We start from the raw sequence: 57,671 nt of genomic DNA, 5'->3' as shown, positions 1-57,671 counted from the left end.
AAGAGTGAAAATAATGAGCGTGATGTAACCAATATTGGTTATATCACGTTTTTTATTACACGTTATTTAGATGTTTTTTTAGATAAAGATATTTATAAAAACTAATTAAATAGCAGCGTCATACAAATTCTTTTTCATTTTTTTATAAGTTCAATTTTAAACTGACTTAAGGGATATTGATAAAATAATAGGTAAAGCATTCTCTATTTTATCTCTATATTTATTTGTTATTATTTTTATCGCCCATCTTCTATTCTCCCCGTCGCTGATTGCCTTTATATTATAAATAAGAGCTGATTTATCTTTTAACCTTATTATTACTGAGGTTTATAAGTGTGGGCTTTATGAGCTAAAACTGAAAATTATTATTTCCGTTTATATCAACTCTACTTCAATTAATAGAATGAATATCTATAGGTTTATTTCACCTTTATTGGGTTATTAATATGAATTTAAATAAATTATCACTTGGTTTGATTTTGGTTTCTACATCATTACTTGCAGGGTGTGCATCAGAATCTTCACGTTCTTTAGAAGTTGCTAAAGTTGCAACCTATAACACAACTTATACAGGCACTAAGAGCGCTATTTCTATTGGTAAATTTGATAACCGTTCTAGTTATATGAATGGAATATTCTCTGATGGAGTTGATAGATTAGGAAATCAATCCAAAACGATTTTAATGACGCACTTACAGCAAACAGGGCGTTTTAATGTATTAGATAGAGCTAACTTATCTGAATTAAAAGAAGAAGCTGGCATTAAAGGACAAAGCCAACAGTTAAAAGGTGCAACATATGTTATCACAGGCGATGTCACTGAATTTGGCCGTAAAGAAGTTGGTGATCGTCAATTATTCGGTATTTTAGGCCGGGGTAAAACACAAGTTGCTTATGCCAAAGTGAACTTAAACGTTGTGAATGTGAATACCTCAGAAGTGGTGTTCTCATCTCAAGGTGCGGGCGAATACGAGCTTTCTAATCGTGAAATCATTGGGTTTGGTGGAACAGCAAGCTATGACTCAACACTTAACGGTAAAGTGCTTGATTTAGCTATTCGTGAAGCGGTTAATAACTTAGTTGCAGGTATTGAAAGCAATGCTTGGCAGCCTTCAAAATAGTGCACATTTTATAAGGATATAACGATGTCTAAATCATTAATAAGCCTTGTTTTGGGGGCATTATTGCTGACGGGCTGTGCAAGTGGCCCTAAACCACTTTATAACTGGGATAGTTATCAACAAGTGGTGTATCAGTACTATCAACAAAGTGAAAGTGATCCTCAAGCACAAATCGATGCATTAAAGAAAAGCATTGAGCTTTCTCGTGCCAAATCATTAGGTATTCCTCCGGGATTACATGCACATTTAGGTATGTTATACGGTGCAACGGGTGCGTTAGATTTAGCTATGGCTGAATTTAGCGAAGAGAAAGCACTTTACCCAGAATCAGCGGAATTTATGGATCGCCTGATGAAAAATAAAGGAATGCAAAAATGAGTCGCTTATTCACTTTAATTTGTTTGGCTTTTGCTCTGGTATTAACGGGTTGTACCCAGCCTGTTAAAACAGATTACTCCGCATTTAAACAGAGTAAACCAAAAAGCATTTTAGTCTTGGTGCCTCAAAACCATACAACAGAAGTTGGAGCTGGACACAGTTTCTTATCTCAAGTGACATATCCATTGGCGGAAGCAGGATATTACGTGTTCCCTGTTGCTGTTGTTGAAGAGACATTTAAGCAAAATGGCTTATCCATGGCAGGAGATATTCATGCAGTAAGTCCTAATAAATTACGTGAAATCTTTGGTGCTGATGCTGTTTTATACTTAGATATCACAGAATTTGGAACGTCATATCAAATTATTTCTAGTGATACGAGAGTTACTGTTGCTGCTAAGCTTGTTGATCTTCGTAATGGTGGTGTGCTGTGGAGCAGCTCTGCAACGGCATCAAGTACAGAAACAGAAGGCTCATCGGGTAGTTTAGTCGGGATGCTGGTTTCAGCGGTTGTGAATCAAATCGTGAATACAGTATCAGATAAAAGCTATCAAATTGCAGGTATAACCAGTATCCGTTTACTTTCTGCTGGAAATGCGAATGGCATTTTGTATGGCCCTCGTTCTCCTAATTATGGTAAAGAAGCAGAATAAATAAATGCTATAAAATAAGTATAATAAAGAGAAAGGTTCTGCTTATTAACTTTAGAATAAGTAGAGCCTTATTTTATTTATAAGTAATAAATAATAATTATTCTTATTTGATGCTAGGTAATACTACATATATTTATTGTAAGATAAGCGTGAAATAGAAGAGTGAATAAAAGAGATGAATTGTTATTGAAGAGATAAACCATCCTTGGTTGCTAGTCCGTTTCCTTCCGTGGTTAATAATCCATAATTCGGGTATATAAAAGAGACTGATTAAATAAGAGAAACGTCAATTAGAATAAGATAAGGTATGGGGGATGCTATCTTTCCTTGTAATATAGCGACCTTTATTCTTTAAATGAGCCTCAAATTTAAATCAAAACACGACTTAGTTGGATATTAATCAATGTTTGTCTCTAGGATATGTAATATTATAATTTAGGTAAAGATATAATTGTTACTATTATTATAATCATCGAATTAAGAGGGAATAAAAGAATAATAAAACTAATATAACGAGATATTTAATTAATTTAAATCGTATTTTGAGTAATATATCGTTTTAAACTCGGTGTGAAAGTTTTCTTCTGATATTTCACGATGAATTGAAATTACTAACGTATTGAATAAACTTAATTTATTCATGAATATCTTTAATGGATAAGATTATTTTTACATAATGTGATTTACATCACGTCGTATATTTGAGTGTTATCGCCTATCAATAAGAAGAAAGGGATTTATACGATACCCCTTTCGATCATATTCAGTTCCCGATTTATTGGTTACACTATTCTTTCAGATATTCATAATGTCTGTTTGCTGGTATGAAATATCAGCTGTTCACTTTTGGAAGGTAGAGGCATGTCAGAACAAACAATTATTTGGGATCTTGACCTGATCCATAAGTATAACTATTCAGGTCCTCGCTATACATCATACCCAACAGCATTAGAGTTTAATCAGCAATATGGCGATGATGATTTTATCAAAGCGACTCAACGTTATCTTGAGCGCCCTTTATCGCTTTATATTCATATCCCTTTCTGCCATAAGCTGTGTTATTTCTGCGGCTGTAATAAAATTATTACGCGGCATAAACATAAGGCAGATGAATATCTTGATGTTTTAGAAAAAGAAATTATTAACAGGGCTTGTTATTTTAAAGACAGAAAAGTGACTCAGATGCATTGGGGTGGGGGTACACCTACTTTTCTGGATAAGCAGCAAATTAGCCGATTGGTTTCGCTATTACGTCACCATTTTTATTTTGTTGATAATGCAGAACTCTCTATTGAAATCGATCCCCGTGAAATTGAGCTAGATGTTATCGACCATCTGCGTCATGAAGGATTTAATCGCCTAAGTATGGGCGTACAAGATTTCAATAAAGAAGTACAACAAAAAGTCAATCGAGAGCAAGATGAAGCGTTTATTTTTGCATTGGTAGAGCGTGCGCGTGAAGTGGGTTTTCACTCCACCAGCATTGACTTAATTTATGGTTTACCTAAGCAAACCAAAGAGAGTTTTGCCTTTACATTAAAACGCGTTATTGAATTATCACCTGATAGATTGAGTGTTTTCAATTATGCACACTTACCTAATTTATTCGCTGCTCAGCGTAAAATTAAAGATGAAGACCTCCCTTTAGCTGAAGAAAAATTAGAAATATTACAAGAAACAATTTCTACGCTGACAACAAACGGCTATCAGTTTATTGGTATGGATCACTTTGCTAAACCTGATGACGAATTAGCAGTTGCTCAGCGCAAAGGTATTTTACATCGTAATTTCCAAGGCTATACCACTCATGAAGAGTGTGACTTATTAGGTATGGGAGTTTCTGCAATAAGTATGTTAGGCGATAACTATGCGCAAAATGAAAAAGTATTGAAAGAATATTATGCGCGTGTAAATAGTGAAGGGAATGCACTATGGCGTGGTTTATCTCTGACTAATGATGATTGTATTCGTCGAGATGTAATTAAAACCTTAATTTGTAATTTTAGTCTGCGTTTTTCTGATATTGAAAAAATGCACAATATTGTCTTCCATGACTATTTTAAAGAAGATTTAGAATTACTTGTGCCAATGAAGGATGATGGTTTAGTTGAAATAACAGCAGATGGTATTCAAGTTACACCACGAGGACGTTTGCTTATTCGTAATATCTGTATGTGTTTTGATACCTATTTACGAAATCAAATGCGCCAACGTCAATTCTCGCGTGTTATTTAATCGATGAAGGGGATAGAGGATCAATATTCCTCTATCCCTAACTCTTTTAATTTGCGGGTTAATGTATTTCTACCCCAACCTAATAACCTTGCCGCATCTTGTTTATGCCCTTGTGTGTATGCCAAGGCACTAAGTAATAGCGTGCGTTCAAATTGAGGTAGGGCATCTGTTAAGATGTTTTTTTTCCCTTCCCCTAATGCTTCATCTGCCCATAATGAAAGATGTTGTGACCAATGTTGAGAAGAAGCAATTCGACTGATATTTTTAGCTTTCTCATCAGGTTGGCGAATTTCTTGTGGTAAATCTTGAGGCATAATCTCTTGGCTTGCCGTCATTACCGTTAACCAGCGACACACATTCTCTAATTGTCTGACGTTACCTGACCAGTTGTATTCCATCATTATTTGCAAACTTTGCTGATGAAGCGCTTTGGTTTCGACACCTAATTCTTTAGCTGTTTTTTGTAGAAAATAGCGCGCTAGACTGGGAATATCTTCGGTTCTATCGCGTAATGGAGGTAACTGAATGCGTATTACATTGAGTCGATGATAGAGATCTTCACGAAAATCGCCCGCTTGAACTCGTTTTTCTAAATCTTGATGTGTAGCGGCAATAATACGCACATCGACTTTTACAGGAGCATAACCACCGACTCGATAAAATTGCCCTTCAGCAAGGACCCGCAGTAAACGTGTTTGAATATCGAGAGGCATATCGCCAATTTCATCAAGAAACAGAGAGCCACCGTTCGCTTGTTCAAATCGGCCTTGACGTACTTGAGAGGCTCCTGTGAATGCGCCCTTTTCGTGACCAAAAAGCTCTGATTCAATCAAGTCTTTAGGAATGGCTGCCATATTTAAGGCAATAAAAGGAGAGGAAGCTCTTGGACTGTGGCGATGTAATGCATGTGCCACTAATTCTTTCCCTGTCCCTGATTCCCCATTAATCAGCACACTAATTGAAGAGCGAGAGAGCCGACCAATAATACGGTAAACTTCTTGCATTGCAGGTGCTTCGCCAATCATATCTGAAACTGATTGCAATGAAGTATCATTGGTATTTGGTTGTTTTTGCTCTCGATAATGAGTAATGGCCCGATCAATTAATGCTAACGTTTCGTCGATATCGAACGGCTTTGGTAAGTAATCAAATGCCCCTTGTTGATAGGCATTAACAGCAGCATCCAGATCAGAATGTGCCGTCATAATAATCACGGGCAGAGCTGGATATTGTTCTTTAATTATTTTTAGAAGAGATAAACCATCAATATCAGGCATGCGAATGTCTGATAACAATACATCAGGTATTTCTGCATTAAGTGCATTAAGTACATCATTCGCATGTTCAAAGGTTTTACATAACAGACCTTCACGTGAAATAGCGCGTTCAAGTACCCAGCGAATAGAGCTGTCATCATCAACAACCCATACATTTCCTTTTTGCATTGGTTATCTCCTACTTAATTGGTAAATAAATAGAAAATTCAGTATTTCCGGGCCAACTAGTAAATTCAATTTTACCTGCATGCTGATCCACTAAATTGCGTGCAATAGATAATCCCAACCCATTGCCACCTTCTCGACCACTAACCATGGGATAAAAAAGCGTATCTTGCAGATGAGGAGGAATACCATCACCGGTATCAATCACATCAATGCGAGCAACAAGGCGATGGCGTTCGCCATGAAGTGTGACTTGAAAAGCAGTACGGGTACGTAAAATAATCGTCCCTCCTGTTTTTTCAACGGCTTGTAACGCATTGCGTGTAATATTTAGGAGTACTTGTTCTATTTGGTCTGGGTAATGTGATAACTCAGGTAAGCTCGGATCGTAATCTTTTAGCAAGGTGACATTTTCAGGGCATTCGAGTGAAATAAGCTGAGCAACGCGCTCAACAACATGGTGAATGCTCTGATGTGTTTTTGTCCCTGGATGTTGAGGCCCGAGTAATCTGTCCACCAGCACACGTAGGCGATCAGCTTGTTCAATAATGACTTGCGTGTATTCCGTTAAGGCAGGATCAGGTAAGGATTTTGCCAGCAACTGAGCCGCGCCTCGTAATCCTCCTAACGGATTTTTAATTTCATGTGCCAGCCCCCTAACCAATTCCCTAGCAGCCATTTGCTGGGCTTGTTGGATCTGCTCTTGGCTTAACCGGCGTTGACTATCCATAGGCGCCAGTTCCAGCAAAATATGTTGCTCGGAAATAGGTTGGGCACTGAGCGACATTGTGTGTGATTGGTTATTAATAACCAATATCACTTCATTGTCGGTAAAGCTTTGTCCATTCGCTAACGTTTCACGCATTAAATCAGCGTCAAAAGAGTAATAGCTGAAAAGGGCAGTGAAAGGCGTTTCAAATAATTTTCGACGGCTTTGTGCTAAAACCTGTAACGCAGAATGATTTGCGTAGCAAATAATAAACTCTTTATTGATAACCAATACAGAGTGTATTAGTGAGTCTAAAATTAATGTGTTGTCAGGTAAGTCTGCCGTTTCCATATTGAATACCCCATTGCACCATTTTAGTGCATCTTACCTTTATTACATTAATGAACCAATGCGTAAGTGAAAAGACTGACTCCTTAAGTGGGAGAAAAGTGCCCATCCGAAGATGGGCAAAATAGCTTCACGGCAAAAAAAACAGTTTTACATCTTGGCTTAAGTGTTTATTAGTAAAAATAGTCTTAAGCGCTGTAATACATTTCAAATTCAAGAGGATGTGGAGCCATACGTACACGTTGAACATCAGCACGTAATAATTCTAAATAAGCATCAATAGCATCATCAGTAAATACACCACCGCGAGTTAAGAATTCACGATCTGTATTTAATGTATTTAATGCTTCTTCTAATGAACCTGCGACAGTTGGGATCTCTTTCGCTTCTTCTGGTGGTAAGTCATAGAGGTTTTTATCCATAGCATCACCAGGATGAATTTTATTGATAATTCCATCAAGACCCGCCATTAACTGTGCAGCAAACGCAAGGTAAGGGTTTGCTAACGGATCTGGGAAACGCACTTCAATACGGCGAGCTTTCATGCTAGCAACAACTGGAATACGAATTGACGCTGAACGGTTACGTGCAGAGTAAGCTAGCATTACAGGTGCTTCAAAACCCGGAACTAAACGTTTGTAAGAGTTAGTGGTTGGGTTAGTAAATGCATTTAATGCACGAGCATGTTTGATAATACCGCCGATGTAATACAGCGCCATTTCAGATAATCCGCCGTATTTGTCGCCTGCAAACAGGTTTACACCGTTTTTGGACAGTGACATATGGCAGTGCATACCTGAACCATTATCACCAACTAATGGTTTTGGCATAAAGGTTGCTGTTTTACCAAATACGTGAGCGACGTTTTGTACCACGTATTTATAAATTTGGGTTTCATCTGCTTTTTTGGTCATAGTATTAAAGCGAGTAGCCACTTCATTTTGGCCCGCAGTTGCTACTTCATGGTGATGAGCTTCAACAACTAAGCCCATTTCTTCCATGATGTTACACATAGTAGAACGAATATCTTGTGATGAATCGACTGGTGGTAGTGGGAAATAACCCCCTTTAACCATTGGGCGGTGACCTTTGTTGCCGTCTTCATATTTGGTATTTGTATTCCATGCAGCTTCAATATCATTGATAGCGTAAGAAGCGCCTGAAATATCGTTTTTGAAACGAATATCATCAAACAGGAAGAATTCTGGCTCTGGTCCAAACAGCACTGTGTCTGCGATACCACTTGATTTTAAATAGTGTTCAGCGCGTTTTGAGATAGAACGTGGGTCGCGATCGTAACCTTGCATTGTGCCAGGTTCTAAAACGTCACAGCGAATAATCAGAGTTGGATCTTGGAAAAATGGGTCAAGCATTGCGGTTGTTGCATCTGGCATCAGTACCATGTCTGATTCGTTAATGCCTTTCCAGCCACCAATAGAAGAACCATCGAACATTTTTCCTTCTTCAAAGAAATCATCGTTAACCTGATGAGCCGGAATAGTAAGATGTTGTTCTTTACCGCGGGTATCAGTGAAACGTAAGTCAATATATCTAACTTTATGTTCTTCAATCATGGATAACACATGTTCAAGGGACATAGGAACTCTCCTGGCGAATGGTTTTATTGAGTGCAGTGGCCTTACACATTTTTCGGTGAATTTTTTGCTCACCTAAATTCTATTGCGAAAAGCATGCCAACTTATCTAAAAAGGGATATATACTGTATTGATGAAGTTTAGTGTAGAATATCTCCTGTGATTTTTTAATTATTGCACAAAGTTGGTGCAAATTAAGCCTAATTAGTTGCACTATTTTGGTGCAATCGAACGGATGCTACTAAATTCTGAGGCGTGAAAAGGATCACAATTCAATTAATTGCATATTGTTAAGCAATCATTATTGTGATCTTGTTTAGTCTCTCGTCTAAAGCGTGTACAATACTGCGCTTATTTCTACAATGCCTGAGGCAAATTTTGTGATCGAAAACTTGCGTAATATCGCCATCATCGCCCACGTTGACCATGGTAAAACAACTATCGTCGATAAATTACTACAGCAATCTGGTACGTTCGGCGAACGTGAAACCGTTGCTGAGCGCGTGATGGACTCAAATGATCTCGAAAGAGAGCGCGGAATTACTATTCTTGCGAAAAATACAGCGATTAAATGGAATGACTATCGTATCAATATCGTAGATACCCCAGGACACGCCGACTTCGGTGGTGAGGTAGAACGCGTTATGTCTATGGTAGACTGCGTTCTATTGCTGGTTGACGCGATGGATGGCCCAATGCCACAAACTCGTTTTGTGACACAAAAAGCGTTTGCTAACAACTTAAAACCAATTGTTGTTATCAATAAAGTTGACCGCCCTGGTGCGCGTCCAGACTGGGTTGTTGATCAGGTATTTGACCTGTTCGTAAACTTAGGCGCAACTGACGAACAACTTGATTTCCCAATTATCTATGCATCTGCATTAAACGGTATTGCGGGAACAGATTACAATGATATGGCTGAAGATATGACTCCGTTATACGAAGCTATTGTCAAATATGTAGAGCCACCAAAAGTTGATCTGGAAGGTACATTCCAGATGCAAATTTCTCAGTTGGACTACAACAACTACATGGGTGTTATCGGTATCGGTCGTATCAAGCGTGGTAAGGTTAAACCTAACCAGCAAGTTACCATCATCGATAGCGAAGGTAATACTCGTAATGGTAAAGTCGGTAAAGTGTTAGGTCACTTAGGCTTAGAACGTATCGAAGTTGAAGTAGCAGAAGCTGGCGATATCATCGCAATCACAGGCTTAGGCGAACTGAATATTTCTGATACGATCTGCGAAACAGGTGCTGTTGAAGCATTACCTGCATTAGCCGTTGATGAACCAACTGTTAGCATGTATTTCTGTGTTAATACTTCACCTTTCTGTGGTCGTGAAGGTAAGTTTGTGACTTCTCGTCAGATTTTAGATCGTCTGAAAAAAGAGTTAGTCCATAACGTAGCATTACGTGTAGAAGAAACCGAAGATCCAGATGCATTCCGTGTATCAGGTCGTGGTGAGCTTCACCTGTCAGTTCTGATTGAAAATATGCGTCGTGAAGGTTACGAATTAGGTGTATCTCGTCCTAAAGTTATCTTCCGTGATATTGACGGCCGTAAACAAGAGCCTTTCGAACAAGTTACTATCGACATTGAAGAGCAACACCAAGGTGATGTGATGCAAGCGATGGGTGAGCGTAAAGGCGAAATGCGTGATATGCAACCAGATGGTAAAGGACGTGTACGTTTAGACTACATTATCCCTAGCCGTGGTCTGATTGGTTTCCGTACTGAATTTATGACCATGACATCAGGTACTGGTTTACTGTATGCAACATTCAGTCACTATGATGATGTTCGTCCAGGTGAAATCGGTCGCCGTAATAACGGTGTTATGATCTCTAATGGCCAAGGTAAAGCCGTTGCTTACGCACTGTATAGCTTACAAGACCGCGGTAAATTATTCGTTACTCATGGTGCAGAAGTTTATGAAGGCCAAGTGATTGGTATTCATACTCGCTCTAATGACTTAACAGTAAACTGCTTGACGGGTAAAAAGCTGACTAACATGCGTGCTTCTGGTACAGATGAGGCGACAACGCTGACTCCACACCTGAAACAAACATTAGAACAAGCATTAGAATTTATTGATGACGATGAGTTAGTTGAAGTTACTCCGCAGTCTATCCGTCTGCGTAAGCGTTATCTGTCAGAAAACGATCGTCGTCGTGCTTACCGTAGCAAAGACTAATTCGTTATTCTGATAACATAATTCTTAGGGCGCGTTAGCGCCCTGAGTTTATACTCGTCATACTTCAAGTTACAGAGTTGGTTGCGTTTAACTAGTCGCCTAGCTGTAACTTAAATTATTTAGAGTATGTGGTACTAGTTGTACTATTAGACGAATGCGGTGGAAAATTTGCCACCGCATAAGTTTTTCTCTTCCTGCCTCTCTTTTCTTACCTTTTATTCCTCAAGCTGCATTTACAATTTAAGTATTTTTTTCTGGTATCAATATCAAAAGCCATCATCCACCCTATTATGCATTATAGATAATGATGCTTTTAGCCTCACTTTTCGTCTTTACCTATTCTGGTTTTATGTTTTACAAAAAATTAAGTGTGATTATTGTACTTTTTTAGTGTTTAAGCCTGTTCAGTAAAGCGATTTATGATTAAAGTAAAATGAGTTTTCTATTATGGAGAGGATTTATGCTTTATATCTTTGATATGGGTAATGTGATTATTGATATCGATTTTAACCGGGTATTCGCAGTATGGAGTAAACTCAGTGGTGTTCCATTAGCGAACATAAAAAAGAACTTCACCACAGGAGAGATCTTTAAATTACACGAACGCGGCAATATTACAGACATCGAGTTTGCAGAAGAAATCAGTTCAGAATTAGAAATGAATTTAAGCTTTGAACAGTTTGCTGAAGGATGGCAAGCTATTTTCGTCGCATTACGCCCTGAAGTCATTGATATAATGAATAAATTAAGAGAGCAAGGACATCGGGTTGTGGTGTTATCAAATACTAATCGCTTACATCAAAATTACTGGCCAGAACACTATCCTGAAATAGCAGCCTCAGCCGATTTCCTCTATCTATCTCAAGATATCGGTATGAGAAAACCTGATCCTGAAATTTATAAGTATGTTTTACAGTCTGAAGACATTGAAGCACAAGATGCCGTTTTCTTTGATGATGTGAAAGCCAATGTTGATGCTGCCATTGCTGTGGGTATGAAAGGTGTACATGTCATTGATAAACAAACTGTCATTGATTATTTCAAAGATTATGATTTTTCTCTCCCTGTAGAAGAATAATGCTATTGTAAGGATAACAACAGATTGAATTTGTTATCCTTTTTTATTGATTTATTTTGGAGAGAGTATGATCGCGTTAATTCAACGAGTGACACAGGCAAAAGTAGATATTGCAGGTGAAACAGTCGGCGCTATTAATCAAGGTTTGTTGGTTTTATTAGGTGTAGAGAAAGATGACAACGAACAGAAAGCCAAAAGATTATGTGAAAAAGTATGCGGTTATCGCATATTTAGTGATGAAAATGACAAAATGAATCTAAATGTGCAACAAGCAGGTGGCAGTTTATTAGTCGTCTCTCAATTCACACTAGCCGCAGAAACACAAAAAGGAATGCGCCCTGGTTTTTCGAATGGTGCGCCTCCTGAATTAGCGAAAAACCTCTACCACTACTTTATAGAACAATGTCAGCAGCAAGGTTTAGAAACACAAACAGGCCAATTCGCCGCGGATATGCAAATCACACTGACTAATGACGGTCCAGTCACCTTTTGGTTGCAGGTATAACGTCGAACATGTAGTGATGTTAAAAGGAGCTCAGATATGTACCATTTACGAACCCCAAAAACCGAGGCGGAATTTGATGCCTATTATGCTTTTCGCTGGGAAATGCTTCGTAAGCCTCTACATCAACCTGAAGGCTCTGAAAAAGACGGTTATGATACCTTTGCTCATCATCAAATGGTTGTCGATGAAACGGGACAACCTGTCGCGATTGGACGACTTTATATTAATGCGGATAACGAAGGCGCTATCCGCTTTATGGCAGTACGCACAGATGTACAAGGTAAAGGTTTAGGCACTCTTGTTGCCATGGCGCTAGAATCATTGGCTCGCCAAGAAGGTATAAAACGGATCGTGTGTAGTGCAAGAGAAGAGTCTGTAAACTTCTTTGAAAAATTGGGTTATGAAAATTGTGGTCTAGTCACTGGCCCTCAAACCACACCCATTAAGCACTTTTTTATGAAAAAAAGTATTGAGTCTTTAGATGACATTCTTCATCGACCAGATTGGTGTGCTGAATTACAAAAACAGTGGCACCAACATATTCCTTTAAGTGAGAAAATGGGATTACGTATTACTCAATATACGGGAACTCGTTTTTATACCACTATCCCAGAAGCGGGAAACCAAAACCCTCATCACACTATTTTTGCAGGCAGCCAATTTTCACTCGCAACATTAACAGGTTGGGGATTGATTTGGCTATTAATGCGCGAGCATAAGTTGCAAGGTGATATTGTGCTAGTGGATGCTCATATTCGTTATCGCAAACCTGTATCAGGGCGTCCTGCGGCCGTTGCTGATATGGAGAATTTAAGTGGGGATTTAGGGCGATTAGCGAAGGGCAGTAAGGCTCGCATTAAGTTAGATGTTGATATTTGTGGTGATGAAGGCGTCGGTGCTGTTTTTAGTGGTACTTATATTGTTTTACCTTCACAAAATAAGCAGTGTTAAGTGTATTTTATTTAATTCATTGAATTTAATCTATTTTTTACCATTCTTACCAACATTTTTGTTATTTTTTTTACGTTAAAGCGTGGGGATAATCAATCTATGCTTTGATGCTTATTTTATAGTGTTTCTATCGCTATCCAATTGATGTATATTTCGCAGTTTACGGAGGGAAGCATGGACACCAATTTATCTACTCGTCTTAATAAATATATCAGTGAAAGCGGGATCTGCTCACGCCGTGAGACTGACCGTTATATTGAGCAAGGACTTGTCCTTATTAATGGCAAACGCGCCAGTATTGGCGACCAAGTATTTGCTGGCGATGAAGTCAAAGTCAATGGTCGATTAATTGAAGCACAGGATAACTCTGAGCTGGTTTTGATTGCACTGAATAAGCCAGTGGGAATTGTCAGTACCACAGATGATGGCGAAAAAGATAATATTGTTGACTATGTTAACCACAGTACCCGTATTTTCCCAATTGGGCGTTTAGATAAAGATTCACAAGGATTGATTTTCCTGACTAACCACGGCGATTTAGTGAATAAAATCCTACGTGCAGGTAATGATCATGAAAAAGAGTACCTTGTGACAGTGAATAAGCCGATCACAGATGAATTTATTCATGGAATGGGGGCTGGTGTTCCTATCATGGGACAAAAAACCAAGAAATGTAAGGTTAAGAAAGAAGCGCCGATGGTGTTTCGTATTACCTTAGTTCAAGGGTTAAATCGTCAAATTCGTCGTATGTGTGAATATTTTGGTTATGAAGTCACTAAGCTTGAACGCATTCGTATTATGAATGTGAGCTTATCAGGATTGCCTGTTGGTGAATGGCGTGATTTGACCGATGATGAATTAATTACCTTATTTGAAGCGATTGAAAAATCAACGTCTGAAGCACCGCCAAAGCCAAAGCAAAATAAGCCGAAAAAACAAATCAGTAGTAATGCAAAAGCATTGGGTATTCATATTCCTCAAACAAAAACTAAAGAAACGGAAAATAATTCCCGTAAGCGTTTTGTTCAGCCTGGTCGTAAAAAGAAAAAACGCTAAGTTCATTTTGAAGACGCGATAAAAACAAAAAAACACCTGAAAAGGTGTTTTTTTGTTTGTTCTATTTAAGACAAATTATACATCGATAAAATTAGTCTAAATTAAGTTCATCTAATTTATTTTGGCGACGTTCAAGTACGATCGCTGCAAGTTCAGCATCCATAACTCGCTCAATCAATGCATCATAGTCTTCTTTAGAAAGGCAATAGAACAACGGAGTTTTGTTGTCATCACACACAAGCAGTGTGCTGTTATCTTCAAGTGCAGTTAAAGGAGATTGTTGAAACGCATTTAAAGATATTTTTTCAGGGGAAAAATCTTCGTCAGACATGAAAACTCCACAATAAAGAAAAAGGCAATAGCGCATTGTAACGCTTTTTATAAAGGGAGCAATCTGTGCTCCTGCGAAAGATCAATATTATAGGTGATTAATTATTTCGCCATTTTGTATCACTGAGTTGAGTATTTGTTGCTCACCTTTACTTCCAGTTAATGTACCATTAAGCGTTGATTCCACTGGGTTTGAACGTAAATCACCTTTCAGTTTTAGTGTGAATTGGCCTACTTCGTCAGAGTAGGTTGTTTTGAAACCTAATGTGTAAGGTATTGATAAAGGTACATTTAATCCATTAGCAATAAGTGAAAATTGGCGCTGTTGGTTAGATTGCACTAAACCAGCTGAACCCCGAACAATGCCATCACCAATAAATGCTGAATATTGCTCAACGATAGCGTTATCTTGTTGAGTGACAATTTTTAAATCAGGGCGACGTAATTCAATACGATTTAATGTACCACTATCAGCATTAAATACCGCTGAGCCTTGCCATAATCCCCATTCACCTTCTTTTGCAATTACTAAATTTTGCAGTTTTCCTGTTAAATTCGTGAATTGGAATGGAAATTCTGGCGTGATATCAATCAAAATGGATTGATTGATAGATAACTGTTCGATAGTGATATTTTGAATATTACTCTTATCATCTATTGGTTTAGCTAAAAAAGTGAGCCAATTTTCAGGTAGCGTATATAAAAGACCCGATAATGTGGCGTCTTGGATCCTGATGGTTTTGTTGTCTTTATTCCAATGACCAGCAAGTTTAATTAAGCCTTTCTCGTAGCGTAGGCTGAGGCTATCTAGATTGAGTTGATTGTTCTGCTGGTTGAGTTTTGCGATAAGATCAGTGAAGTGTTCATCTTGAAAAACAACATCATTTGTATTGAGTTCACCAGTTGTAAATGAAAGAGCCTTATCCCAACTAAACTGAGAAAATTGCCCATCAAAGCCACTGATTGCCCACTGTTTTCCTTCAGCAGTAAAATCAACAATATTAAGTGCTCTTATACTAATACGAGGATATTCAGAGAGAGACTGAATTAATTCGTTAAGGGTTTGCGAGGATTGCCAGCGCAACCCATTCATATAAACCTCATCAAATTTCCATTGATTATCTTGATATTGCCCACTCAAAGATAGTGAGCCATTAAGTAGACGAGTACCTAATTTCTCTATTTGAATACTATTTGGCTGATATTGCCCAGAGATAATAAAATTACTGAATTCATTATTATTTATCATGCCATTAGCAATAGAGAATTGGAAATGACCCGCTCCTATCAAATCGGTTGATGTTGGGATCCATGGCGTAATACCACCTGTTACTTTATTGGCATCAAAAGAAAAATTATTCTTTTTACTGTTTAGTGCCATATTTTTAAATTGTAAGATATCGGCACTTAAGGGTATTGAAGGTGTTTTGTCTGCAAACTCAATATTGCCATTTTCTAATGTAATTTTTTGCAGATGAGAAGGGGTGGTAAAAAATTGCCAATTAAATCGAATTTGTGCTGATTTTGCCGATACTGTCGATTTATCTTGTTTAGGATTAACGAGGAGATCATGAACAATGACTTGCTCGGGTTGCATAAGATCATGCTCAATACCTGAGAAGCGAATATCATAGTCAGTGTATTGTGTCAGCCATTCACTGGTTTTCTGCGCGCCCCACTGAGTCTGAATAAAAGCGTAAATTATAATAATAAATAAAATAACGATAAGTATCAGAGATACCAAACTTTTCATCAGCCAGCGCATAACCCTTCTCCTGTTTTATACTCCATCAAAACATTATACAGTTATGCCTGAAAACTAGGCGATGCTCAAGTATTCATCGGATAAATCAAAGAGATTTCACTTGTTTATTAAGGATGCTAGATATTCTGGATGTCAGATTTCCCGTATTGGGTAATCGTTTTAAATGACTGTTTACTTCCCCTAGTATTTTCATAACCAACTGAGCATGTCGTCCTTCTGTTGTACTTAATTTTTGCTGATGAAGTTTGTTACTGTAGTTAATTAACTGAGAAATCAAATCATTAGGTTCAAGACTTCCAGAACGGTAAATATCGTGAAGATTAGGAGTAATGTAAGATTGATTCTGTAAGTAATTAAATGAATATTTAAGAGCATCTACTGTAGGCTTATTAAGATATGGGTTAGTTAAAAACGTACCTAAGTCTTTTTTAATATGCTCTAAATTGAATTCAGCAACAGGCTTATTTCCTAAATAAGTAAATTTATGATCACTATTAAATAATGAAAGAATAGAATCTTTGAGATAAGTAAAAAATTGCTCAATAGTTTGTATATGAAAATCTTGAGTAGATGGATGACTTTTTAAGTATTTGAGTGCAGGATTTTTTATTGGGCTCAATGGTGTAGTCATTTTATTTTTCTTTGATTTTCAGTCTTGAGATAAAGATTTACCGTAACTCAAAGGATCATACTTTTATAAAAATACCATTGGCCTAAAGATGATAAATAAAACGCTATTTTCATAATCAAAAATAGCGCTTTACTCGTTTATTGCTAATTAATAATTATTTTTCTGGTGGGAAAATTAGATTTAAAATAATGGCCGTTAAACCGCCCGCAGCAATACCTGATGACAGCAATGTTTTTAGCCAATCAGGGGCAAACTGTAATATTTGAGGCTGTTGCGAAACGCCTAACCCTACCGCAAGTGAAATAGCAAGGATCATGATGGCTCGGCGGTTTAATGCTTCTTTAGAAACAATACGTACGCCAGACGCAGCTATTGTACCGAACATCACTAATGTGGCTCCGCCTAATACTGGCTCAGGAATTCTTTGTACAAATTCAGCAACGAATGGAAATAAACCTAAGATAACAAGCATTGCTGCAACAATATAACCTACGTAGCGGCTAGCAACACCTGTTAATTGGATCACACCATTATTTTGGCCAAAACAAGAGTTTGGGAAGGTATTGAAAAATGCTGAAACCATGGAGTTAATTCCATTAGCTAATACACCCCCTTTGATGCGCTTCATATATAAGGGACCACTGACGGGCTGCTCTGAAACATCAGAAGTTGCCGTGATATCACCAATGGTTTCTAGCGAAGTGATCATAAACACCAGCATTAAAGGAATAAGTAAATTCCAATCAAATGATAGGCCATAATAAAATGGCTCAGGGATCGTGATCAGCGGTGTTTCTTGATGTTCTGCGGGTGTGGGTAACATATCTAAAGCCCAAGCAAGAACATAACCCACTGCCATTGCAATAACTAAAGAAGCTACTCGTAAGTAAGGATTTTTTTGTCGATTAAGTAAAATAATAACGATAAGAACAGAGCTTGCTAACAATAAGTTCTGTGGCGAGCCAAAAGTATTATTTTCGATAGCAGCATAACCGCCACCTATAGACGTTAATCCGACTTGAATTAATGATAGACCAATAATCATCACGACTACACCTGAAACTAAAGGCGTAATGATACGTCTTGCTAGGTGAAGTACGCGTGAAAGGACGATTTCTGTTAATGAGGCGACCATTAAGGTTCCAAAAAGGGCTGCCATCATTGTCGGAATATCTGCACCACCATTTTTAAGAGCTAATCCTCCCATAATGAGTGGAGCAACAAAGTTAAAGCTTGTTCCTTGAATTGATAACAATCCTGAACCTATAGGTCCCCAAGCTCGAATTTGTATTAAAGAGGCAATACCTGATGCAAATAAAGACATACTAATAATGCGTTGGGTATCGTGTGCCGGTAGTCCTAATGCTTGGCAAATTAAAATTGCGGGAGTAATAACTGCGACAAACATGGCTAAAAGGTGCTGACATGCGGCAAAAAGCGTTTGAGCTAATGGCGGTTTTTCTTCTAAAGCAAAAAGAAGCTCGCTATTTTTTTTAACTGAAACATCACTATCTTTAGGCAAATTTTGATTTTCTGAAGTAACCATGGTGTGAATTTCTTATTCGACAAAAACGGTATTTTAATGATCTGCGCCACAAAAGCAATCGTTTGCGTGAAAATGATGTTATCAAAATGCATAAGAGGCGCTCACATTTTTATATGTTTTAACTTGTGTTTGTCTCCGTTTTTTTTTCTAATCGGGGATACCTGCTTTTGGCGTTGTTTATGGATGAACTTAGCGTCGTAGTATTTTTATATAAAATTAACAAATAAGACGGGGTACATAAATGTATCATCTTGATGTTTATGGCACGCTGGTTGCGGCCACTTTGGTTCTCTTGATCGGACGTAAGTTAGTGAAATCTGTTCCTTTTTTAGAACGGTATACGATCCCAGAACCTGTTGCAGGTGGGCTACTTGTTGCAGTTCTTCTATTAGCATTCAAATCTTTTATGGATTGGGAAGTGAGTTTTGATCTGTCACTTAAAGATCCATTAATGCTAGCCTTCTTTGCAACAATCGGGTTAAACGCAAATCTCGCGAGCTTAAAGGCCGGAGGAAAAGCGCTTTTTATTTTCGTCTTTGTCGTTGTTGGGTTGTTGTTAGTACAAAATACCGTTGGTATCGCGCTAGCAAAAATGTTAGGTCTTGATCCATTAATGGGATTACTTGCAGGCTCGATTACATTATCGGGTGGTCATGGTACAGGGGCGGCTTGGGGTAAAACGTTTGTTGAAAACTATGGCTTCATGAGTGCATCTGAAGTAGCGATGGCGTGTGCAACCTTTGGTTTAGTTTTGGGAGGATTGATTGGTGGCCCTGTTGCGCGCTACTTAATCAAAAATATTCCAACGCCAGGATTAGGCGCTGACGACCATGAAATGCCAACAGCGTTTGAGAAACCCACTACAGGCAGAATGATCACGTCAATGGTCTTGTTAGAAACCATTGCGATGATCGCGATTTGTTTAATGGCGGGTACATTCCTTTCTCAATTATTAGAAGGTACTGCATTCTCATTACCGACCTTTGTGTGTGTCCTGTTTATCGGCGTTATTTTAAGTAATAGCCTGTCAATGCTTGGTTTCTATCGTGTTTTTGATAGAGCTGTGTCCGTTTTAGGTAACGTAAGTTTATCGTTATTCTTAGCGATGGCATTAATGAGCTTGAAATTATGGGAGCTTGCATCTCTGGCGATACCTATGTTGGTTATCCTTGGCGTTCAAGCGGGTGTCATGGCGCTATACGCTATTTTTGTGACATTCCGAGTAATGGGTAAAAATTACGATGCGGCGGTTTTAGCTGCGGGTCACTGTGGTTTTGGTTTAGGGGCAACACCAACGGCAATTGCCAATATGCAAGCCGTTACGGATCGTTTTGGGCCTTCTCATCTAGCGTTCTTAGTCGTACCAATGGTTGGTGCGTTCTTTATTGATATTGTGAATGCAATAGTGATCAAGCTGTATCTACTATTGCCATTCTTTACACCTATAGCAGGATAGTTTTACCGTTATCACTGAAGAAGTATCTCTGTATTAAATAGCACCCCATTGTTGGTTTTCAGCATTGTTGGTTTTCAGCATTGGGGTGTTTTTTTATGGGATGTTCTATTTCAATATCACGCTGAATCGAGTTTAACGGCATGTTAAGGCGATGCAAAGAATGATCTTATGCTTGGCTATACTGTGTTTTAGTCGGTAACCAGCGTTCGATTAAGGCTTGTGAATGCTTAGGGTAATGTTCATGTAGGTAACGTGCAATACGTTGTACTTCAGGAATGAGTCCCTGATCGCGTAATAAATCAGCCACTTTAAATTGTACATTACCTGTTTGCTTAGTACCTAGAAGCTCACCAGGGCCACGAATTTCGAGATCTTTTTGTGCAATGACAAAACCATCATTGCTATCCCTTAATACCTGCAATCGCAAACGCGCTGTTTGAGTGAGTGGCGTTTTATACAACAAGACACAATGAGAGGCGATAGCCCCTCGACCTACACGTCCACGTAATTGGTGTAATTGTGCTAGCCCTAACCGTTCTGGGTTATCAATGATCATCAAACTTGCATTAGGTACGTCAACGCCAACTTCAATCACTGTTGTTGCAACTAAAAGTTGGAGCTTATTTTCTTTAAATGCCGCCATTACAGCTTGTTTCTCTGCGGGCTTCATTCGCCCATGTACCAATCCTACTTTGATTTCAGGGAGTGCTATTGTAAGTTCATCATAGATAACTTGGGCAGCTTGCGCTTCAAGTACTTCAGAATCTTCAATTAAGGTGCATACCCAATAGGCTTGTCGATTCTCTTCTGTGCAAGCTAGTCTGATGCGTTCAATAATGTCATTACGGCGAGTATCAGGGATAGCGACAGTAGTAACAGGTGTACGCCCCGGCGGTAATTCGTCGATGATAGAGGTGTCCATATCAGCATAAGCGGTCATCGCTAATGTTCGTGGGATAGGCGTTGCTGTCATCACCAATTGATGAGGGTGAAAGCCTTGTTCTTCACCTTTTTTCCATAAGGCAAGGCGTTGATGCACACCAAAACGGTGTTGTTCATCAATAATCACTAAGGCTAGAGAGTGAAATTTAACTTGTTCTTGGAAAATCGCATGTGTTCCAATAATGATCGATACTTCACCATTTGCAATGGCATTTTGCTGTGTTTCGCGGGCTTTCCCTTTCTGTTTTCCTGCTAGCCAACCTACTTGGATACCAAAAGGCTCAAACCATTTTCTAAAGGTTAATGCATGTTGCTCTGCTAACAATTCTGTTGGTGCCATTAAAGCCACTTGCTTACCATTAGCAATAGCACGTAACGCACTTAATGCGGCAACTAGCGTTTTACCTGAGCCTACATCTCCTTGGATCAATCGCATCATTGGATAGTCTTTTTCTAAATCTGTTTCTATCTCATTGACGACACGTTGTTGTGCATTAGTCGGGGTAAAGGGGAGAGAGGCGAGAAATTGCTGACGTAACGTTGATGTATTTGGCATAAACAATGGCTCTGCACGATAAGATTGTGCACCAGCTCTTGCATTGAGCATACCTAGATTGTGAGCCAGCAATTCTTCAATAATTAGCCTTTTTTGCGCAGGATGCTGTCCTTTCTCAAGTTCAGCAAAAGCGATATCAGGAGGCGGATTATGCAGTGTACGTAATGCTGTGGCTAATGGGGGTAAACCGTGAATAAATTGCTCAGGTAATAATTCGTTAATAGCGCAGGTATCAAGTAATTCTAATGCTTGTTCTATTAATTTACGTAATGATGTTTGGCGTAAGCCTTCTGTCGTTGAATAGATGGGAGTGAGTGTTTCTTGCAGTTTAACTTCAGAGCCTGCAACTTTGATTTTATATTCAGGGTGAATAATTTCAGGGCCCCGACTTCCTCGTTTAACTTCGCCATAAGCTGTGACCTGTTTACCTTGAGCAAGGTTATTTTTCATCGCCGCTGTAAAGTTAAAAAAGCGAAGTGTTAAAATTCCAGAGCCATCAGAAATTTGGCAGGTCATCATTTTACGCCGACCAAAACTGACTTCAGTTCTTAAGATTTCGCCAGAAACAGTGGCAGGAATACCGGGAAGGAGATCACTGATAGCATAAAGATGCGTTTGATCTTCATAACGCAAAGGAAGGTGGAGTAACAAATCCTCAATAGTCACAAGCCCTATTTTTGCCAGCTTGTCTGCCTGACTTGCACCTACGCCGTGAAGAGTGGTTAAGGGGATTGCATCAAGCAGTTTTCCTTTCATGGGATCAATACTCCGTCTTTTTTAATTTCCTAAGTTGTTTTTGTGTCATTTGCATTTCCGCCCACCATGACTCCGGCGCTTCAATTTCACCGCTACCATTAATATAAGGGCGAGGCAGTCCTTTACGGCGAGAAACTTCTGCCAATACCGGGTATCCGCCTTCAAAGAGAAGAATTTGTTGTTCTTCTTCTGTTAAGGTGCTCTCTGTTCGATTATACATACCTGCAGCCTGACGTTGGCGTTGTGCTTCATATAAAATTAGTGCACTGGCGACAGAAACATTCAGCGATTGTACCATTCCCATCATCGGCACAATAATATCTTGATCTGCAAGTGCGATAGCATCTTGTGAGATCCCCGTTTTTTCTTGTCCCATAATAATACAAGTTGGACGAGTGTAATCAATCTCACGAAAATCAACTGCTTTATCTGAGAGATGAGTCGCAAGAACTTGCATACCTTGGGTACGAAAGGCGTTAACCGCATCTGTGATAGTAGGATGAGTTTCTACATTGACCCAGCTATTACTTCCTGCTGCGGGGGAAACTAACATCCGCATTTTTTCTTCAGGCCAAATAGCATGAATTTTAGGAATGCCTACAGCATCAGCCGTTCTTATAACGGCTGCAACATTATGGGATTTATGCACTTCTTCAAGGCAAACGGTAAGATCAGGTTGCCGCATCGCCATCATTTGGCAGATGCGGGCATATCGAATTGAATTCATGACTAGTTTTTATTACGGCTAACGCGCAGAACGTCTGGCATGATGCGAAGTTTACGCATGATATTGGCTAATTGAATTCTATCTTTCGCAGTTAAGCGAATAAAAGCACAATACACGCGACCATCTTTCTCTTCTGTATTCATACTTTGAATACTTGAGTTAGCATCGTTAATAGCTGCGGTTAAGTTTGCTAAAGCGCCTTGGTGGTTGATCATATCGACTTTAATTTCAGTAATGAAATCGCTGTTGATCTCTTTATCCCACTCGACAGGCATGAATTTTTCAGGCTCTTTTTGGTAACCACGAATATTACGACAAGATTCATGGTGAATAACCAAACCTTTACCTGGGCTAATATGTGCAACGATAGGATCACCCGGAATAGGGCGGCAACATTTAGCGAAGGAGATTAATACGCCATCAGCGCCTTTAATTGGGAGTTTAGGCGTTTCATCATTGGTTGTTTCTGTTTGTGCGTTTTCATCTTGATTTTGACTATCAATCAATAAATTACGCGCAACAACAACGCTCATGGTATTACCTAAACCAATTTCAGCCATTAAGTCGTCGATTGAATGAAGTTTCATACGCTTCAATTCACGCTCAATATTTTCAGCTGAAATGTCAGCAAGCTTGTGCTCACCTAATGCGTGATTGAGTAAACGACGACCTAAATTAATAGAGTCTTCACGTTTTAAGTTTTTCAGCAGTTGTCGGATTTTAGAGCGAGCTCTTGAACTGACGACAAAGTTTAGCCAAGCCGCATTGGGTCTTGCACCAGGAGCGGTAATAATTTCAACCGTTTGTCCGGTACGTAGCGATTGTGATAGTGGGTAAGGTTGCCTATCAACCCTTGCACCCACACAAGCATGACCGATATCAGTGTGTACAGCATAAGCAAAATCGACAGGAGTAGCACCCGTTGGTAATTCGACAATGCGACCTTCTGGCGTGAAAACGTAGATTTCATCAGGAAAAAGATCTGATTTTACGTTCTCAATAAATTCAAATGAGCTACCCGCACTTTGTTGCAATTCAAGTAAACTTTGCATCCAGCGTTGAGCTCTAACTTGTGCAGTTGTGCCCGGTTGCTCACCTTGCTCTTTATAAGCCCAATGTGCAGCAACTCCCATCTCTGCCATTTGATCCATATCTTCAGTACGAATTTGCACTTCAACAGGTACCCCATGAGGGCCAATAAGTGAAGTATGAAGAGATTGATAGCCGTTGGCTTTTGGAATTGCAATATAGTCTTTAACTCGACCGGGACGCGGTTTATAAAGACTGTGCATTTGACCTAAAACGCGATAACAGGTATCGACTTCTTTCACGATTACGCGAAAGGCGTAAATATCCATGATCGAGTGAAAACGTTGCTCTTTTAACAACATTTTCCGATAGATAGAGTAAAGGTGTTTTTCACGACCGTTAACTTTGCATTCGATATGTGCTTCTGTCAGGCGTCCTTCAATTTCAGAGAGGATTTTATTAATCATCTCTTTACGGTTGCCTCGAGCTGCTTTAACGACTTCTTTGATTACACGGTAGCGATTAGGATGTAGCGCCTCGAAACCCAGCTCTTCAAGCTCTGTTTTGATATGATGTATACCTAAACGATGTGCGAGAGGACTGTAAATTTCGAGTGTTTCGCGAGCAATACGGCGACGTTTATCTGGGCGTAATGATCCCAGAGTGCGCATATTGTGAGTTCGGTCTGCCAGCTTGATCAAAATGACGCGGATATCTTTTACCATCGCCATAATCATCTTACGGAAGTTTTCAGCCTGAGCCTCTTTTTTGTCTCTAAACTTCAATTTATCAAGTTTAGATACCCCTTCAACAAGATCGGCTACCGTACTACCAAAGAGGCTTTCGATATCTTGGAAGGTTGCAGGTGTATCTTCGATAACATCATGCAACAGCGCCGCCATCAGCGTTTGCTGGTCTAATCGCATATCTGCGAGGATACACGCAACCGCAACAGGGTGAGTAATATAAGGCTCACCACTTGAACGAGTTTGTCCCTCGTGGGCATTTCGGGCGACGATAAAGGCTTTTTTAAGTTGTTCAACTTGCTCCGATGGCAAGTATTTTTGAACGATCTGATTCAGGCTTTCAAACAGGTACAAGGCAGACCTACCCCTATTTTATAAAACGATTAACGACGACCTTCCGCAATCGCTGAAACAGCTTGTAATTCTGCTGCTTCTTGCTCTTGCTGCTCTTGGCGTTCACGAGCATCAAGAATTTTACCGTTAATCAGGCCTTCTTCGATTTCACGTAGCGCGACAACAGTCATTTTATCATTTTCTTCTGGAACTAAAGGATCTTTAGCGCCAACTTGTAACTGACGCGCACGACGTGCTGCGACCAGAACGAGGTCAAAACGGTTACCAATTTTCTCTACAGCGTCTTGAACGGTTACGCGTGCCATATTTGTGTTACTCCACCATTAACGAAATGACTGGGCATAATACTGAAAGTTAACTCAGTCTGCCAATAATTTGCTGATTAAATCACCATGTCGTAGCGTTTGACGATCAAGGCGTAATTTTTCTGAACGAATAATTGATTGTAAATCAGCAAGCGCAGTATTGAAATCATCATTAATCAGCAAATAATCATACTCATTAAAATGTTCCATTTCCGATACAGCTTGCGACATACGTTTTGTAATCACTTCTTCGCTATCTTGCCCACGTCCACGAAGTCGGCGGTAAAGCTCTTCTTTTGACGGTGGCAGAATAAAAATACTGCGAGCTTCTGGCATCGCTTTACGCACTTGCTGTGCGCCTTGCCAGTCGATATCTAAAAAGACATCTACACCACTGGCTAAGATTTCTTTGATAATTTTGCCGGATGTTCCGTAATAGTTACCAAAAACACAAGCATGTTCGAGGAAATCCCCGCTGTCTATCATGCTTTTAAATTCTTCTTCAGTAACAAAGAAGTAATGTTCACCATGGCTCTCTCCCGGTCGCATTGGGCGGGTTGTATGAGAGACTGAAACCTGAGTGTCATATAAAGGCTGTGTTTTTAACAGCGCTTGAATAAGACTTGATTTACCCGCACCGCTTGGAGCGGAAACAATATAAAGTGTTCCTTGGATCATGATGACTTTCTGAATTTGACTGGAGAATTAAGTATAAATACATGTTTAGGGAGCAAATCCCCCATATAGTATACACATACAATGAATGACATACAGTGCCCATGTTTAATACAGGGCCATTTTTTTTCTTATTACATTCTATTTTCTGAATATAGAAACAAGAGAAAAATTAAACTATGTCAATATTAACATATAATTAAAGGCTCAGTGATAGGAATTACCTTTTATCACAATAGCGAAAAGAGATTATATTTTGAGATACCCCACAGAATCAAAAAGAACCGCTGTCGTTAAAACAGCGATTCGTTAATCTTGATTCTCGTAATTAAAGACAGGTAAGCCCAATTTATAACGAATAGCGAGAAGTCGAGCGGTTAACCCTGCAATTAGGGTAATGATGATAATGACGTCTCTTGGTAATGGTGTATAAAACAGTAATCCCATATAAAGCCACGCGGCACCAAAAGCGATACCGGCATAAATTTCTTTTTGGAAAACCAAAGGAATGGTATTACAAAGCATATCTCTTAATACACCACCAAACGCGCCCGTGATCACCGCAGCAATAGCAGCAATAATTGGGCCATAGTCCATATCGAGTGCGATTTGTGCACCGATAATAGAGAAAACCATTAGACCAATGGCATCTAAGATAAGAAAGAGTCGCTGAAGGTGTTTCATCATGGGAGCAACCCACATGGTGATGACAGCAGCACATGCAACAGTGACGATATATTCAGGGTGTTTTACCCAACCTAATGGGTAATGGCCGAGTAGAATGTCTCTGACAGAGCCACCACCAATGGCAGTTGCAGAGGCGATAATAATAACGCCAAAAACATCCATTTTACGACGACCAGCAGCAAGCGCACCAGTCATGGCTTCTGCAGTAATACCAATAATATAGAGAACACTAAGTAACATGATTTTCTAATTTTCTGACTATTTAGTGAGGGTAGAATAATTACCTTGCGAAAAAGTCTCGACTGAATTTTTTTAGTGCCAGGTAAAATTAATTAGTTTTTATAATGTGGAAATTTATTTCCCGATAAGGATAAATATGTCTTTTCAGGAACACCAGATTACGTTTGATAGCCGTCATCATCAGCTAACTAATATAAATGTTTGGACGCCAGATAGCCAGTGGTTAGTCTATGATGTACGTCCCAATGGGGGATCTTTTACAGGTCTAACCATAGAAAAAATTCATGCGAAAACAAAACAGCAACAGATCATTTACACAGCAACACAAGGGGCACATGTAGGGGTTGCAACAGTAAGCCCTACAGAGCCCGTGCGTTACGCCTTTATTCATGGGCCAGAAAACCCAGATAATGAATGGCATTATGACTTTCATCATCGTCGAGGCGTGATTGTTGATGAGTCAAATAATAATCGTGCATTTAATATCGACGCATGTTCGTTGACATCACCTTATCAAGCCGGTGCATTACGTGGCGGTACACATGTTCACGTCTTTAGTCCTGACGGTACGCGTTTAAGCTTTACCTACAATGATCATATTATGCATGAACTTGGTGGCGAATATGATCAACGTAATGTGGCTGTTGCAGTGCCACTAAAAGCGGTTAATGTCGCTAAAAAGCACCCACGCGAATATGACGGTGAATATTTTTGCACTGTAGTAAGCCAAACTGTTGCTCACCCACAAAAGGGAAGCGACGAAATTAATAAAGCTTATGAAGAGTGTTGGGTTGGTACTCAAGGTTATATAAAGACTGATGGTTCACAGCAACATTGGGCTATTGCATTTATCGGCGATACCGTGAGTGAAAATGGCGATAAAGTTGCTGATATTTTCCTAGTGGATTTACCTGATGATAATCAGGCTTTCAGTGTTGAAGGTGATAAACCATTGGCAGGAACTGATACAACAATGCCAGCAGTGGCTAAAGGTATTCATCAAGTTCGCCTAACAAATACAGCAAATAGAAAATATGCCGGTGTTTTAAATCAGCCTCGTCACTGGTTAAGAAGTTCCCCACAAGGTGATGCGATCGCTTTCTTAATGAAAGATGATAACGGTATTGTGCAGTTGTATACCGTATCGCCAAGTACGAAAGAGATAAAAAAAATCACTTCGCAGGATTGGGATATTCAGTCAGCCTTTACGTGGAATAGTAATGGACAATATCTCACCTTTATTTGCGATAATAGCGTGATGCTATGTAATGTGAAAACGAGTGAGTTAACTCGATTAACAGAAAAAACAGCACAGGCACCAAGTAGTGATGCTGTCGTATTCTCTCCAAATGACCAATATATTGCATTTATGCGTGATGTTGATGGTTATCGCCAGATATTTACCGTAGAGACTGGGTTGTAAAGTTTTATCGTCTATAAATAAGGTATCTTAAATAATGAGATACCTTTTTATTTAATAAAAAATAAAATAGAGAATAAAATAAGTATAATTATCGAAAAACTAGAAGTGATCACTAATAATAAAATTAAGGTATTATTTAAAGATAATCATCATTACTGCCCTAAATTTATTAATAGCGAAAGGCTTATTTATGTTGATAAAGTAAATGTAAGTGATGAGTCTGGATCTATATTATTTGGTTATAGTTTTAGTAAAATAAATGGTTTTCCTATTGAAATAGAAACGGAGATTGAATCTTTTTATGCGGAGGATATTGATGATTTACTGCATATTATTGTGAATATCATTGATAGAGAGTCGATAAGAATTATGGAACTTGTTCATCATCCCCTAAAAAAATAATGATGTTTGATAAAAACCGGCATTGTGAAAGCAATGCCGGTTTCTGTTTTCTGGGGGTTACAACTTATTGTAAAACAGAAATATCCGCGACTTTTAAGAACAGTTCACGCAATTGACTTAACATGGTTAAACGGTTGATACGAACAGCTTCGTCTTCATCCATTACCATGACTTTGTCAAAGAAGTTATTGACCACATCACGTAATGAGGCCAGTTCAACTAATGCTTCTTGGTATTTGCGCTCTGCAAATAATGGTGCCAATTTATCTTGTAATACAGAAAGATTAGCCGCTAGTTGAACTTCTTCTGGGGCTTTTAAGACGGAAGCTAAAACAGTGTCATTCAGTTTTACATCAGCGGATTTTGCTAAGATGTTAGAAACACGCTTATTTGCTTCTGCTAATGCAGAGGCTTCGTCTAATGTGCGGAAGTAAGTTACTGCTTTAACGCGAGCATTGAAGTCAGCAGGTTGTGTTGGACGACGTGCTAATACAGCTTGAATAGTATCAATGCTGTAACCCAATTCTTGATACCAAGAACGGAAACGACCTAACATAAACTCAACCACATCACTGACCACATTTTTATTAGTCAGTTTGTCACCGTAAAGGCGAACCGCTTCTTGTGTCAGCTCTTCGATATCTAACGGTAAATCTTGCTCAACGATAATACGTAAAACACCCAGTGATGCACGACGTAGAGCAAATGGGTCTTTATCCCCTTTAGGATGTTGACCAATACCGAAAATACCCGCAAGTGTATCCATCTTCTCTGCAATAGCGAGGGCGCTAGCAACAGGATTAGAAGGTAATTCATCACCCGCGAAACGAGGCTGATATTGTTCTTTCAATGCAACTGCGACTTCTTCAGCTTCACCATCATGACGCGCATAATGCATACCCATAACACCTTGGGTATCTGTGAATTCGAACACCATATTGGTCATTAAGTCACATTTTGACAGTAAACCTGCGCGAGTTGCTTTATTAACATCAGCCCCCATTTTGCCAGCAATAAAGCCAGCTAATGCTTGAATACGGTCTGTTTTATCACGCAGTGTGCCTAAATCTTTCTGGAATAATACGGTTTCAAGGCGTGGTAAGTTATCTTCTAAACGTTGTTTACGGTCAGTTTTGAAGAAAAACTCCGCATCAGCTAAACGAGGACGCACTACTTTTTCGTTACCGCTGATGATCTGTTGTGGATCAGAAGATTCAATATTAGTGACGAAAATAAAGTTAGGTAATAATTTGCCTTGCTTGTCATAAACAGGGAAATATTTTTGGTCACCTTTCATCGTATAAACTAGCGCTTCAGCAGGAACTTCAAGGAATTTTTCCTCAAATTTTGCTGTTAACACAACAGGCCATTCAACCAATGAAGTGACTTCTTCGACTAAGCTATCGCTTAAATCTGCGATACCGCCAAGTTTTTCAGCAGCAAGACGGGCATCATGAAGAATAATTGATTTACGCGTTTCGTAATCAGCGATAACTTTTCCGCGCTCATAAAGAATTTCAGGATACTGATCCGCATTATCAATAGAGAATTCAGCTTCACCCATAAAGCGGTGACCACGAATAACGCGATCGCTTTGGATACCTAAAATTTCACCATCAATAACGGTATCACTTAATAATAAAGTGACGGTATGAACAGGGCGTACAAAGTGAGTTTCCTTATCACCCCAGCGCATTAATTTTGGAATTGGTAATTTTGATAATGCATTGCTTACCATGCCAATCAGTAATTGGTTAACAGCTTCACCTTTTACTTCTGCACGATAAAATAACCATTCGCCTTTATCTGTTGATAAACGCTCTGCTTGGTCAACTGTAATGCCATTACCTCTTGCCCAACCTTCAGCTGCTTTTGTCGGTTTGCCGTCAGCGTCAAATGCTTGAGCAATTGCAGGGCCACGTTTTTCAATGGTTCTATCTGCTTGTGATTTCGCCATATTAACCACTTTAATAGCTAAACGGCGAGGAGCTGCAAACCAAGATACATCACCATGAGTGATATTGGCGTTATCCAGTTCAGCAGTAAAATTAGCAGCAAAAGATTCGGCTAAAGAACGAAGCGCTTTCGGCGGTAATTCTTCTGTGCCGATTTCCACGAGGAAAGTCTCAGTTGTCATGATAGCCTCTTACTTTTTACACATAGGGAAACCAAGCGCTTCTCGAGAAGCATAATATGCTTCAGCAACCGCTTTGGTTAAAGTACGGATACGTAAAATATAACGCTGGCGCTCTGTCACAGAGATAGCTTTACGTGCATCCAATAAGTTAAAGGTGTGTCCTGCTTTTAAAATACGTTCATAGGCAGGTAAAGGCAGAGGTTTTTCTAACTCTAACAACTCACGAGCTTCTTTTTCATATTGCTCAAAGCAAGAGAACAGGAAGTCTACGTCGGCGTATTCAAAGTTATAGGTTGATTGCTCAACTTCGTTTTGATGATAGATATCGCCATAGGTGGTTTTACCTAATGGACCATCACACCAAACTAAGTCATAAACGCTATCAACACCTTGAATATACATGGCAAGACGTTCTAAGCCGTAAGTGATTTCACCCGTAACAGGTTTACACTCTAATCCACCTACTTGTTGGAAATAGGTAAACTGCGTCACTTCCATGCCGTTGAGCCAAACTTCCCAGCCTAAGCCCCAAGCACCTAAAGTTGGGTTTTCCCAGTTATCTTCTACAAAACGAATATCATGAATTGTTGGGTCTAAACCTAATTCTCTTAATGAGCCAAGATAAAGTTCCTGAATATTATCAGGTGATGGCTTAATGATAACTTGGAATTGGTAATAGTGCTGTAAACGGTTAGGGTTTTCACCATAACGTCCGTCTGTTGGACGACGAGAAGGCTGTACATAAGCCGCAGCGATAGGCTCTGGGCCTAATGCACGTAAACAAGTCATTGGGTGTGATGTGCCTGCACCCACTTCCATATCTAATGGTTGGACAATGGTACAGCCCTGGCGAGCCCAGTAATCCTGTAGTGTCAGGATAAGACCTTGAAAGGTTTTGGTATCAAACTTTTGCATGTTATATCCGCATGGCGATACATAGAATAAAAAGAAAGGTTTCAGTATACCTTCTAGACGAAAGATATACAGCAAGGAATGCGGGCAATTTTCCCTCGATCAAAAAAATAATCCCTTAATTGACTTTATGACTATGCTCAAAGAATTAGATTGAATTTTTTTTCACCTATTTACATGTATATTTATACAGTATATAAAATGGTGCTATTACAAGTTATTGGTAACAAGGAATAAGAAAATGAATAAACAGCGTTGCGATTGGGTAACTAATGATCCTGAATATTTGGCATATCATGATGATGAATGGGGTAAACCTGAACGAGATAAATACAAGCTTTTTGAAATGATCTGTCTTGAAGGTCAACAAGCTGGGTTATCTTGGTATACCGTACTTAAGAAAAGAGAAGGTTATCGTCGCTGTTTTTTTAATTTTTCACCTGAAAAAATTGCCACAATGACAGATAAAGATGTTGAAACCTTACTGCAAGATCCCGCAATTATTCGTCATCAAGGAAAAATTAACGCCATTATTAATAACGCCCGTATTTTCATGGCAATGGAAGAACAAGGCGAAGATTTTAGTCAGTTTATTTGGCAATTTGTTGATAATAAACCCATTATTAATCAGTGGTCCAATATTTCCCAAGTGCCCGCGTCCACTGAAATCTCAGATAAAATGGCAAAAACGTTGAAGAAAAAAGGCTTTAAATTTGTTGGTACAACAACTTGCTACGCTTTTATGCAAGCTGTTGGTATGGTTGATGACCATATTCTCTCTTGTTTTTGCCGCCAAGAAGAGAGTGAAAACGCCAATAAAAAGTAAAATATGAGTTGAGTTATCTTTAATCTAGAGTGTTATTGGTTTTATATTTCAATATTTAAAATCATATTAATATTACTATTCTATCATTTCGATTATAACTATTGATGCAGATTAAAGCTCGCGGTATGGTATTTCTTAACGAGAAAGCAACATAGAAGATACCTGCAAAGATGACTCAACTATCACAATTTGGACAAAAGTTTGCTCAGCACTCAGGCATTGCTCGCTTGATGCAAGACTTAAATGAAGGAATACGTACACCCGGTGCTGTGATGCTAGGAGGTGGGAATCCTGCTCATATTCCTGAAATGGATGACTATTTTCGCCAATTACTTAAAGAAATGACCGAAAATGGCTCATTAAGTGATGCAGTTTGTAACTATGATGGCCCGCAAGGCAAAGATGCTATGTTACAAGCGTTGGCAGCATGTTTAAAACAGAAGCTAGGCTGGAATATTTCGGCAAAAAATATTGCGCTAACTAATGGTAGCCAAAGTGCTTTTTTCTATCTATTTAATTTATTAGGTGGCACAACCAAAGATGGGAAGAAACGTAAAATTCTTTTCCCAATTGCCCCTGAATATATTGGTTATACTGATTCTGGATTAGAAGAAGATCTGTTTGTTGCGAATAAACCAACAATAGAAATGTTGCCGAATGGGCAATTTAAATATCATGTCGATTTTGCTCATCTTGAGATTGGTGATGACATAGCCGCTATTTGTGTTTCTAGACCAACAAATCCAACGGGTAATGTGATTACTGATGATGAAGTTGAAAAGCTAGAGGTTTTAGCTAAACGTCACAATATTCCTCTGATTATAGATAACGCTTATGGCGTTCCTTTTCCGGGTATTATTTTCACTAAAGCAACACCTCGTTGGAATGACAACACTATCCTTTGTATGAGCCTGTCCAAGTTAGGTTTACCGGGTGCACGCTGTGGCATTATTATCGCCAATGAAGAGCTGATTTCAGCCATTACAAATATTAACGGCATTATTAGTCTTGCACCTGGTGGAATTGGACCTGCAATGGCATTAGAAATGCTAAAACGCGATGATTTAATGCGGTTATCTCAAGATGTGATAGGGCCCTTCTATCATCAACGAGTACTTGAAACTATTAATATTATCCGCCGCTACTTACCTGAGGAACGTTGTCTTATTCATAAGCCGGAAGGTGCGATATTTTTATGGCTTTGGTTTAAAGATTTACCTGTTTCTTGTGAAGAGCTTTATCGTCGTTTGAAAAAACGTGGTGTATTAATGGTGCCGGGACATTACTTCTTTCCAGGATTAGAAGATTCATGGGATCACGCTCATCAATGTATGCGGATGAATTATGTACCTGAGCCTGAGTTGATTGAGAAAGGAATAAAAATTCTGGCTGAAGAAATCGAGAACATCTATCAGCCAGTGAATATCTAATAAAAATGCCCCTTCAGCGAGAAGAAGGGGCAAAGACAATAACGAGGACTTTTGAGCATAAGTTTGACGGAAAGAAATTGATTACTAAAAATTTAGCAATCCGTCTCAATCTAAATTTCTTAGCACGAGAACTATTAAAACAGACATTTATAAAATCTATGGCTTAAATAAGAGCCATTCATTGCCTTAATTATCCCTCTGCTAAGCCAAATGTGGATTTTGATAACAAATTTGGTTCAACTATTTAATATATTTATTATTTTTACTACAAAGTCCATATAATAAGCGCCATTAATTGTGGTGTTATGATGCGTAAAAACATTGCTAAAGGGTAAACTGTGGCATAGGAAAGCGCAGCAGCTCCACTTGAGCTATGAATTGAGTTTGCGAAGGCTAATGCAGGGGGATCGGTCATTGAACCTGCCAACATTCCGCAGAGGCTTAAATAATTAAGCTTAAAGAAGACTCTGGCAATCACACCGACAATCAATAACGGTAATAATGTAATCAAAATACCATAACCAATCCAACTCAAGCCTTGACCATAAATTAAGGTTTCGACAAATTCACCGCCAGAGTTTAATCCTACCACAGCAAGAAACATGACAATTCCTAACTCTCGCAATGCCAAGTTTGCACTTGGAGGCATAAACCAATAGAGCTTACCAAATGTACCAATACGTCCTAAAATTAAGGCAACAACAAGAGGACCACCAGCCAAACCTAATTTAAGAGCCACAGGAATACCGGGAATAAAAATAGGAATAGAGCCAAGTAAAACCCCTAAGCCGATACCAATAAAGACAGGAAGCATCTGAACTTGTTCTAATTTCTGACGGGCGTTACCTAACAGGACTGTAATGGCTTCAATAGACTCAGGGCGTCCAACAACATTAAGAATATCCCCGAATTGCAACATACTATTATTGCTCGGAATAAGTTCGATACCCGCGCGGTTCAAGCGAGTCACTACAACATCGTATTTTCTTTTAAGATCCAGATCTTTTAAACGTTTACTGAGCACGGAATCATTCGTTACGACGACTCGTACTGATTGAAGTAAATTTGTTGATGTTGAAAGTGAAGCATCGACCTCCTCACCAAGTACTAGACGTACTTTATTGAGATCTTCTTTTGAACCTACAATATGCAGTAAATCTCCCAACTGAATAATCGTTGAAGGCATAGGTACCATAATGTTATCTCCACGCTTTAAGCGGGAGCAGACGATGGCATCTTCATTGAGCAGAGGAATATCTTGCATTAATAAGCCATCTAAATTGGGGTTTTTAATCGCAATATTAATGGTATGTAGGGCATCTTTAGTACTGTGTTGTTGGTTACTAAAGGCTTTTGCTTCTTCATCAATGTTGATTTTAAAGAACACACGAATAAGCCACATTACTAGCAGAATGCCACAGATACCCATAGGATAGGCCATGGCATAGCCCATCCCCATTTGCCCCACCGAAGCCGGATCAACATGCAGATCTGTTAGTATTTGTTGCCCAGCACCTAAAGAAGGGGTGTTGGTGACAGCACCAGAAAAAATACCCAAAATAATAGGTAAAGGAACGTCAAATAGGCGATAAATAGAAGCGGTTATGACTGAGCCCAGAAGAATAATTAAGATGGCGAAGGCGTTTAGTTTTAAGCCTGAAACACGCAATGAGGAGAAAAAACCTGGGCCGACTTGGATACCAATGGTATAAACGAAAAGAATAAGTCCAAATTCTTGAATAAAATGAAGAGTTTGTGCATTAAGTGAAAAATTATAGTGTTGAGCAAAATGACCAATAATAATTCCACCAAAAAGAACGCCACCTATTCCTAGGCTGACTCGATAGATTTTGATATTGCCAATCCAAAGACCTAGAGCGCCTGCTAATGACAACATCACCATTGTTAATGCAATATCACTCATAAAAAAGATCCTGTACCCAAAAATAAAAATGAGAAAATTTGAGCTAAAACGATAAACCTATTTTGGCAAAGAATCATGAAAGTCGCTGTGTCTTATCGCACAGATTCAACATATATAGAGATCAAAAAAACAAGAAAGATAAATATAGAGTTAAAGTGTTTATTTAAAATAATGAAGGTTGAATTTTAATATCATCGAAACATAATAATTAATAATATTATTATGTTTTTTTTAATTAGATAAAGTGAAACATTCTCACGCTAGACTTATTTATTTAATAACTAAAAAATTAAGCTTTTTTATATCATCTTTCTCTTGTCCTGTAAGAGAAAACAGGTTTAACTATATGATAAAAAGCGTTGACTACGGATCTCGTTTTATAGGTGCCCTATGATATTTAGAACGACAAGTAAAAATTTAACATTAGTCACATTTTTGACGACATTACTGACAGGCTGCTCAAGTGTTATGACCCATGCAGGCCCGAATAAAGAACTTTATTCAGGGACAAAAAATAACATGACAATGCTAAAAGATGATGAAACTGGATGGGCAATGAAACCATTGGTTATTCTCGATCTCCCTTTTAGTGCTGTATTAGATACTTTATTATTACCTTACGATTATTATACTCAGGGTGATGATAAAAGTGATAATTCCCCTAAAGAACGCATAAAAAGATTGGAAAGTACAACTACGAATAATAATCATGAAAATAAGAATTAATATCAAATTAATGACTAAATAATGAATAAGTAATTATATTTAGTCATTATCTGTTTACTTGATTATTTATTTAGTACCGTTTCTTCTTTAGGTCCAAACATTTTGTTCAAACTATTAAGCTCCTGCATTTCCTTATCACATATTACTTTTTGTTCTGCCAGAGGCGCTGTCATTATCTGTTTTTTGCTTTGCTCGAAGTTAGCTTTAATCTCCGGCATATTATGTTTTAGATCTTCTCTTTGAGAAATGTACTGAATAAATCTATCCGCTTCTTTAAAGTACACTCGGCAAGCATGAGCTGTAGATGCTTGAGCTGGAAGTGTGGTTGACAATAAAAGTAATGCGACACCCCACCAACATTGTTTCATTCTCTAAACTACCTACCTTATTTGACATAAGGGAATTATATAAAAAGTATACTAATTAGACGATAATAATTGAGAATAAATTTGTGATTTTTTTTCATGTTTTATGGATAACGTAAAGAAAGCCATAGTAAAACGAAGATAGACAGGTAAGCGTGTTACAATAACGCTAAAATTCATCTCTTTTTATGATAAAAAAGTTAAAAATCAACCGTTTTGGTTGAAAACCATACGAATAGTCAGGAGATACTAAAAAAGTATTGACGGAGTGGGTTTCTGGCAGTAAGATGCACCTCGTTTTCGGCGAGTAGCGCAGCCTGGTAGCGCAACTGGTTTGGGACCAGTGGGTCGGAGGTTCGAATCCTCTCTCGCCGACCATATTAAGAACCCCGTTTTTAAAGCGGGGTTTTGTCGTTTTAGCCTTACCAAAAATACCTCACTCTTATTTTTGATTTCACCATAAAAGGTGTTTTCTCTCGCTCATCTTCTTTTTATCTCATCTCTCTCCCTACATTCCAAACTTCCATACAACTCAGAAACAGAGAACCGTGGAAATATTTTCCAAATCAAGATAAATATTAGCTGAAAATGCAGAGGGCTTAGCTGGCCTATAAAGTCGTTTAGGCATTAAATTATTTTAGAAATTTTTTAATAAACAATCTAAAAAAGTCTGTAAATTTTCTTCCAACGTCACTTTTATGGACGATAGAACTTCTGATAATGCTTAAATAATATAAATTTTTCACTATGAAAGAATTAAAATCATTAATAACAGACTGAATTTCATGGTCTTATCTAGTTAAGTGATTTGCTAAGAGCTAAAAATTGATACTTTTCACTCTATTTGCTTGATTAAAACTAAAATCAGGATCCTCTAGCAAGGTGATTGTTTTTCTTCCATAACAGAATAAAGCACCAAGTTCTTTGTTTCATTTCAAAATATTCGTTCAATATTTAAGCGGTTAATCACAAATTATGGCTTTTTTTAAAATAGTCATTTCACTTAAGGATTTCTTAATGTGTGGTTTTATTGACTAGATATTAGTCGCAGACTTATTTTTTTATTCTGAGTTTGTTCGATATTCGTTTCATTTGTGTTTATAACTTGTTCTTTTTACCTTCCAACACCTTATTGACGTAAGGGAGTACAGTTGGTTAATTGAACAATGACAAAATAAAAAGGTATTCCGTTTTTAAACAGGAAACCAAAACACAACAGAACAATTTCGGAGAGTAATGATGAAAAGCTCCAAAAAACAGACAGGAATTTTGACCGCAACAATTGGATTGCTCGCATTAGCTGTTTCTGCTGGTGTGCAGGCAAAAACATTGGTGTATTGCTCTGAAGGCTCACCTGAAGGATTTAACCCTCAGTTATTTACCTCTGGAACAACCTATGACGCAAGTTCAGTACCTATCTATGACCGTTTAGTTGAATTTAAACTGGGTACAACAGAAATCATTCCAGGCTTAGCTGAAAGCTGGGATGTGAGCGATGATGGCAAAGTGTATACCTTCCATTTGCGTAAAGGCGTAAATTGGCATAGTAGTAAAACCTTTAAGCCAACACGTGAATTTAATGCGGATGACGTGATGTATACGTTTATGCGTCAAATGGATCCAAAACATCCTTACCATAAAGTGTCTGGCGGAAGTTATGAATACTTCTCAGGAATGGATATGAACAACATGATCGAGAAAATCGAGAAGGTTGATGATCATACCGTTCGTTTTGTTTTAACTCGTTCAGAAGCCCCTTTTATTGCTGATATGGCAATGGACTTTGCTTCTATATTATCTGCTGAATATGCAGATAATATGATGAAAGCAGGTACGCCTGAAAAAGTGGACTTAGATCCTATTGGTACAGGGCCTTTCCAATTACAACAATATCAAAAAGATTCTCGTATTCTTTATAAAGCTAATGACCAATATTGGGATAAAAAACCAGATATTGACCGTTTAGTCTTCTCCATTACACCTGATGCCTCTGTACGATATGCAAAACTGCAAAAAGGTGAGTGTCAGGCAATGCCTTTCCCAAATCCTGCTGATATTGCGAAGATGAAACAAAATAGCGATATCAACCTATTAGAGCAACCAGGCTTAAATGTTGGTTATATCTCTTTTAATGTTGAGAAAAAACCACTGGATAACCAAAAGGTTCGCCAAGCATTAAGTATGGCGGTGAATAAAGACGCTATTATTGAAGCTGTTTATCAAGGCGCAGGTCAGAAAGCGAAAAACCTCATCCCTCCTACAATGTGGGGTTATAACGACGATATCGTTGATTACGAATATAACCCGGAAAAAGCCAAAGCACTGCTAAAAGAAGCGGGTCTTGCAGATGGCTTTACTATCGATTTATGGGCAATGCCAGTACAGCGCCCTTACAATCCGAATGCCCGCCGTATGGCTGAAATGGTACAAGCGGATTGGGAAAAAATTGGCGTTAAAACCAAGATTGTAAGTTACGAGTGGGGCGAATATCTCAAACGTGCTAAATCCGGTGAACACCAAGCCGTGATGATGGGTTGGACGGGGGATAATGGGGATCCAGATAACTTCTTCGCTACGCTATTTAGTTGTGCGGCAAAAGAGCAAGGATCGAACTATTCAAAATGGTGCTATAAGCCATTTGAAGATCTGATCCAACCTGCTCGAGTCGCCGCCGATCACGACAAGCGTGTTGAACTTTACAAACAAGCTCAAGTTGTTATGCATGATCAAGCACCTGCACTGATTATTGCTCACTCGACCGTTTATGAACCAGTGAGTAAAAAAGTAGAAAACTACGTGGTTGATCCGTTAGGCAAACATCACTTCGAGAATGTCTCTCTTAAATAATAGCAATACCTAATCGTTGGATTGCCTTAAATACGGTGTCTTTCTTTGTGAAAGGCACCGCTATTCAATAATAACGAATACATTCAGTACACTGTGGGCGCAGGGGGCTTTCCCCTGATTTATCAGCGCTATCTTTTAGCTGATGTTTGAAAAGAGAATTAGGATATGCTGCAATTTATCCTTCAACGTTTGGGACTTGTGATCCCTACGTTTATCGGAATTACATTATTGACGTTTATTTTCGTCCATCTTATTCCCGGTGATCCGGTAATGATTATGGCGGGTGAACGTGGACTTTCTCCAGAGCGTCATGCTTATTTAATGGCAGAGTTGGGGCTGGATAAGCCTTTATGGCAACAATATATCAATTACCTAAATGGCATTCTCCATGGTGATTTGGGTATCTCATTAAAAAGTCGCATTCCTGTATGGGATGAATTTTTACCTCGCTTTAAAGCCACTTTAGAACTTGGCGTGTGTGCCATGATTTTTGCGGTTTCAGTTGGGATCCCCGTTGGTGTTTTGGCAGCGGTAAAACGTGGATCTATCTTTGATCATACTGCGATTAGTGTGTCATTGGCAGGTTACTCCATGCCAATCTTCTGGTGGGGGATCATGTTAATCATGTTAGTGTCTGTGAAATTAGACCTAACACCTGTCTCTGGACGCCTCGCGGATAGTGTCTTTTTAGATGACAGTAATCCACTTACTGGATTTATGCTGATTGATACCTTTATTTGGGGTGAGGAAGGGGATTTCTTAGATGCCGTTCATCACATCATTTTACCTGCCATTGTATTAGGAACCATTCCTTTAGCAGTTATCGTCCGTATGACACGCTCTTCGATGCTTGAAGTATTAGGCGAAGATTATATTCGTACTGCAAGAGCAAAAGGCTTAAGCCGTGCTCGCGTCATTCTTATTCACGCATTACGTAATGCGATGTTGCCTGTTGTCACCGTTATTGGTCTACAAGTCGGGACAATGCTGGCAGGTGCAATCTTAACAGAAACCATTTTCTCATGGCCGGGATTAGGACGCTGGTTGATTGATGCTCTACAGCGGCGTGACTACCCCGTTGTTCAAGGTGGTGTACTTTTAATTGCAACGATGATTATCTTCGTCAATCTGTTGGTTGATGTTCTTTATGGCATTGTGAATCCTCGTATTCGCCATAAAAAATAAGGAATGCATAAATGACTGAAAATAAAGTAACACCGGTCATCAGTGCACCGGCTCCCATGACGCCCTTCCAAGAATTCTGGCATTATTTTAAACAAAATAAAGGTGCCGTTGTTGGGTTAATCTATATTGTAATTATGTTGCTTATTGCATCATTTGCAGGTTTTCTTGCACCTCATGCCCCTAATGAGCAATTCCGTGATTTCTTATTGGTACCTCCTGTTTGGCAAGAAGGTGGAAGCTGGCAATTTATTCTAGGTACAGATGATGTTGGTCGCGATATTCTTTCGCGCTTAATGTTTGGTGCTCGCCTTTCATTATTGGTGGGCTGTATTGTTGTCGTTCTGTCACTTATCTTAGGAATTATTCTAGGGTTAGCAGCGGGTTATTTTGGTGGCCTTGTGGATATCGGCATTATGCGTGTTGTTGATATCATGCTGGCATTACCTAGTTTATTATTGGCGCTAGTGTTGGTCGCTATTTTTGGTCCCTCTATTGTTAATGCTTCTATCGCATTAACTTTTGTTGCCTTACCGCATTATGTTCGACTGACTCGTGCCGCTGTTTTAATTGAAGTTAACCGTGATTATGTGATTGCCTCTCGTGTTGCAGGCGCGGGTTCAATGCGTCAGATGTTTATCAATATATTACCTAACTGCCTTGCACCTTTAATTGTTCAAGCCTCTTTAGGTTTTTCTAATGCAATCTTAGATATGGCGGCATTGGGCTTTTTAGGTATGGGCGCACAACCACCAACCCCTGAATGGGGAACCATGTTATCTGATGTGTTGCAGTTTACACAAAGTGCATGGTGGGTTGTGACGTTTCCTGGTCTGGCGATTTTGTTTACCGTATTAGCCTTTAATTTAATGGGTGATGGTTTACGAGATGCGCTTGATCCGAAATTAAAGCAGTAACGGAGTAAGAACATGGCATTACTAAATATTAATCAACTATCTGTTCACTTTGGTGATGAAGATACTCCGTTTAAAGCGGTAGACCGAATTAGCTATCAGGTTGAAGAAGGGCAAGTAGTCGGCATTGTAGGGGAGTCTGGTTCGGGTAAATCCGTTAGCTCGTTGGCGATTATGGGGCTTATTGATTTTCCGGGGCGAGTGAGCGCACAAGAGCTCTTTTTTGATGGTAGAGATCTTATGAAAATCTCTGAATCAGAGCGACGCAATTTAGTCGGTGCCGATGTTGCGATGATTTTCCAAGATCCAATGACAAGCTTGAATCCTTGCTTTACGGTTGGCTATCAAATTATGGAAGCGTTAAAAGTCCATCAGGGTGGAAGTCGTAAAACACGCAAACAACGTGCTATCGACCTTTTAACGCTGGTGGGAATTCCTGATCCAGCTTCTCGCTTAGATGTTTATCCACACCAGCTTTCAGGGGGAATGAGTCAGCGTGTTATGATCGCAATGGCGATCGCTTGTCGCCCTAAATTATTGATTGCTGATGAACCAACCACAGCGCTGGATGTCACTATTCAGGCACAAATCATAGAGCTTTTGCTCGACTTACAAAAACAAGAAAATATGGCACTAGTGTTGATCACTCATGATCTCGCATTAGTAGCTGAAGCTGCGGACACTATTATTGTGATGTACGCAGGACAAGTAGTAGAGTCAGGAAAAGCATCAGAAATTTTTAAAGCGCCTCGCCATCCTTACACTCAAGCATTATTAAGGGCACTTCCTGAGTTTGCGAGTAATAAAGCGCGGTTAGCATCACTACCGGGCGTTGTACCGGGACGTTATGATAGACCAACAGGTTGCTTACTCAATCCGCGTTGCCCATATGCTCATGATGAATGTTATAAGATTGAGCCAGAGTTAAAAGAATTAGGAATGCACCGTGTGAAATGTCATACACCGTTAGATAATGCAGGGAGACCTACCCATGGCTGAAGTTAATCCAAATGTATCAACTCCCTTGTTAAAAGCGGTTAATTTAGCGAAGTATTACAGCGTAAAGGGTGGGCTTTTTTCAAAAGAGAGAACAGTTAAAGCCCTTGATGGTATCTCTTTTGAATTAGAGCGCGGTAAAACTTTAGCTGTTGTTGGTGAATCGGGATGTGGCAAATCCACATTAGGCCGATTATTAACAATGATTGAGATCCCTACTTCCGGTGAGCTTTCTTATCGTGGTCAAAATCTGTTAATTAAAGATAAATCGGCTGAGAAGTTGCGTCGCCAGAAGATCCAAATTGTGTTTCAAAATCCTTATGGATCATTGAATCCGCGTAAAAAAGTGGGGCAAATTTTAGAAGAGCCTTTATTAATTAATACAACACTGAATGCCTCTGAGCGTAAAGAAAAAGTATTATCAATGATGGCTAAAGTTGGATTAAAAACAGAACACTATAGCCGATACCCACATATGTTTTCTGGTGGTCAACGTCAGCGTATTGCTATTGCGCGTGGTTTGATGCTTGATCCAGATATTGTGGTAGCAGATGAACCTGTTTCTGCACTGGATGTATCAGTTCGTGCCCAAGTACTGAATTTAATGATGGATCTGCAACAAGATATGGGGCTCTCTTATGTGTTTATTTCTCATGATCTTTCGGTTGTTGAGCATATTGCAGATGAAGTTATTGTAATGTACTTAGGGCGTTGTGTGGAAAAAGGAACAAAAGCGCAAATTTTTGAAAATCCACAACATCCTTATACGCAGGCATTATTATCAGCAACACCAAGATTGACACCTGAATTAAGACGAGAGCGTATTAAATTAACAGGAGAATTACCAAGCCCATTAAATCCGCCACCGGGTTGTGCTTTCGCAGCTCGTTGTCGCCGTGCATTTGGACCGTGTAGTCAATTACAGCCAACATTAAAAGAGTATAACGGTCAGCTTATTGCTTGTTTTGCAGTGGAGCAAGATAACGCAATAGTTTAAATAAAATAAACTCATCTCATTAAATAAGGACAATATATTGATTTATATTGTCCTTATTTTTTCATTAATAATATTTAATTAATCTTAACTAAATAATCTAATAATGATTTTATAGATATAAAATATTATATTTTTGTGGGTTTTTTTAAATATAAACTTCAATGATATTAATGGGAAATAGTATTTTCCATTAATAAATATACTATGCTTAGCATTGTGTTTTAACTTGGAGTTAAGGGTTTAATAGTGTTTAATTTTATGTATTCTAGTGTTTTTTAGTGAATTGTATCTTTTTATTAATATAAAGTAGATTTGTTGTAAATAATAAAGAGAGAGTAAGATTTTATTTTTATTTTACTATTTTTATCTTATAACTATACTCAAATAACAATAATTATATATTTATCTACTTTCATTTTAATGGATAGTCGCTTTTTATAACGTTATTTTCTTTATTGATAGTGATACATAACTACAAAAATACAGTATAATCACTCTGATCAGACATGTATATTGGAAATAGCAATGATGAAACCTCATCTTAAACATTCATTAACAATAAAACAGATGGCCGCTGTTGCGGGCGTTACGTTGGTGACTATTGCTATTTTTATCAGTATTCAACTTGTTTATTTGATAGATCAACGCCGTGAAGATTATCAAAATCAGCTTTTTAATGCCGGTGTAAGTATCCAGCAACCACTCGCTGATGCATTATTACGGTCAGATTTGAACGATGCTAAACAACAGATAGTTGCACTAAAAGCGACGGGGATTTTGGGTAAAGCGATTGTCATGCAACCCGAGAATGTGCAAGTAATGAATTTAGATTTTGCACCCAAAAAAGAAGTCTCTGAATTTTCAAGTTGGCTTTTTGGTATTCCCGTTGAAGCTGTTGTTCCTTTACAGCCATTAGGTATTACTTCAACAGATGATAAGTCCTATAGTGGTCATCTCATTTTACAGGCTGACACAAACCGTTTTTATCGTTTTGCCAGTAATACTGTCGCATTGATGCTAACAACATATCTGTTGATGGGACTTATTCTGACGGTTGCTATTAGTTGGTGTATTAATCGTATTGTTGTAAAACCTTTACGCCAAATCGCCGTTACCCTCAATAAAGATAGCCAAGTTTCAGCGTTATCTTGTCCAAAATCACATTGTGATGATGAGATTGGTTTGCTGGTTAAAGGATATAATCATCAAAAATCTGATCAAAAATTGCCGAAGGTCTGAACCTTCTTACGCCATAATGAGTCTAATCACTATAGTGATTTCATTTCATGTTTTTGTGGTGATAAAGAATGATAATACAAAAAATAGACATCCAACATCTAACATGTCTTTTGGCACTTATTGTTAAACCTCATAAGTGGTTTAATACCAAGGATTAATACAACAGAGGTTCACATGCAGGGTGTAATGACACGAATTTTATTGGGAAGCGTTATATTCGGCGCTGTTGTTTGCCAAGTTCAAGCAGAGGCTTTACAGCCTGATCCGGCTTGGCAAGAAGGGCGACTAGCAAATGGCTTTCAGTGGCAAATATTACAAACACCGCAACGCCCAAATGATAGAATACAGATCCGTTTATTAGTCAATACGGGGTCTTTATCAGAAAAAAGCAGTGAAACGGGTTTTTCATCCTTAGTGTCCAAACTCAACGTTTTGGAAAATACAGGTTTAACGCCAGAGAAACGCGATAATCTATGGAAAAATGCACTAGATCCTGACTATCCGTTGCCTCCAATGATCGTTTCATATGATTTTACTGTTTATAATCTCAGTTTACCGAACAATCAGCCTGAGTTGTTAAAGGATGCTTTTGCATTATTAGCAGGTATTGCTAAACCTGCACAATACACAGAAAATGCGGTTCGTAATGCAGTTCAATCACCACTTCCGATTGCAACATTTCCTCTTAATATTGAAGATCCTATCTGGCGCTCACGTCTTGAAGGTTCTAATTTAAAAGGCCACAATCCGGGCAAACCCGTTAATCAATCAGTAAATACTAAAGAGTTGTCGGATTACCAACAGCGTTGGTACACCCCAGATATGATGACGCTTTATGTTGCAGGTAATGTTGATAATCGAGTATTGACTGAAAGTATTAATCAGGCTTTTTCATCTCTATCAGGAAAGCGTGTAACACCAGTTCCAGTCCCTGTTCTTGCTGATATGAAACCTGAAACCTTATATGTGCAAGAGCCTATGCGAGCAAAAGACCAAATTGCTTTAATTTGGGATTTAGATTGGTCGCCAGTAAAAGACTCTGATACGTTAAATAAATATTGGTTAAGTGATTTAGCTCGTGAAGTGATTTTTGTACATTTAGGTCGTAGTCTTGAACAACGTAAAGAAAATGATAGCACTCAAATTAACATTGATTGCCGAGTACAATATCAGCGTGCAAGTTGTTCTTTAAATCTTGATACTGCTACAGCACACATTCCTGCATTAGCATCATGGGTAGGAGAAGAATTGGGTCGCTTGCGTAACCAAGGTATCAGCGATGAGTTGTACCAAGAGTTACAACAAGAGAAACAACTTCAATTAACTCAATTATTTGCGCGTTATGCAAAAACCAGTACTGCTATTTTAATTAATCAGCGTCTGTTATCGCAACAAAGCAATATTATTGATATTCCACCTGAACAATATCAGCGCTTACGCCAAGCATTTTTAGCGGGCTTAACAAAAGAGACGTTAAATCAGGAACTTTCAAGAGTTTTATCTGAAGATATTGCTTTTGTACTAACACAAAGTGGTGAAACGCCAACCGTAAATCTAGGTGAATTGCGTATTCAATTTGAAAAGCAAGTTCATCCAGAAACGGCAAATACACCCGCTCCTGTCGTAACGACTACACCCAGTAAAGCAGTTGAAACCCCTCTGCGGTAACAACTACAGCGATGGAAATAACACCAACGAAGGAATCGTAATAGAGCAAAGATAGGCTGATATTGAAAATATATCAGCCATAAAACAAATAAAAAGCCAAAAGTGTTATTGATACATTTTTGGCTTTTTATTTGTTTAATCTTAAAGGCGTTTAAAGGCTTCTTTAATAATAGCTATCAAATCGTCACGGCTATTTCGCTGGGTTGTAAAACCTGCAATAGCAATCTGTTTTTCAGGTAAATAATAAGCTGCAGAGCCCCAGTAACCAAGGTGATAGTAAAGTGTGCCTAGGCTAGTTTCTTCAGTCATTAAACCTAAACGATAATTTGCAGCCCCAGTATGTGTGCCTTGCCATTTCATCTCTTTTAAGGTTGATGGATGCAAGTAAACTCTATCTTCGAAGAGATCAGCTGTAAATTTAGCTAACTCAAGGGTTGTCATCACAAGTCCGCCACCACCAAAAGCATCCATTGAAGCATCAATATGAGTTCCTTCATGTTCGCCTGTAAATTGTCTGGCACGCGCTTTGGGATGCTTAGGTTGTAGCTCTAAACCTTCCCACCATGTTTGAGGTAAATCTAAGTCTTGAAAATGCAATAATTCACGAACGGCGATGGCCATATTTTTTTTCATAAACTGAGAAAGAATATCACCTAACAAAATGTAGCCTGTATCTGAATAAATAAAGCGTTTTCCTGCCGGGATAATGGGAAAACCTTGTTGAGCATAGCGTGCAATTTGCTCTTCTCGTGTCCATTTGTGAGAGGGATCTTTAATTACATCTTCGAGATAAGCTTCATTGGCATGATCGAATAACCCACTGCTGTGGCTTAATAAATGGCGTAGTGTAATGGTCTTAAGGTCATAGCCTAGCTCTAATAATGTCTGTTGATAATTAGCACTTAAATACTTAGTTATGTCATCATCAAGAGACAGAGCATTTTGTTCCCATAAACGTAAAAAAGCAGCAGCGAGAAAGGTTTTTGTATTACTAGCGATTCGAAAAGGCGTATCTACAGTTAATTTTTTCTGGGTACTTTCGTCGGCAAATCCGTGCGCCATACCAAAAGGGTATTGGATGCCTGCACCTGTAATATAGATAGCACTTGCTGAAGGTAAGGCATGAAAAGCATCAGTCATCGATTGAACCATAGTTACTTCCTTATCTGTCAGGAAAATAAATCAGCAAAAAGGGTGTACTTGGCACCCTTTATTTATATTGCAGAAATTCATTATTTACTTTTTGCTGCTGCTCGTAATTCTGTTACTGTTTTACCGCCTATTCCCCAGTTGTCTGTTTCAACTTCATCAATCACTACAACAGTAGTTGCTGGGTTTTTACCTAATACATCAACCAAAAGTTGTGTCGCTCCCGCAATAAGTTGCTCTTTTTGTTCTGCGGTTGCACCTTCGCGTGTAATTTTAATATTAACGTATGGCATTGTTTTTCCTTATTATGTTATTTATAGGCGGTTAATGCAGGGAATTAACCATATAGTTTTATCATAAAGTTAAGATGTTGATTGCGTTTCATCCAGCTGTTCTTTACGCATATTTGGACCATCAGTCGCGATCCACGCAGCACAAAAAAGCGTTAATCGGGCAAAAAAGTAGAAGAAAGCCATTAAACCTATCACTGAACCAAATGCGGCACCTGACGGTGAGCTTGCGATTTTGGGTAGCATCCATGTCATTACTGATTTCAATATTTCAAAACCAATGGCAGCGATAAGTGTACCTTTAATAAGCGAAATTCGTTTTGGTTGATGGCGAGGTAGGATCCATAATATCCATAAAAAAAGTAAATAGTTTGCGGTAATGGAAATAGTTAAGCCGATAGTTGTCCATGCTGGTGTTAGCCATTCAATGCCATCTAATCCTAGTGTATGAACAATCATTCTTTGGGCTGAACCTGCCACAGAAGTTAGCGTAATAGTGACGATTAATGCGAAAAGTAAGCCAATTAGCGCTAAAAAGTCACGAAAATAGCGGAAATAGATTTTTTCTTGCTCTTCTTTATTTCTTTCCCAAACGGGGCGTGATTGCGCCAAAATGGCTTGGCGTAAATTACCCACCCAATTGACACCAGAATAAAGTGCAATCGCTAAACCGGTTAAACCAACAGTTGTACGCTGGCGAACTGCGGTATCAATACTCTGTTGAACAGTGGATGCAAGCGTTGGATCATCAATGCTATTTGCAACACCTGTAATTAATTTGGCGAGTAAATCTGGGTTTGAGGCTAAAACGAAACCCGCACAAGCAAAGGAAAGCATTAATACAGGGATTAATGATAAAAATGAAAAGTAGGTAATGGCGGCACCAAACTGATTTCCCATTCTGTCAGTAAAACGTTCGGCCGTGCGAATTAGATGTGCAATAAAAGGTATGTTAGTAATAAAATTACTGATTTTAATCCCAACACCAATAGCTTTTTTTCCGCCATGGAGCCCTTTTTCCAGCCCTTTTTTGAGCGGCTGAGTCAGTTGAGTTTTTTCATTTTCTGTTTGGGGTTGCTGCTCTTCTGACATATATCCTCTTTAATTAGATCTGTCCATTTTTAATAATTGAGTGTCACTACTATAGTTTTCACTCAAAAATATCATAGCTTAATTTCTATTACACACCTTATGCTTATTGTAATTAGCCACTGATTTAGGAGATGTATTTGTTTGTTCTGGCTTAAGTGTAGATGATGCTCTATCAAAAGGCGTAGATAATCTTGTACTTAATAAAGGATAAAAAACCAATACAGCAATTCTGAAATTAAGTTTAGTTTAATAAGAGAATGGCTACTCACTTATTGTTTTATTCTGTATTTCACAGTCAAATAAGGAGTAGGCATTAATTACTTATAATAACTACTTTGTCAGTAGATTTAATTCTTCTTCTATTGCCTTCAAATCTGCCTTTTCTTCAGCTAGTTTTCTTTCTTGTTTAGCAATTTTATCTGCATCACCTTTAAGTTGTGCTTCCTTTAATTCGAGCTCGCGCTCTTTAACATCAAGTTGTTTTTCACGTAATTCAAGGTGTGTGTTTTCAACCACTTTTTCAGGTGTGCAATAGCGTTCAACATTTTGCAATGCTCGCTCTAAACCTTGGATACGATATTGATTACCATGTGCTTTAGCATATTCCATCTGTTTTTGGATATTCTGTTTTTTTATCTCACAGCCATTGGCTGGTCTATCGGCGTAAGCATTGCTTGTGAGTAAACTTAAAGCAATGGCTGTAAAAAGTAATTTTTTCATCATTCTATCCTGTTTAAACTTAAGTGAAATATGGACTTATCATAACGGCTGGATACTAAGACACAACGTTTCTTTCGCTTTCAATGAAGAAGTTCGGCTTTTTCTGATACACTGAGTTTAATCACGATTTCAGAGTAAATTAATTACTAAGCTATACTTATTTCTAACGGAAGATAAAGAATGCTGAGCTATCGCCATAGTTTTCATGCTGGCAACCACGCCGATGTTTTAAAACATATTGTTCAAACACTCATCATTGAGTCTTTAAAAGAGAAAGAGAAACCTTTTCTTTATCTTGATACTCATGCTGGCGCTGGACGTTATCAATTAACCAATGCTCATGCGACTCGCACTGGCGAATATTTAGAAGGGATCGCACGCTTATGGCAGCAAGAAGAGGTGCCGGAGCTTATTTTACCTTACCTTGAAGCGGTGGGAGAATTAAACGCCAGTGGAGAACTGCGTTATTATCCAGGATCTCCTCTATTAGCGGGTAAATTACTAAGAGAACATGATTCTTTAGTACTAACAGAATTACATCCAACGGATTTTCCTTTATTACGTACCGAATTCTCTCGTGATGAGCGAGCTAGAGTTTCTCGTGAAGATGGTTTTGGGCAATTAAAATCTAAGTTACCTCCTCCAAGTCGTCGTGGATTCGCATTAATTGATCCACCTTATGAACTTAAACAAGACTATTCTGCCGTTGTTAAAGGTGTTGTTGAAGGTCATAAGCGCTTCGCGACGGGAACTTATGCGATTTGGTATCCTGTTGTTCATCGTCAGCAAATCAAACGCATGTTAAAAGAGCTTGAAGCAACAGGGATCCGTAAGATTTTACAAATCGAATTAGCAGTAAAACCTGATAGTGATCAATTGGGAATGACGGCATCAGGGATGATTGTGATTAATCCACCTTGGAAATTAGAATCACAAATGAAATCAATACTCCCTTGGTTACATAAAACCTTAGTTCCTGAGGGTATTGGACATACATTAGTTGAGTGGGTTGTACCAGAATAAGCATCTTTATTATTGTTTTTGCCTATTACTGTAAAAGCTAAAATCTGACGTGCTATGTTTTAAATTTTGTCATAATAGACATCATGATATTAAAGACTTAGCCTGTGAGTTACCTATTTTTCTACAGATAAATGGATCAGAGAAATGACGAGCAAACATTACGATTATATCGCCATCGGTGGCGGTAGTGGCGGTATCGCATCAATTAATAGAGCGGCAATGTATGGCCAAAAATGTGCATTAATTGAAGCGAAAGCATTAGGTGGCACTTGTGTAAACGTGGGTTGTGTACCTAAAAAAGTGATGTGGCATGCAGCACAAATTGCCGAAGCTATTCATCAATACGGTCCTGATTATGGTTTTGATACCACAGTGAATCGTTTTGATTGGGATACACTCATTAGTAGCCGTTCTGCTTATATTGACCGTATTCATCAATCTTATGACCGTGTCTTAGGTAATAACAAAGTTGATGTTATTCAAGGGTTTGCTCGTTTTGTTGATGCCAATACTATTGAAGTCAATGGTGAGAAGATCACGGCTGATAATATTCTGATTGCAACAGGAGGTCGTCCTGTTCAACCTAATATTCCGGGCGCTGAGTATGGTATTAATTCTGATGGCTTCTTTGAATTAAAAGCCTTACCAAAACGCGTTGCTGTTGTTGGTGCTGGTTATATCGCTGTTGAACTTGCAGGTGTATTAAATGCTTTAGGTAGCGAAACACATCTATTTGTGCGTAAACATGCACCACTACGTAATTTCGACCCATTAATCGTTGAAACACTGTTAGAAGTGATGGAAACCGAAGGGCCTAAATTACATACACAAGCTATTCCTAAAGCTGTGATTAAAAATGAAGATGGAAGTTTAACGCTACAACTAGAAAACGGTACAGAGCAGACAGTTGATACCTTAATCTGGGCAATTGGTCGTGAGCCTGCAACTGATAACCTGAATCTGGCAGTAACGGGCGTTGAGTTAAATGAAAAAGGCTATATCAAAGTCGACAAATTCCAAAATACCAATGTAAAAGGTATTTATGCGGTTGGCGATAACACAGGAGCGGTTGAATTAACACCTGTTGCTGTTGCCGCCGGGCGTCGTTTGTCAGAGCGTTTATTTAACAACAAACCTAACGAACACCTAGACTATTCAAATATTCCGACTGTTGTATTTAGTCATCCTGCTATTGGTACTGTTGGCTTAACAGAGCCTCAAGCGGTTGAGCAATACGGTGCTGATCAGGTCAAAGTATACAAATCGTCTTTCACGGCAATGTATAGTGCTGTGACTCGTCATCGTCAACCATGTCGCATGAAGTTGGTTTGTGTTGGTGCAGACGAAAAAATTGTTGGTATTCATGGTATTGGTTTTGGCATGGATGAAATGCTACAAGGCTTTGCTGTTGCACTGAAAATGGGCGCAACGAAAAAAGACTTTGATGATACTGTGGCAATCCACCCAACTGCAGCAGAAGAATTTGTTACTATGAGGGGTTAATGTAGAAAACCCACCTACACACGTTCTTACTGTAGAAAAACTGAGAGGCCAGAGCATCGTTCTCTGGCCTTTATTAACTCATCGATACTAAAACGTTATGCCTCATTCAAAGTTAGCAACGCGACTTGAGATGAGCGTCACTCGCCTAATGTTGACTAAAATTGAGTAATGCGACAAAGTGACGACTGAAACGGTAGCGATTCAGTGCCCTCCACCCAACTACTAATATTCGTTAAGTATATTTTTCTTAAATATCTAAAAGGAAGCGTGGCATTGTCTTTTTAAGGAGCATATTAGAGTGTCGAATACTAATTCAGGTGACGGTGAACGCACTGCAATGCTGGGGTATGTTCCGCAGTATGAAATAGCAGCAGGCTTAATATATGAAGCTTTGCTTGATGGAAGTCTTGAATGGTTTCGAGTCGCCGATCCTGATGCTGGAAGCTTGGATGACATACTGATTGCGACTACTGGTAAGCTTGATGCGTATCAGGTGAAGTGGGCGGAATACGTTGGAACAATTAGCTATGCAGATTTTGTAAGGGATAGTTCGACAAAGCAGGGAGATGAGAAGCTTAGCCTTTTCAGGCAACTTTCAGAGGGATGGAAGCACTTAAGTACAAATAATAAAGATAGAATTGTAAAAGTTCATTTGCTTCATAAGTCAGTACCTAGCTCAAGCTCTAAAGCTCAAATCCCTTTAGGCGACACGGCTCCTCGACATGCTCACTTTCAATCTTTCTTAAAAGAATGTTGGTTCGATAGACGATGGTGTGAAACAGGCTTAGATACAGTATCCGTGTGCTGGCAAAAGGCACTGTTGGATCTACAGAAACGGTCAAAATTTAATGATGACCAATTTTTGAATTTCATTCGCAACTGTGAGCTTGAATTCAACTATAAGCGACCAGCAGATATCCCTATAACTAATCAAGGACAAGCAAGAAAGCAAAAAGATATTGAAAAGATATATAACCTTTTGACGAAAATGGCGGGAGGTGAACGTCGAATTATTGAGCTGTCCAAAGATGATATGTTAGATAGGTTGGCGTGGAGTCATAGGTTTAAGCATAAGTTTGTTCATGAATTTCCTATCGATCGAACTTATCAAGAAATTGAAGAAACTGTTGGTTCTATATCTGATGTTTTATCACAAACCAAGCAGGGCTATGTCGCATTGCTTGGAAGCCCTGGCTCAGGAAAGTCAACAACGCTTACTCATACTTTAAAGTATAAAGCAGGATATAAACTAGTTAGATATTACGCATATGTACCCGATAGCACCTACCAAGGGCGTGGTGAAGCGACTACTTTTCTTCATGACATCACATTATCGCTAAGAAATCACGGCTTTCGTGGTGAAAGTTCCGGGCAGCCAGGCTCAAGAGAAGAGTACCTATCATTGTTAGGAGAGCAGCTTCAACAAGCCCATGACAAATGGAAAAATGATGGCGTAACCACCATCATAATGGTTGATGGGTTAGATCATATTCAGCGAGAACAAAACCCATTACAGAGTTTGTTGTCAGATTTGCCTCTCCCGAACACCGTGCCTGATGGAGTGATATTTGTTCTAGGTAGTCAAACGCTAGAGTTGAACGATCTTTCTGATACGATAAAGGAGCATGTCAGCCATGGAAGTCGAACCATTGTTATATCTCCTCTTACTCGGACAAATGTCTATGCAGCCATAAACGAATGGCCAGGCTGTTCCGACCTAACAGATGATAATAAGAAGAAAATTTTTGAAAAGTCATTAGGACACCCACTATCTTTGGTTTATTTGCTGCAGTTTATTACTGGCGGATCGGGTAGGAGTTATGATGAAGCTATTGATGAATTTCCTCTTTACCAAGGGCATATTGAGCAAAGCTATTCAGTTTATTGGCGACAAATAGAGAGTAATCAGAAGCTTGTTGACTTGCTTGCGTTATTGTCAAGATTGAGAGTGCCAATAAATACTCACGTGCTTGAGAAATGGTCTGATCATTCAACTATTCGCGCTTTTATTTCAAGTGCAGCCCACTATTTCAAGAAGGATAGTGATGTAAGTTGGCGCTTTTTTCATAACAGTTTTCGACAGTTTATTTTAGATAAAACGTGCCGAAACCTATTTGGTAATTTTGATGATTCAAAAAATATTGAATATCACAAGGTATTAGCTAAACACTGTATTCAATCGTCTGAGGATAATGATCCAATGCGATGGGAGGCGGTTTACCACCTTTTTAATGCTCGGCAGATGCAAGCTGTAATTGATACAGGGACTCAAAGTTACTTTAGAGACCAGTTCTTTAATCTTCGGAATACTTCGAGTTTAACAGATGATATTGACGCTGTTCTATTGTCGGCTAAGGAGCTGAATGATCCGCTTGCCGTAGTGAGATGTCTCTTAATTGAAAGTGAGCTTAGAGAGCGAAGAGACGCCCTTAATGAGGTTGATATACTTGATCTCTTATTTTCATCGGAGGGGGTAAGTTCAGCGCTTAGCTACATATTCGATGGTGAGCTGCTAAGGGTAAGTGATTCAGAAGCACTCAAATTTTCTAAAGTTCTAGCGGAGAACAAATTCTTTAATGAAGCTAAAAGGGTCTTTGAATCTGCTGAGCCGCTAAGTTACTTGTCAGGTGGAGACGCTATTGATCCGCATCATGGGGGAGCTGAAGATTTGAAACGATGGGCTGATGTAGCTCATTATTTCATGCCGCTAGGCGACCTTGTCTCAACTATACACCAAACGAAGTGTGAAGTTGATGGTGTGGGATCATGGAGTGGAAATGATGAAGACCTACATGCTCGCTTAATGAGACGGTTGGTCAATGGTATCTATGAAACAAAAGACGAAGAAAAAATAACTGAGCTTTTCTATTTCTTGTCAGAAAAAAGGAAGCACTTTGATAGTCTTATAGATTTATGTGTCTCCATATGCATTAACCAATATCCATTGGCTTTGATAGACACCGCATTCGAGGCTGTCATTGATTGGTCTGAAAATAATGACTTGGATTTTTCAGAAAAGTTGTTGGTTGCTGAACTGGATTACAGATCCAATGGAAATATAGAAAAAGCTAAAGAATGGTTTGAAAATTTTGAACAGCCAAAACTTTATAAATATGGTGTTCATGGTCAATGGAAGAACCTAAGTCCATTCGCAGATAGAATTCGTCTTAACAGACTACGAGCAGCCCTGGGACAAGATGTTGATCCTGTTAAGGTGGTTCCAAATGAAAGCGAAAAAAAGTATACAGGAAACGTCTTATTTGAACGTGCTTTAGTGAGGTTTTCAAGCATTTGGGGACGGGGTTGGGCTGGAGAGAAGCTGCTACCAAGTTTTATTGTTCAGGAGATAAAGCCATCATTTGAATTGTTACGAAAGCCTTATGATCAAACAAGGGATTGGATTGGGTGGTATGAGTTCGAATCAGCCGCTATTGATTACTTTAACTTCGCAATAAGGGCTGCAGCTCAGCATGGACATGATTGTATTTTGGCTTTAGCCGATGCGTTTAGAAAAGATTGGGATAAACGGTATTGGCCGACTGGCTGGCGCAGAGAGATTGCTTTCACTTTGTATAAGGAAGGATATAGCAGGGATGGTTTAGTTGACGTACTGGATCAAATCGAAAAAGAGATCCCCGATTTTGACGACATTCACTCTAAAATGTCTGAGTACTATGAACTTTCTATAATGTGGTCAAAGATTGGTAAACCAGATCGAGCGGCTAGCCTGTTACCAAAAATCTTCAAGGGTTCTTTTGGAATATATCATAGGAAAGACAGGCAATTTTCCCATTGGGTATCGTGGTTAGGTAAGTTGATCAGTCAATATCCTGATTTAGCCTACGGTGAAATATGTCGATTTTCTTTGGCGTTAGTAGATTTGGAACAGTCGGGAAATGGTCGTGGTACGCAGGAAGCAGGACTTGATCTCATCACTATGACCACACGTTGGAATCCGGGATATGGTTTAAAGCTCTTGAGGTGGTTATTCGATCATAAAGGGCTTGATTATGCTCCGGGCCTAACAGGGTTGCTGTCTGGAATGCTTGATGGCTCTAGTCCGCCATTGAAAGAAATATCAGTGATGACGAGAAAGCTGCTGATCCCTTTCGAAGAGTACAATCCTTCTGATCTGCCTAAAAAATTAGTGTCTCGGACCTGTCAATCCTCTGATGATAGGGTGACGGATGAGATAGAAAAGCTTATTGCATCTATCAATATACACTTATTGTCTTCAAATCGTTACTCGTGGTTAGAAGGGGTAGCGCTTGGCGTCAGGGAAGCGGGGTTGGACAATAGTTTTTATGCCTCAATGGCGATTTCTACTCCCCAGGAAAAGCATGTTACTCATGAACCTTCTCTGACACTAAATACAGGGGAAAAACTTACAGAAGAAGAGACTCAACTGAAAATAAATTCTCCTGAAAACCTTTTTCAGCTTCTTCGAAATGTGAAATCCGTTGAATATTTCCGCTGGATGAACTTAATTCAACCTTTTTTAAAAGGTATGAATGTCCCTCAATTAGAGGAACTCTATAAGCTCTTAAAGCCATTTAAGCCTGATAATAATGTTGTTTCTTGTATTGCTGGCGCATTGTCTTCACATGGTGAAGTGGATAAAGCGAACAGTTTATTAGAAGGTTTATTCGATAACTCAGATGCTAAAGGTTGGGATTTGCATTGGGATGGGGGTTCTAGACAGTCGATATTTAGAGCCCTTGTTGAAATTGATGCTAAACAGTGGCGCCCTAAAGCGCTCGCTTGTTTAGTTGATGATTACATTGGTGAATATAGGTATCCAAGCAGTTTAATTTGGAACTTACTAGAAATTGTCGATATCCTCTTTGAGGATAAAGATATCCTGCCCATTTGGAAGGAAATTAAAGAACATG

46 protein-coding genes and 1 tRNA gene (1 of these 47 only partly in view) are annotated in these 57,671 nt (G+C 38.9%); 26 read left to right on the top strand and 21 right to left on the bottom strand.

Going from position 1 to position 57,671, the window contains the following annotated elements; translation table 11 throughout:
• Nucleotides 1–446: 446 nt before the first annotated feature.
• The 4 genes from DK857_RS03940 (at nucleotide 447) to hemN (ending at nucleotide 4,387) form a co-directional block, all read left to right on the top strand.
• Nucleotides 447–1,121 carry a CsgG/HfaB family protein gene (locus DK857_RS03940; RefSeq protein WP_109395048.1) on the top strand — a complete coding sequence of 225 codons (675 nt, stop codon included), beginning with the start codon at nucleotides 447–449 and terminating at the stop codon, nucleotides 1,119–1,121.
• Between the two features lie 24 nt (nucleotides 1,122–1,145).
• Entirely contained in the window at nucleotides 1,146–1,499 is a 354-nt protein-coding gene (locus DK857_RS03935; protein WP_075671270.1) for a DUF4810 domain-containing protein, read from the top strand.
• On the top strand, nucleotides 1,496–2,152 hold the full coding sequence (locus DK857_RS03930) for a DUF799 domain-containing protein (RefSeq protein WP_109401595.1): 657 nt from the start codon (nucleotides 1,496–1,498) through the stop codon (nucleotides 2,150–2,152). Before DK857_RS03935 ends, DK857_RS03930 begins: the two co-directional genes overlap by 4 nt.
• 861 nt (nucleotides 2,153–3,013) lie before the next feature.
• Nucleotides 3,014–4,387, top strand: a complete 1,374-nt coding sequence (hemN, locus tag DK857_RS03925; protein WP_109401594.1) for an oxygen-independent coproporphyrinogen III oxidase — start codon at nucleotides 3,014–3,016, stop codon at nucleotides 4,385–4,387.
• Nucleotides 4,388–4,407: 20 nt separating this feature from the next.
• On the opposite strand, the gene glnG is transcribed toward hemN, so the two are convergent.
• The 3 genes from glnG to glnA all read right to left on the bottom strand — a co-directional run bounded on the left by glnG (nucleotide 4,408) and on the right by glnA (nucleotide 8,484).
• The gene (gene glnG / locus DK857_RS03920; protein WP_109395046.1) at nucleotides 4,408–5,832 is read right to left on the bottom strand and encodes a nitrogen regulation protein NR(I); all 1,425 of its coding nucleotides are present in this window, start codon (nucleotides 5,830–5,832) and stop codon (nucleotides 4,408–4,410) included.
• A gap of 10 nt (nucleotides 5,833–5,842) precedes the next feature.
• A complete protein-coding gene (gene glnL / locus DK857_RS03915; protein ID WP_109401593.1) occupies nucleotides 5,843–6,889 on the bottom strand; it encodes a nitrogen regulation protein NR(II) in 1,047 nt (348 codons plus the stop codon).
• A gap of 185 nt (nucleotides 6,890–7,074) precedes the next feature.
• Nucleotides 7,075–8,484 (bottom strand): glutamate--ammonia ligase, encoded by a 1,410-nt coding sequence (gene glnA / locus DK857_RS03910; protein WP_109401592.1) that lies wholly within the window; start codon nucleotides 8,482–8,484, stop codon nucleotides 7,075–7,077.
• 359 nt (nucleotides 8,485–8,843) lie between these two features.
• On the opposite strand from glnA, the gene typA reads away from it, so the two are divergent.
• The 5 genes from typA (at nucleotide 8,844) to rluF (ending at nucleotide 14,269) form a co-directional block, all read left to right on the top strand.
• Nucleotides 8,844–10,679 (top strand): ribosome-dependent GTPase TypA, encoded by a 1,836-nt coding sequence (gene typA / locus DK857_RS03905; protein ID WP_088494327.1) that lies wholly within the window; start codon nucleotides 8,844–8,846, stop codon nucleotides 10,677–10,679.
• 460 nt (nucleotides 10,680–11,139) lie between these two features.
• Entirely contained in the window at nucleotides 11,140–11,757 is a 618-nt protein-coding gene (gene yihX / locus DK857_RS03900) for a glucose-1-phosphatase (RefSeq protein ID WP_075671284.1), read from the top strand.
• Between the two features lie 67 nt (nucleotides 11,758–11,824).
• On the top strand, nucleotides 11,825–12,262 hold the full coding sequence (gene dtd / locus DK857_RS03895) for a D-aminoacyl-tRNA deacylase (protein ID WP_072064855.1): 438 nt from the start codon (nucleotides 11,825–11,827) through the stop codon (nucleotides 12,260–12,262).
• Between the two features lie 36 nt (nucleotides 12,263–12,298).
• Nucleotides 12,299–13,213, top strand: coding sequence for a fatty acid biosynthesis protein FabY (gene fabY, locus DK857_RS03890; protein ID WP_109401591.1), 915 nt, complete (start codon nucleotides 12,299–12,301; stop codon nucleotides 13,211–13,213).
• 174 nt (nucleotides 13,214–13,387) lie between these two features.
• Nucleotides 13,388–14,269 carry a 23S rRNA pseudouridine(2604) synthase RluF gene (gene rluF, locus DK857_RS03885; protein ID WP_109401590.1) on the top strand — a complete coding sequence of 294 codons (882 nt, stop codon included), beginning with the start codon at nucleotides 13,388–13,390 and terminating at the stop codon, nucleotides 14,267–14,269.
• Between the two features lie 91 nt (nucleotides 14,270–14,360).
• Here rluF and DK857_RS03880 read toward each other — a convergent pair whose 3' ends face one another.
• From DK857_RS03880 to DK857_RS03865, 4 genes are all read right to left on the bottom strand, one after another.
• Nucleotides 14,361–14,600 (bottom strand): hypothetical protein, encoded by a 240-nt coding sequence (locus tag DK857_RS03880; protein WP_109395042.1) that lies wholly within the window; start codon nucleotides 14,598–14,600, stop codon nucleotides 14,361–14,363.
• Between the two features lie 87 nt (nucleotides 14,601–14,687).
• Nucleotides 14,688–16,364: an AsmA family protein gene (locus tag DK857_RS03875; RefSeq protein WP_109395041.1), complete on the bottom strand. Its 1,677-nt coding sequence runs from the start codon at nucleotides 16,362–16,364 to the stop codon at nucleotides 14,688–14,690.
• Between the two features lie 85 nt (nucleotides 16,365–16,449).
• Nucleotides 16,450–16,995, bottom strand: coding sequence for a hypothetical protein (locus tag DK857_RS03870; protein ID WP_109401589.1), 546 nt, complete (start codon nucleotides 16,993–16,995; stop codon nucleotides 16,450–16,452).
• Nucleotides 16,996–17,149: 154 nt separating this feature from the next.
• Nucleotides 17,150–18,541 carry a uracil-xanthine permease family protein gene (locus DK857_RS03865; RefSeq protein WP_109401588.1) on the bottom strand — a complete coding sequence of 464 codons (1,392 nt, stop codon included), beginning with the start codon at nucleotides 18,539–18,541 and terminating at the stop codon, nucleotides 17,150–17,152.
• A 241-nt stretch (nucleotides 18,542–18,782) separates the two neighbouring features.
• On the opposite strand from DK857_RS03865, the gene gltS reads away from it, so the two are divergent.
• A complete protein-coding gene (gene gltS, locus DK857_RS03860; RefSeq protein ID WP_036933836.1) occupies nucleotides 18,783–19,997 on the top strand; it encodes a sodium/glutamate symporter in 1,215 nt (404 codons plus the stop codon).
• A 166-nt stretch (nucleotides 19,998–20,163) separates the two neighbouring features.
• Here the strand turns inward: gltS and recG are convergent, their stop codons facing one another.
• From recG to DK857_RS03830, 6 genes are all read right to left on the bottom strand, one after another.
• Nucleotides 20,164–22,251: an ATP-dependent DNA helicase RecG gene (recG, locus tag DK857_RS03855; RefSeq protein ID WP_109401587.1), complete on the bottom strand. Its 2,088-nt coding sequence runs from the start codon at nucleotides 22,249–22,251 to the stop codon at nucleotides 20,164–20,166.
• Between the two features lie 4 nt (nucleotides 22,252–22,255).
• Nucleotides 22,256–22,978 (bottom strand): tRNA (guanosine(18)-2'-O)-methyltransferase TrmH, encoded by a 723-nt coding sequence (gene trmH, locus DK857_RS03850; protein WP_109401586.1) that lies wholly within the window; start codon nucleotides 22,976–22,978, stop codon nucleotides 22,256–22,258.
• A 2-nt stretch (nucleotides 22,979–22,980) separates the two neighbouring features.
• On the bottom strand, nucleotides 22,981–25,107 hold the full coding sequence (gene spoT / locus DK857_RS03845; protein ID WP_075671312.1) for a bifunctional GTP diphosphokinase/guanosine-3',5'-bis pyrophosphate 3'-pyrophosphohydrolase: 2,127 nt from the start codon (nucleotides 25,105–25,107) through the stop codon (nucleotides 22,981–22,983).
• Between the two features lie 29 nt (nucleotides 25,108–25,136).
• A complete protein-coding gene (gene rpoZ / locus DK857_RS03840; RefSeq protein ID WP_006534607.1) occupies nucleotides 25,137–25,412 on the bottom strand; it encodes a DNA-directed RNA polymerase subunit omega in 276 nt (91 codons plus the stop codon).
• A 54-nt stretch (nucleotides 25,413–25,466) separates the two neighbouring features.
• Complete coding sequence (gene gmk / locus DK857_RS03835; RefSeq protein ID WP_109395036.1) at nucleotides 25,467–26,090, bottom strand: guanylate kinase; 624 nt, start codon at nucleotides 26,088–26,090, stop codon at nucleotides 25,467–25,469.
• Between the two features lie 306 nt (nucleotides 26,091–26,396).
• The gene (locus tag DK857_RS03830; protein WP_088494339.1) at nucleotides 26,397–27,014 is read right to left on the bottom strand and encodes a trimeric intracellular cation channel family protein; all 618 of its coding nucleotides are present in this window, start codon (nucleotides 27,012–27,014) and stop codon (nucleotides 26,397–26,399) included.
• Nucleotides 27,015–27,150: 136 nt separating this feature from the next.
• Between DK857_RS03830 and DK857_RS03825 the strand changes: the two genes are divergently transcribed.
• Together DK857_RS03825 and DK857_RS03820 are read left to right on the top strand one after the other, a co-directional pair.
• Nucleotides 27,151–28,437, top strand: coding sequence for a DUF3748 domain-containing protein (locus tag DK857_RS03825; protein ID WP_109401585.1), 1,287 nt, complete (start codon nucleotides 27,151–27,153; stop codon nucleotides 28,435–28,437).
• 105 nt (nucleotides 28,438–28,542) lie between these two features.
• Nucleotides 28,543–28,839, top strand: a complete 297-nt coding sequence (locus DK857_RS03820; protein WP_227003114.1) for a hypothetical protein — start codon at nucleotides 28,543–28,545, stop codon at nucleotides 28,837–28,839.
• Between the two features lie 64 nt (nucleotides 28,840–28,903).
• Here the strand turns inward: DK857_RS03820 and glyS are convergent, their stop codons facing one another.
• Both glyS and glyQ read right to left on the bottom strand, forming a co-directional pair.
• Entirely contained in the window at nucleotides 28,904–30,976 is a 2,073-nt protein-coding gene (gene glyS / locus DK857_RS03815) for a glycine--tRNA ligase subunit beta (protein ID WP_109401584.1), read from the bottom strand.
• Nucleotides 30,977–30,985: 9 nt separating this feature from the next.
• Nucleotides 30,986–31,891: a glycine--tRNA ligase subunit alpha gene (gene glyQ, locus DK857_RS03810; protein ID WP_004246832.1), complete on the bottom strand. Its 906-nt coding sequence runs from the start codon at nucleotides 31,889–31,891 to the stop codon at nucleotides 30,986–30,988.
• Nucleotides 31,892–32,129: 238 nt separating this feature from the next.
• Between glyQ and DK857_RS03805 the strand changes: the two genes are divergently transcribed.
• Nucleotides 32,130–32,714 (top strand): DNA-3-methyladenine glycosylase I, encoded by a 585-nt coding sequence (locus tag DK857_RS03805; protein WP_109395032.1) that lies wholly within the window; start codon nucleotides 32,130–32,132, stop codon nucleotides 32,712–32,714.
• A 170-nt stretch (nucleotides 32,715–32,884) separates the two neighbouring features.
• Nucleotides 32,885–34,144 (top strand): valine--pyruvate transaminase, encoded by a 1,260-nt coding sequence (locus tag DK857_RS03800; protein ID WP_109395031.1) that lies wholly within the window; start codon nucleotides 32,885–32,887, stop codon nucleotides 34,142–34,144.
• A 265-nt stretch (nucleotides 34,145–34,409) separates the two neighbouring features.
• Here the strand turns inward: DK857_RS03800 and DK857_RS03795 are convergent, their stop codons facing one another.
• Complete coding sequence (locus tag DK857_RS03795; protein ID WP_109395030.1) at nucleotides 34,410–36,068, bottom strand: putative transporter; 1,659 nt, start codon at nucleotides 36,066–36,068, stop codon at nucleotides 34,410–34,412.
• A gap of 390 nt (nucleotides 36,069–36,458) precedes the next feature.
• Here DK857_RS03795 and DK857_RS03790 point away from each other — a divergent pair, with 390 nt between their 5' ends.
• On the top strand, nucleotides 36,459–36,794 hold the full coding sequence (locus DK857_RS03790; protein WP_109395029.1) for a YceK/YidQ family lipoprotein: 336 nt from the start codon (nucleotides 36,459–36,461) through the stop codon (nucleotides 36,792–36,794).
• 62 nt (nucleotides 36,795–36,856) lie between these two features.
• Here the strand turns inward: DK857_RS03790 and DK857_RS03785 are convergent, their stop codons facing one another.
• Nucleotides 36,857–37,162 carry a DUF5339 family protein gene (locus DK857_RS03785; protein ID WP_109395028.1) on the bottom strand — a complete coding sequence of 102 codons (306 nt, stop codon included), beginning with the start codon at nucleotides 37,160–37,162 and terminating at the stop codon, nucleotides 36,857–36,859.
• 298 nt (nucleotides 37,163–37,460) lie between these two features.
• Between DK857_RS03785 and DK857_RS03780 the strand changes: the two genes are divergently transcribed.
• The 8 genes from DK857_RS03780 (at nucleotide 37,461) to DK857_RS03745 (ending at nucleotide 47,002) form a co-directional block, all read left to right on the top strand.
• Nucleotides 37,461–37,537, top strand: a tRNA-Pro gene (locus tag DK857_RS03780).
• Between the two features lie 861 nt (nucleotides 37,538–38,398).
• Nucleotides 38,399–40,006, top strand: a complete 1,608-nt coding sequence (gene dppA, locus DK857_RS03775) for a dipeptide ABC transporter periplasmic-binding protein DppA (RefSeq protein ID WP_109395027.1) — start codon at nucleotides 38,399–38,401, stop codon at nucleotides 40,004–40,006.
• A gap of 165 nt (nucleotides 40,007–40,171) precedes the next feature.
• Nucleotides 40,172–41,191, top strand: coding sequence for a dipeptide ABC transporter permease DppB (dppB, locus tag DK857_RS03770; RefSeq protein ID WP_100159699.1), 1,020 nt, complete (start codon nucleotides 40,172–40,174; stop codon nucleotides 41,189–41,191).
• Nucleotides 41,192–41,202: 11 nt separating this feature from the next.
• A complete protein-coding gene (gene dppC / locus DK857_RS03765; RefSeq protein WP_109401583.1) occupies nucleotides 41,203–42,105 on the top strand; it encodes a dipeptide ABC transporter permease DppC in 903 nt (300 codons plus the stop codon).
• Between the two features lie 12 nt (nucleotides 42,106–42,117).
• On the top strand, nucleotides 42,118–43,101 hold the full coding sequence (gene dppD / locus DK857_RS03760) for a dipeptide ABC transporter ATP-binding protein (RefSeq protein WP_109401582.1): 984 nt from the start codon (nucleotides 42,118–42,120) through the stop codon (nucleotides 43,099–43,101).
• A complete protein-coding gene (gene dppF, locus DK857_RS03755) occupies nucleotides 43,094–44,095 on the top strand; it encodes a dipeptide ABC transporter ATP-binding subunit DppF (RefSeq protein WP_109401581.1) in 1,002 nt (333 codons plus the stop codon). Before dppD ends, dppF begins: the two co-directional genes overlap by 8 nt.
• Nucleotides 44,096–44,623: 528 nt before the next feature.
• A complete protein-coding gene (locus DK857_RS03750; protein WP_075673350.1) occupies nucleotides 44,624–45,334 on the top strand; it encodes a HAMP domain-containing protein in 711 nt (236 codons plus the stop codon).
• A 174-nt stretch (nucleotides 45,335–45,508) separates the two neighbouring features.
• On the top strand, nucleotides 45,509–47,002 hold the full coding sequence (locus DK857_RS03745) for an insulinase family protein (RefSeq protein ID WP_109395024.1): 1,494 nt from the start codon (nucleotides 45,509–45,511) through the stop codon (nucleotides 47,000–47,002).
• A gap of 141 nt (nucleotides 47,003–47,143) precedes the next feature.
• Here DK857_RS03745 and DK857_RS03740 read toward each other — a convergent pair whose 3' ends face one another.
• The 4 genes from DK857_RS03740 to DK857_RS03725 all read right to left on the bottom strand — a co-directional run bounded on the left by DK857_RS03740 (nucleotide 47,144) and on the right by DK857_RS03725 (nucleotide 50,253).
• Nucleotides 47,144–48,154 (bottom strand): serine hydrolase domain-containing protein, encoded by a 1,011-nt coding sequence (locus DK857_RS03740; RefSeq protein WP_109395023.1) that lies wholly within the window; start codon nucleotides 48,152–48,154, stop codon nucleotides 47,144–47,146.
• 80 nt (nucleotides 48,155–48,234) lie between these two features.
• A complete protein-coding gene (locus tag DK857_RS03735; RefSeq protein ID WP_109395022.1) occupies nucleotides 48,235–48,444 on the bottom strand; it encodes a 2-hydroxymuconate tautomerase family protein in 210 nt (69 codons plus the stop codon).
• Between the two features lie 69 nt (nucleotides 48,445–48,513).
• The gene (gene yhjD / locus DK857_RS03730) at nucleotides 48,514–49,533 is read right to left on the bottom strand and encodes an inner membrane protein YhjD (protein ID WP_109395021.1); all 1,020 of its coding nucleotides are present in this window, start codon (nucleotides 49,531–49,533) and stop codon (nucleotides 48,514–48,516) included.
• A 330-nt stretch (nucleotides 49,534–49,863) separates the two neighbouring features.
• Entirely contained in the window at nucleotides 49,864–50,253 is a 390-nt protein-coding gene (locus DK857_RS03725) for a DUF1090 domain-containing protein (protein ID WP_109401580.1), read from the bottom strand.
• 180 nt (nucleotides 50,254–50,433) lie between these two features.
• On the opposite strand from DK857_RS03725, the gene DK857_RS03720 reads away from it, so the two are divergent.
• The 3 genes from DK857_RS03720 to DK857_RS19195 form a co-directional block, all read left to right on the top strand.
• Entirely contained in the window at nucleotides 50,434–51,276 is an 843-nt protein-coding gene (locus tag DK857_RS03720) for a 23S rRNA (adenine(2030)-N(6))-methyltransferase RlmJ (protein ID WP_098941700.1), read from the top strand.
• 144 nt (nucleotides 51,277–51,420) lie between these two features.
• Entirely contained in the window at nucleotides 51,421–52,779 is a 1,359-nt protein-coding gene (gene gorA, locus DK857_RS03715; protein ID WP_109401579.1) for a glutathione-disulfide reductase, read from the top strand.
• Nucleotides 52,780–53,077: 298 nt separating this feature from the next.
• Nucleotides 53,078–57,671, top strand: partial view of an NACHT domain-containing protein gene (locus tag DK857_RS19195; protein WP_167394830.1) — the 5' portion only. 1,553 nt of this gene lie beyond the right edge of the window; 4,594 of the gene's 6,147 nt are visible here — the first part of the coding sequence; its start codon is at nucleotides 53,078–53,080; its stop codon lies beyond the right edge, outside the window.

The sequence above is a fragment of the Proteus terrae genome (genome assembly GCF_003144325.1).
GTDB lineage: Bacteria > Pseudomonadota > Gammaproteobacteria > Enterobacterales > Enterobacteriaceae > Proteus > Proteus terrae.
This window is presented reverse-complemented; position numbering and strand designations above follow the sequence as displayed.

Bases quoted from the DNA above. Each gene is read 5' to 3' on its own strand.
- DK857_RS03825 (WP_109401585.1), top strand. From the start codon at position 27,151: ATGTCTTTTCAGGAACACCAGATTACGTTTGATAGCCGTCATCATCAG.
- glnL (WP_109401593.1), bottom strand. From the start codon at position 6,889: ATGGAAACGGCAGACTTACCTGACAACACATTAATTTTAGACTCACTA.
- glnG (WP_109395046.1), bottom strand. From the start codon at position 5,832: ATGCAAAAAGGAAATGTATGGGTTGTTGATGATGACAGCTCTATTCGC.
- DK857_RS03745 (WP_109395024.1), top strand. From the start codon at position 45,509: ATGCAGGGTGTAATGACACGAATTTTATTGGGAAGCGTTATATTCGGC.
- DK857_RS03830 (WP_088494339.1), bottom strand. From the start codon at position 27,014: ATGTTACTTAGTGTTCTCTATATTATTGGTATTACTGCAGAAGCCATG.
- dppC (WP_109401583.1), top strand. From the start codon at position 41,203: ATGACTGAAAATAAAGTAACACCGGTCATCAGTGCACCGGCTCCCATG.
- yihX (WP_075671284.1), top strand. From the start codon at position 11,140: ATGCTTTATATCTTTGATATGGGTAATGTGATTATTGATATCGATTTT.
- dppB (WP_100159699.1), top strand. From the start codon at position 40,172: ATGCTGCAATTTATCCTTCAACGTTTGGGACTTGTGATCCCTACGTTT.
- gorA (WP_109401579.1), top strand. From the start codon at position 51,421: ATGACGAGCAAACATTACGATTATATCGCCATCGGTGGCGGTAGTGGC.
- fabY (WP_109401591.1), top strand. From the start codon at position 12,299: ATGTACCATTTACGAACCCCAAAAACCGAGGCGGAATTTGATGCCTAT.
- gltS (WP_036933836.1), top strand. From the start codon at position 18,783: ATGTATCATCTTGATGTTTATGGCACGCTGGTTGCGGCCACTTTGGTT.
- DK857_RS03930 (WP_109401595.1), top strand. From the start codon at position 1,496: ATGAGTCGCTTATTCACTTTAATTTGTTTGGCTTTTGCTCTGGTATTA.
- DK857_RS03735 (WP_109395022.1), bottom strand. From the start codon at position 48,444: ATGCCATACGTTAATATTAAAATTACACGCGAAGGTGCAACCGCAGAA.
- typA (WP_088494327.1), top strand. From the start codon at position 8,844: ATGCCTGAGGCAAATTTTGTGATCGAAAACTTGCGTAATATCGCCATC.
- DK857_RS03940 (WP_109395048.1), top strand. From the start codon at position 447: ATGAATTTAAATAAATTATCACTTGGTTTGATTTTGGTTTCTACATCA.
- glnA (WP_109401592.1), bottom strand. From the start codon at position 8,484: ATGTCCCTTGAACATGTGTTATCCATGATTGAAGAACATAAAGTTAGA.
- DK857_RS03870 (WP_109401589.1), bottom strand. From the start codon at position 16,995: ATGACTACACCATTGAGCCCAATAAAAAATCCTGCACTCAAATACTTA.
- rluF (WP_109401590.1), top strand. From the start codon at position 13,388: ATGGACACCAATTTATCTACTCGTCTTAATAAATATATCAGTGAAAGC.
- DK857_RS03875 (WP_109395041.1), bottom strand. From the start codon at position 16,364: ATGCGCTGGCTGATGAAAAGTTTGGTATCTCTGATACTTATCGTTATT.
- DK857_RS03790 (WP_109395029.1), top strand. From the start codon at position 36,459: ATGATATTTAGAACGACAAGTAAAAATTTAACATTAGTCACATTTTTG.
- DK857_RS03795 (WP_109395030.1), bottom strand. From the start codon at position 36,068: ATGAGTGATATTGCATTAACAATGGTGATGTTGTCATTAGCAGGCGCT.
- glyS (WP_109401584.1), bottom strand. From the start codon at position 30,976: ATGACAACTGAGACTTTCCTCGTGGAAATCGGCACAGAAGAATTACCG.
- DK857_RS03935 (WP_075671270.1), top strand. From the start codon at position 1,146: ATGTCTAAATCATTAATAAGCCTTGTTTTGGGGGCATTATTGCTGACG.
- DK857_RS03725 (WP_109401580.1), bottom strand. From the start codon at position 50,253: ATGAAAAAATTACTTTTTACAGCCATTGCTTTAAGTTTACTCACAAGC.
- DK857_RS03750 (WP_075673350.1), top strand. From the start codon at position 44,624: ATGAAACCTCATCTTAAACATTCATTAACAATAAAACAGATGGCCGCT.
- yhjD (WP_109395021.1), bottom strand. From the start codon at position 49,533: ATGTCAGAAGAGCAGCAACCCCAAACAGAAAATGAAAAAACTCAACTG.
- dtd (WP_072064855.1), top strand. From the start codon at position 11,825: ATGATCGCGTTAATTCAACGAGTGACACAGGCAAAAGTAGATATTGCA.
- rpoZ (WP_006534607.1), bottom strand. From the start codon at position 25,412: ATGGCACGCGTAACCGTTCAAGACGCTGTAGAGAAAATTGGTAACCGT.
- glyQ (WP_004246832.1), bottom strand. From the start codon at position 31,891: ATGCAAAAGTTTGATACCAAAACCTTTCAAGGTCTTATCCTGACACTA.
- trmH (WP_109401586.1), bottom strand. From the start codon at position 22,978: ATGAATTCAATTCGATATGCCCGCATCTGCCAAATGATGGCGATGCGG.
- dppA (WP_109395027.1), top strand. From the start codon at position 38,399: ATGAAAAGCTCCAAAAAACAGACAGGAATTTTGACCGCAACAATTGGA.
- DK857_RS03800 (WP_109395031.1), top strand. From the start codon at position 32,885: ATGACTCAACTATCACAATTTGGACAAAAGTTTGCTCAGCACTCAGGC.
- DK857_RS03805 (WP_109395032.1), top strand. From the start codon at position 32,130: ATGAATAAACAGCGTTGCGATTGGGTAACTAATGATCCTGAATATTTG.
- DK857_RS03785 (WP_109395028.1), bottom strand. From the start codon at position 37,162: ATGAAACAATGTTGGTGGGGTGTCGCATTACTTTTATTGTCAACCACA.
- recG (WP_109401587.1), bottom strand. From the start codon at position 22,251: ATGAAAGGAAAACTGCTTGATGCAATCCCCTTAACCACTCTTCACGGC.
- dppD (WP_109401582.1), top strand. From the start codon at position 42,118: ATGGCATTACTAAATATTAATCAACTATCTGTTCACTTTGGTGATGAA.
- DK857_RS03865 (WP_109401588.1), bottom strand. From the start codon at position 18,541: ATGGTTACTTCAGAAAATCAAAATTTGCCTAAAGATAGTGATGTTTCA.
- gmk (WP_109395036.1), bottom strand. From the start codon at position 26,090: ATGATCCAAGGAACACTTTATATTGTTTCCGCTCCAAGCGGTGCGGGT.
- DK857_RS03880 (WP_109395042.1), bottom strand. From the start codon at position 14,600: ATGTCTGACGAAGATTTTTCCCCTGAAAAAATATCTTTAAATGCGTTT.
- hemN (WP_109401594.1), top strand. From the start codon at position 3,014: ATGTCAGAACAAACAATTATTTGGGATCTTGACCTGATCCATAAGTAT.
- dppF (WP_109401581.1), top strand. From the start codon at position 43,094: ATGGCTGAAGTTAATCCAAATGTATCAACTCCCTTGTTAAAAGCGGTT.
- DK857_RS03740 (WP_109395023.1), bottom strand. From the start codon at position 48,154: ATGGTTCAATCGATGACTGATGCTTTTCATGCCTTACCTTCAGCAAGT.
- DK857_RS03720 (WP_098941700.1), top strand. From the start codon at position 50,434: ATGCTGAGCTATCGCCATAGTTTTCATGCTGGCAACCACGCCGATGTT.